The 56,074-nt window shown below is 72.4% G+C and carries 48 protein-coding genes, 3 tRNA genes and 3 pseudogenes (1 of these 54 cut by a window edge); 30 read left to right on the top strand and 24 right to left on the bottom strand.

The annotated features are described in order from the left end of the window. From ACWGDE_RS04510 to ACWGDE_RS04470, 9 genes are all read left to right on the top strand, one after another. Positions 1-2,002: the 3' portion of an ATP-binding protein gene (locus tag ACWGDE_RS04510; RefSeq protein ID WP_453387483.1), read on the top strand. 41 nt of this gene lie to the left of the window's left edge; only the last 2,002 of its 2,043 coding nucleotides appear in the window; its start codon lies beyond the left edge, outside the window; the stop codon is at positions 2,000-2,002. 11 nt (positions 2,003-2,013) lie between these two features. Next, positions 2,014-2,931: a hydroxymethylglutaryl-CoA lyase gene (locus ACWGDE_RS04505; protein ID WP_453387487.1), complete on the top strand. Its 918-nt coding sequence runs from the start codon at positions 2,014-2,016 to the stop codon at positions 2,929-2,931. Between the two features lie 8 nt (positions 2,932-2,939). After that, complete coding sequence (locus ACWGDE_RS04500) at positions 2,940-4,100, top strand: acyl-CoA dehydrogenase family protein (protein WP_453387482.1); 1,161 nt, start codon at positions 2,940-2,942, stop codon at positions 4,098-4,100. A 156-nt stretch (positions 4,101-4,256) separates the two neighbouring features. Continuing rightward, a complete protein-coding gene (locus ACWGDE_RS04495) occupies positions 4,257-5,294 on the top strand; it encodes an ABC transporter substrate-binding protein (RefSeq protein WP_453387481.1) in 1,038 nt (345 codons plus the stop codon). Between the two features lie 91 nt (positions 5,295-5,385). After that, the gene (locus ACWGDE_RS04490) at positions 5,386-6,336 is read left to right on the top strand and encodes a siderophore-interacting protein (RefSeq protein ID WP_453387480.1); all 951 of its coding nucleotides are present in this window, start codon (positions 5,386-5,388) and stop codon (positions 6,334-6,336) included. A 141-nt stretch (positions 6,337-6,477) separates the two neighbouring features. Beyond that, complete coding sequence (locus tag ACWGDE_RS04485) at positions 6,478-7,959, top strand: pyridoxal phosphate-dependent decarboxylase family protein (RefSeq protein ID WP_453387479.1); 1,482 nt, start codon at positions 6,478-6,480, stop codon at positions 7,957-7,959. After that, positions 7,943-9,244, top strand: a complete 1,302-nt coding sequence (locus tag ACWGDE_RS04480; RefSeq protein ID WP_453387478.1) for a lysine N(6)-hydroxylase/L-ornithine N(5)-oxygenase family protein — start codon at positions 7,943-7,945, stop codon at positions 9,242-9,244. The genes ACWGDE_RS04485 and ACWGDE_RS04480 overlap by 17 nt, the downstream gene beginning before the upstream one ends. After that, positions 9,241-9,831 carry a GNAT family N-acetyltransferase gene (locus ACWGDE_RS04475; protein ID WP_453387477.1) on the top strand — a complete coding sequence of 197 codons (591 nt, stop codon included), beginning with the start codon at positions 9,241-9,243 and terminating at the stop codon, positions 9,829-9,831. Before ACWGDE_RS04480 ends, ACWGDE_RS04475 begins: the two co-directional genes overlap by 4 nt. Next, a complete protein-coding gene (locus ACWGDE_RS04470) occupies positions 9,828-11,609 on the top strand; it encodes an IucA/IucC family protein (protein WP_453387476.1) in 1,782 nt (593 codons plus the stop codon). The genes ACWGDE_RS04475 and ACWGDE_RS04470 overlap by 4 nt, the downstream gene beginning before the upstream one ends. A gap of 83 nt (positions 11,610-11,692) precedes the next feature. Here the strand turns inward: ACWGDE_RS04470 and ACWGDE_RS04465 are convergent, their stop codons facing one another. The 4 genes and pseudogenes from ACWGDE_RS04465 to ACWGDE_RS04450 all read right to left on the bottom strand — a co-directional run bounded on the left by ACWGDE_RS04465 (position 11,693) and on the right by ACWGDE_RS04450 (position 15,417). After that, on the bottom strand, positions 11,693-12,685 hold the full coding sequence (locus tag ACWGDE_RS04465) for a hypothetical protein (RefSeq protein WP_453387475.1): 993 nt from the start codon (positions 12,683-12,685) through the stop codon (positions 11,693-11,695). Between the two features lie 87 nt (positions 12,686-12,772). Next, positions 12,773-12,928 (bottom strand): annotated as a pseudogene (locus ACWGDE_RS04460) (hypothetical protein); the annotation flags it as partial. Positions 12,929-13,064: 136 nt separating this feature from the next. After that, positions 13,065-13,490 (bottom strand): annotated as a pseudogene (locus ACWGDE_RS04455) (delta-60 repeat domain-containing protein); the annotation flags it as partial. Positions 13,491-13,824: 334 nt separating this feature from the next. After that, positions 13,825-15,417: a beta-N-acetylhexosaminidase gene (locus ACWGDE_RS04450; protein WP_453387474.1), complete on the bottom strand. Its 1,593-nt coding sequence runs from the start codon at positions 15,415-15,417 to the stop codon at positions 13,825-13,827. A gap of 52 nt (positions 15,418-15,469) precedes the next feature. Between ACWGDE_RS04450 and ACWGDE_RS04445 the strand changes: the two genes are divergently transcribed. The 3 genes from ACWGDE_RS04445 to glmS all read left to right on the top strand — a co-directional run bounded on the left by ACWGDE_RS04445 (position 15,470) and on the right by glmS (position 18,689). After that, positions 15,470-16,411: a DUF4429 domain-containing protein gene (locus ACWGDE_RS04445; protein ID WP_453387473.1), complete on the top strand. Its 942-nt coding sequence runs from the start codon at positions 15,470-15,472 to the stop codon at positions 16,409-16,411. Between the two features lie 107 nt (positions 16,412-16,518). After that, positions 16,519-16,794, top strand: coding sequence for a hypothetical protein (locus tag ACWGDE_RS04440; protein ID WP_214951593.1), 276 nt, complete (start codon positions 16,519-16,521; stop codon positions 16,792-16,794). A 77-nt stretch (positions 16,795-16,871) separates the two neighbouring features. Then, entirely contained in the window at positions 16,872-18,689 is a 1,818-nt protein-coding gene (gene glmS, locus ACWGDE_RS04435; RefSeq protein WP_453387472.1) for a glutamine--fructose-6-phosphate transaminase (isomerizing), read from the top strand. A 101-nt stretch (positions 18,690-18,790) separates the two neighbouring features. On the opposite strand, the gene ACWGDE_RS04430 is transcribed toward glmS, so the two are convergent. Together ACWGDE_RS04430 and ACWGDE_RS04425 are read right to left on the bottom strand one after the other, a co-directional pair. After that, a complete protein-coding gene (locus ACWGDE_RS04430) occupies positions 18,791-19,357 on the bottom strand; it encodes an acetate uptake transporter (RefSeq protein WP_453387471.1) in 567 nt (188 codons plus the stop codon). A gap of 99 nt (positions 19,358-19,456) precedes the next feature. Next, entirely contained in the window at positions 19,457-19,987 is a 531-nt protein-coding gene (locus ACWGDE_RS04425; RefSeq protein WP_214951587.1) for a universal stress protein, read from the bottom strand. A gap of 475 nt (positions 19,988-20,462) precedes the next feature. On the opposite strand from ACWGDE_RS04425, the gene ACWGDE_RS04420 reads away from it, so the two are divergent. From ACWGDE_RS04420 to ACWGDE_RS04405, 4 genes are all read left to right on the top strand, one after another. Further along, the gene (locus ACWGDE_RS04420) at positions 20,463-20,783 is read left to right on the top strand and encodes a hypothetical protein (protein ID WP_453387470.1); all 321 of its coding nucleotides are present in this window, start codon (positions 20,463-20,465) and stop codon (positions 20,781-20,783) included. Positions 20,784-21,159: 376 nt separating this feature from the next. Continuing rightward, a complete protein-coding gene (locus tag ACWGDE_RS04415; protein ID WP_399379618.1) occupies positions 21,160-22,329 on the top strand; it encodes a helix-turn-helix domain-containing protein in 1,170 nt (389 codons plus the stop codon). Between the two features lie 90 nt (positions 22,330-22,419). After that, a complete protein-coding gene (orn, locus tag ACWGDE_RS04410) occupies positions 22,420-23,022 on the top strand; it encodes an oligoribonuclease (RefSeq protein WP_453387469.1) in 603 nt (200 codons plus the stop codon). Between the two features lie 106 nt (positions 23,023-23,128). Then, a tRNA-His gene (locus ACWGDE_RS04405) sits at positions 23,129-23,201 on the top strand. Positions 23,202-23,301: 100 nt separating this feature from the next. Here ACWGDE_RS04405 and ACWGDE_RS04400 read toward each other — a convergent pair. Then, positions 23,302-24,126 (bottom strand): NmrA family NAD(P)-binding protein, encoded by an 825-nt coding sequence (locus ACWGDE_RS04400; RefSeq protein ID WP_453387468.1) that lies wholly within the window; start codon positions 24,124-24,126, stop codon positions 23,302-23,304. A 93-nt stretch (positions 24,127-24,219) separates the two neighbouring features. On the opposite strand from ACWGDE_RS04400, the gene ACWGDE_RS04395 reads away from it, so the two are divergent. Together ACWGDE_RS04395 and ACWGDE_RS04390 are read left to right on the top strand one after the other, a co-directional pair. Next, positions 24,220-24,720: a MarR family winged helix-turn-helix transcriptional regulator gene (locus ACWGDE_RS04395; protein ID WP_453387467.1), complete on the top strand. Its 501-nt coding sequence runs from the start codon at positions 24,220-24,222 to the stop codon at positions 24,718-24,720. Between the two features lie 146 nt (positions 24,721-24,866). Further along, positions 24,867-26,147 carry an MFS transporter gene (locus ACWGDE_RS04390; RefSeq protein ID WP_453387466.1) on the top strand — a complete coding sequence of 427 codons (1,281 nt, stop codon included), beginning with the start codon at positions 24,867-24,869 and terminating at the stop codon, positions 26,145-26,147. Here the strand turns inward: ACWGDE_RS04390 and ACWGDE_RS04385 are convergent. The 6 genes from ACWGDE_RS04385 to ACWGDE_RS04360 form a co-directional block, all read right to left on the bottom strand. Continuing rightward, positions 26,062-26,364, bottom strand: a complete 303-nt coding sequence (locus ACWGDE_RS04385; RefSeq protein ID WP_453387465.1) for a hypothetical protein — start codon at positions 26,362-26,364, stop codon at positions 26,062-26,064. The genes ACWGDE_RS04390 and ACWGDE_RS04385 overlap by 86 nt on opposite strands. A gap of 111 nt (positions 26,365-26,475) precedes the next feature. Continuing rightward, the gene (locus ACWGDE_RS04380) at positions 26,476-27,150 is read right to left on the bottom strand and encodes an NADPH-dependent F420 reductase (RefSeq protein WP_453387464.1); all 675 of its coding nucleotides are present in this window, start codon (positions 27,148-27,150) and stop codon (positions 26,476-26,478) included. A gap of 96 nt (positions 27,151-27,246) precedes the next feature. After that, a complete protein-coding gene (locus ACWGDE_RS04375; RefSeq protein WP_453387463.1) occupies positions 27,247-27,888 on the bottom strand; it encodes a disulfide bond formation protein B in 642 nt (213 codons plus the stop codon). An 11-nt stretch (positions 27,889-27,899) separates the two neighbouring features. Beyond that, positions 27,900-28,064: a DUF5993 family protein gene (locus ACWGDE_RS04370; protein WP_453387462.1), complete on the bottom strand. Its 165-nt coding sequence runs from the start codon at positions 28,062-28,064 to the stop codon at positions 27,900-27,902. A gap of 68 nt (positions 28,065-28,132) precedes the next feature. Then, positions 28,133-29,512: a sensor histidine kinase gene (locus tag ACWGDE_RS04365; RefSeq protein ID WP_453387461.1), complete on the bottom strand. Its 1,380-nt coding sequence runs from the start codon at positions 29,510-29,512 to the stop codon at positions 28,133-28,135. Between the two features lie 85 nt (positions 29,513-29,597). Then, the gene (locus tag ACWGDE_RS04360) at positions 29,598-30,287 is read right to left on the bottom strand and encodes a response regulator transcription factor (RefSeq protein ID WP_453387460.1); all 690 of its coding nucleotides are present in this window, start codon (positions 30,285-30,287) and stop codon (positions 29,598-29,600) included. A 79-nt stretch (positions 30,288-30,366) separates the two neighbouring features. Between ACWGDE_RS04360 and ACWGDE_RS04355 the strand changes: the two genes are divergently transcribed. Next, the gene (locus tag ACWGDE_RS04355; protein WP_453387459.1) at positions 30,367-30,900 is read left to right on the top strand and encodes a hypothetical protein; all 534 of its coding nucleotides are present in this window, start codon (positions 30,367-30,369) and stop codon (positions 30,898-30,900) included. Positions 30,901-30,923: 23 nt separating this feature from the next. Here ACWGDE_RS04355 and ACWGDE_RS04350 read toward each other — a convergent pair whose 3' ends face one another. Both ACWGDE_RS04350 and ACWGDE_RS04345 read right to left on the bottom strand, forming a co-directional pair. Further along, positions 30,924-31,796: a spermidine synthase gene (locus tag ACWGDE_RS04350; protein ID WP_453387458.1), complete on the bottom strand. Its 873-nt coding sequence runs from the start codon at positions 31,794-31,796 to the stop codon at positions 30,924-30,926. A 34-nt stretch (positions 31,797-31,830) separates the two neighbouring features. Next, positions 31,831-32,283 carry a hypothetical protein gene (locus ACWGDE_RS04345; protein WP_453387457.1) on the bottom strand — a complete coding sequence of 151 codons (453 nt, stop codon included), beginning with the start codon at positions 32,281-32,283 and terminating at the stop codon, positions 31,831-31,833. Positions 32,284-32,695: 412 nt separating this feature from the next. Here ACWGDE_RS04345 and ACWGDE_RS04340 point away from each other — a divergent pair, with 412 nt between their 5' ends. Then, on the top strand, positions 32,696-34,036 hold the full coding sequence (locus tag ACWGDE_RS04340) for a tetratricopeptide repeat protein (protein ID WP_453387456.1): 1,341 nt from the start codon (positions 32,696-32,698) through the stop codon (positions 34,034-34,036). Positions 34,037-34,090: 54 nt separating this feature from the next. On the opposite strand, the gene ACWGDE_RS04335 is transcribed toward ACWGDE_RS04340, so the two are convergent. Further along, positions 34,091-34,687, bottom strand: a complete 597-nt coding sequence (locus ACWGDE_RS04335; RefSeq protein ID WP_453387455.1) for a histidine phosphatase family protein — start codon at positions 34,685-34,687, stop codon at positions 34,091-34,093. A gap of 168 nt (positions 34,688-34,855) precedes the next feature. Between ACWGDE_RS04335 and ACWGDE_RS04330 the strand changes: the two genes are divergently transcribed. From ACWGDE_RS04330 to ACWGDE_RS04310, 5 genes are all read left to right on the top strand, one after another. Then, the gene (locus tag ACWGDE_RS04330; protein WP_453387454.1) at positions 34,856-35,755 is read left to right on the top strand and encodes a phosphatase PAP2 family protein; all 900 of its coding nucleotides are present in this window, start codon (positions 34,856-34,858) and stop codon (positions 35,753-35,755) included. Then, a complete protein-coding gene (locus tag ACWGDE_RS04325; RefSeq protein WP_453387453.1) occupies positions 35,667-36,905 on the top strand; it encodes a hypothetical protein in 1,239 nt (412 codons plus the stop codon). Before ACWGDE_RS04330 ends, ACWGDE_RS04325 begins: the two co-directional genes overlap by 89 nt. Beyond that, complete coding sequence (locus ACWGDE_RS04320) at positions 36,893-38,500, top strand: hypothetical protein (RefSeq protein ID WP_453387452.1); 1,608 nt, start codon at positions 36,893-36,895, stop codon at positions 38,498-38,500. Before ACWGDE_RS04325 ends, ACWGDE_RS04320 begins: the two co-directional genes overlap by 13 nt. Then, entirely contained in the window at positions 38,497-39,825 is a 1,329-nt protein-coding gene (locus tag ACWGDE_RS04315) for an AAA domain-containing protein (RefSeq protein WP_453387451.1), read from the top strand. Before ACWGDE_RS04320 ends, ACWGDE_RS04315 begins: the two co-directional genes overlap by 4 nt. A gap of 68 nt (positions 39,826-39,893) precedes the next feature. Further along, complete coding sequence (locus ACWGDE_RS04310) at positions 39,894-41,303, top strand: phage baseplate protein (protein WP_453387450.1); 1,410 nt, start codon at positions 39,894-39,896, stop codon at positions 41,301-41,303. A 40-nt stretch (positions 41,304-41,343) separates the two neighbouring features. Here the strand turns inward: ACWGDE_RS04310 and ACWGDE_RS04305 are convergent, their stop codons facing one another. Then, entirely contained in the window at positions 41,344-42,606 is a 1,263-nt protein-coding gene (locus ACWGDE_RS04305) for an amidohydrolase (protein WP_453387449.1), read from the bottom strand. Between the two features lie 129 nt (positions 42,607-42,735). Here ACWGDE_RS04305 and ACWGDE_RS04300 point away from each other — a divergent pair, with 129 nt between their 5' ends. The 3 genes and pseudogenes from ACWGDE_RS04300 to ACWGDE_RS04290 all read left to right on the top strand — a co-directional run bounded on the left by ACWGDE_RS04300 (position 42,736) and on the right by ACWGDE_RS04290 (position 43,892). Further along, the gene (locus ACWGDE_RS04300) at positions 42,736-43,083 is read left to right on the top strand and encodes a hypothetical protein (protein ID WP_453387448.1); all 348 of its coding nucleotides are present in this window, start codon (positions 42,736-42,738) and stop codon (positions 43,081-43,083) included. Positions 43,084-43,248: 165 nt separating this feature from the next. After that, positions 43,249-43,828: pseudogene (locus ACWGDE_RS04295) on the top strand (bifunctional DNA primase/polymerase). After that, positions 43,819-43,892, top strand: a tRNA-Lys gene (locus ACWGDE_RS04290). The pseudogene ACWGDE_RS04295 and the gene ACWGDE_RS04290 overlap by 10 nt, the downstream one beginning before the upstream one ends. 87 nt (positions 43,893-43,979) lie before the next feature. Here the strand turns inward: ACWGDE_RS04290 and ACWGDE_RS04285 are convergent. Continuing rightward, positions 43,980-45,173 carry a M6 family metalloprotease domain-containing protein gene (locus ACWGDE_RS04285; protein WP_453387447.1) on the bottom strand — a complete coding sequence of 398 codons (1,194 nt, stop codon included), beginning with the start codon at positions 45,171-45,173 and terminating at the stop codon, positions 43,980-43,982. A 441-nt stretch (positions 45,174-45,614) separates the two neighbouring features. Here ACWGDE_RS04285 and ACWGDE_RS04280 point away from each other — a divergent pair, with 441 nt between their 5' ends. After that, positions 45,615-47,417 (top strand): putative bifunctional diguanylate cyclase/phosphodiesterase, encoded by a 1,803-nt coding sequence (locus ACWGDE_RS04280; RefSeq protein WP_453387446.1) that lies wholly within the window; start codon positions 45,615-45,617, stop codon positions 47,415-47,417. Between the two features lie 109 nt (positions 47,418-47,526). Here ACWGDE_RS04280 and ACWGDE_RS04275 read toward each other — a convergent pair whose 3' ends face one another. Together ACWGDE_RS04275 and ACWGDE_RS04270 are read right to left on the bottom strand one after the other, a co-directional pair. Next, positions 47,527-49,233 (bottom strand): glycosyl hydrolase family 18 protein, encoded by a 1,707-nt coding sequence (locus tag ACWGDE_RS04275; protein WP_453387445.1) that lies wholly within the window; start codon positions 49,231-49,233, stop codon positions 47,527-47,529. 254 nt (positions 49,234-49,487) lie between these two features. After that, complete coding sequence (locus ACWGDE_RS04270) at positions 49,488-50,597, bottom strand: LLM class flavin-dependent oxidoreductase (RefSeq protein ID WP_453387444.1); 1,110 nt, start codon at positions 50,595-50,597, stop codon at positions 49,488-49,490. Between the two features lie 229 nt (positions 50,598-50,826). Between ACWGDE_RS04270 and ACWGDE_RS04265 the strand changes: the two genes are divergently transcribed. Further along, complete coding sequence (locus ACWGDE_RS04265) at positions 50,827-51,585, top strand: IclR family transcriptional regulator (protein WP_453387443.1); 759 nt, start codon at positions 50,827-50,829, stop codon at positions 51,583-51,585. Positions 51,586-51,754: 169 nt separating this feature from the next. Here the strand turns inward: ACWGDE_RS04265 and ACWGDE_RS04260 are convergent. From ACWGDE_RS04260 to ACWGDE_RS04245, 4 genes are all read right to left on the bottom strand, one after another. Continuing rightward, a tRNA-Lys gene (locus ACWGDE_RS04260) sits at positions 51,755-51,828 on the bottom strand. Between the two features lie 62 nt (positions 51,829-51,890). Further along, complete coding sequence (locus ACWGDE_RS04255) at positions 51,891-53,564, bottom strand: AMP-binding protein (protein WP_453387442.1); 1,674 nt, start codon at positions 53,562-53,564, stop codon at positions 51,891-51,893. Positions 53,565-53,622: 58 nt separating this feature from the next. Beyond that, a complete protein-coding gene (locus tag ACWGDE_RS04250; RefSeq protein WP_453387441.1) occupies positions 53,623-54,237 on the bottom strand; it encodes a lytic polysaccharide monooxygenase auxiliary activity family 9 protein in 615 nt (204 codons plus the stop codon). 238 nt (positions 54,238-54,475) lie between these two features. Continuing rightward, a complete protein-coding gene (locus tag ACWGDE_RS04245) occupies positions 54,476-56,002 on the bottom strand; it encodes an SPFH domain-containing protein (RefSeq protein WP_453387440.1) in 1,527 nt (508 codons plus the stop codon). Positions 56,003-56,074 lie beyond the last annotated feature (72 nt).

Genomic DNA, 56,074 nt, shown 5'->3' with positions numbered 1-56,074 from the left:
GGTCCGGGTCATCCGCACCCTGCGAGAGCTCGGCATCCGCTCCGTGGCCGTCTTCAGCGACGCCGACGCGGACGCCCGGCACGTACGGGAGGCCGACACGGCCGTCCGGATCGGCCCTGCGGCGGCCGCCGAGAGCTACCTGTCGGTGGAGCGGTTGCTCGACGCGGCGCGCCGCACGGGCGCCGAGGCCGTCCACCCCGGCTACGGCTTCCTCGCGGAGAACGCGGCCTTCGCGGCGGCGTGCGCGGAGGCGGGCCTGGCCTTCATCGGGCCGCCGGCTTCGGCGATCTCCCTGATGGGCGACAAGATCCGGGCCAAGGAGACCGTCAAGGCGGCGGGCGTGCCCGTGGTCCCCGGCTCCTCGGGCAGCGGGCTCTCGGATGCCGAACTGGTCTCCGCCGCCGAGAAGATCGGCATGCCGGTACTGCTCAAGCCCTCGGCGGGCGGCGGCGGCAAGGGCATGCGGCTGGTACGGGACTCCGCCCTGCTGGGCGAGGAGATCGCGGCGGCGCGGCGCGAGGCCCGGTCCTCCTTCGGCGACGACACCCTGCTCGTGGAGCGCTGGGTGGACCGGCCCCGGCACATCGAGATCCAGGTACTGGCGGACGCGCACGGCAACGTGGTGCACCTCGGCGAGCGCGAGTGCTCCCTGCAGCGGCGCCACCAGAAGGTCATCGAGGAGGCCCCGTCGGTCCTGCTGACGCCGGAGCTGCGGGAGTCGATGGGCGCGGCGGCCGTGGAGGCGGCGCGCTCGTGCGGGTACGTCGGCGCGGGGACGGTGGAGTTCATCGTGCCCGGCGGCGACCCCTCCTCCTACTACTTCATGGAGATGAACACCCGTCTCCAGGTCGAGCACCCGGTGACCGAACTCGTCACGGGCCTGGACCTGGTGGAGCAGCAGCTGCGGGTCGCGGCGGGCGCGGAGCTGGGCTTCGCCCAGTCGGACGTGGTCCTGACCGGGCACGCGATCGAGGCGCGGGTCTGCGCGGAGGATCCGGCGCGGGGGTTCCTGCCGTCCGGCGGCACGGTGCTGGCCCTGTCCGAGCCCTCGGGCGGATCCGTCCGTACGGACTCCGGGCTCACGGCGGGCGTGCCGGTGGGTTCCACGTACGACCCGATGCTGTCGAAGGTCATCGCGTACGGGCCCGACCGGGCGGCTGCGCTGCGGGTGCTGCGGGGGGCGCTGGCGGACACCGTGATCCTGGGTGTCCAGACCAACGCGGGTTTCCTGCGGAGGCTGTTGGCGCATCCGGACGTCGTCTCGGGCGACCTGGACACGGGACTGGTCGAGCGCGACCTCCCGTCCCTGCTCCCGGAGGGCGTCCCGGCCGAGGTGTACGCGGCGGCCGCCCTGCTGGCCGCGCCCCCGTCGCCGGCGGGGCTGGAGGGTGCCGCGGCGGCGGGAGGCTGGGTCGACCCGTTCGACGCCGCCACCGGCTGGCGCCTCGGTGGCACGCCCGCCTGGATGGTCCACCACTTCCGCCTCCCGGGCCAGGACCCGGTAGCGATCCGCACCCGTCCTTCCGGCTCCGACACGGAGTTGCTCCTCACGCCCGCACCCGACGGCGGCGCCCCCGGCACCCCGGCCCGGGGCCGGATCGTCGAGCTGACCCGTGACCGCCTCACGGTCGAACTCGACGGGGTCACCCACCGGTTCAGCCACGCCACCTCCCCGGAGGGGACCTGGCTCGGCCGCGACGCGGACAGCTGGCACGTCCAGGACCACGACCCCGTCGCGGCAGCGCTCAGCGGCCGGGGCCACACCGGCGCCGGAACCCTGGCGGCTCCGATGCCCGGCACCGTCACCGTCGTCAAGGTGGCCGTGGGCGACACGGTCGTCGCCGGGCAGAGCCTGCTCGTCGTCGAGGCCATGAAGATGGAGCACGTCATCTCCGCCCCGCACGCCGGCACCGTCACCGAAATCGACGTCACCCCCGGCACCACGGTGGCCATGGACCAGGTACTGGCCGTGGTCACCCCGGACGAGGAGGAGGCCAAGTGAACGGGCTCCCGATGACCCTCCCGGCGCCCGGGCTCCCGGCCCGGGTCCGCATCCACGAGGTCGGCGCGCGCGACGGACTGCAGAACGAGAAGACGGCCGTCCCCACCGCCGTGAAGGCCGAGTTCGTCCACCGGCTGGCCGCCGCCGGGCTCACCACCATCGAGGCCACCAGCTTCGTGCACCCCAAGTGGGTCCCCCAGCTGGCCGACGCCGAGGAGCTGTTCCCGCTCCTGGCGGACGTGGAGGCCGCGCTGCCGGTCCTCGTCCCCAACGAGCGCGGCCTCGACCGCGCGCTCGCGCTCGGTGCCACCCGCATCGCCGTGTTCGGTTCGGCCACCGAGACCTTCGCGTCGCGCAACCTCAACCGCACGGTCGCCGAGTCCCTCGCGATGTTCGAGCCCGTCGTGGCCCGCGCGAAGGAGCAGAAGGCGCACGTGCGCGGCTACCTCTCCATGTGCTTCGGCGACCCCTGGGAGGGGCCGGTCCCGGTCCACCAGGTGGTCGGCGTCGCCAAGGCCCTGCTCGACCTCGGCTGTGACGAGCTGAGCCTCGGCGACACCATCGGCGTCGCCACCCCGGGGCACGTCCAGGCCCTCCTGAGCGAGCTCAACGAGGTGGGCGTGGGCACCGACCGGATCGGTGTGCACTTCCACGACACCTACGGCCAGGCCCTGTCCAACACCCTCGCCGCGCTCCAGCACGGCGTGACCACCGTGGACGCCTCCGCAGGAGGCCTCGGCGGATGCCCGTACGCGAAGAGCGCCACCGGAAACCTCGCCACCGAGGACCTGGTGTGGATGCTCGACGGCCTCGGCATCGAGACCGGGGTCGATCTGGCCGCCCTCACCGCCACGAGCGTGTGGATGGCCGAGCAGTTGGGGCGACCGAGCCCCTCCCGTACCGTCCGCGCCCTCTCCCACAAGGAGTAACGAAGACCATGGCCCTCGACCACCGGCTCACCCCCGAGCACGAGGAACTCCGCCGCACCGTCGAGGCGTTCGCGCACGATGTCGTGGCGCCCAAGATCGGCGATCTGTACGAGCGGCACGAGTTCCCGTACGAGATCGTCGCCGAGATGGGCCGCATGGGCCTGTTCGGCCTGCCCTTCCCCGAGGAGTACGGCGGCATGGGCGGCGACTACCTCGCCCTCGGCATCGCCCTGGAGGAGCTGGCCCGCGTCGACTCCTCGGTCGCCATCACCCTGGAGGCGGGCGTCTCGCTGGGCGCCATGCCGCTCTACCTCTTCGGCACCGAGGAGCAGAAGCGGGAGTGGCTGCCGAGGATGTGCTCCGGCGAGATCCTCGGCGCCTTCGGCCTGACCGAGCCGGGTGCGGGCTCCGACGCCGGGGGCACCCGTACGACCGCCGTCCGCGAGGGCGACGAGTGGGTGATCAACGGCTCGAAGTGCTTCATCACCAACTCCGGTACGGACATCACCGGTCTGGTCACCGTCACGGCCGTGACGGGCCGCAAGGCCGACGGCCGCCCGGAGATCTCCTCGATCATCGTCCCGTCCGGCACCCCCGGCTTCACGGTGGCCGCCCCGTACTCCAAGGTGGGCTGGAACTCCTCGGACACCCGCGAACTGGCCTTCCAGGACGTACGGGTCCCGCTCGCCAACCTGGTCGGCGAGGAGGGCCGCGGTTACGCCCAGTTCCTGCGCATCCTCGACGAGGGCCGCATCGCCATCTCGGCGCTGGCCACCGGGCTCGCGCAGGGCTGCGTGGACGAGTCGGTGAAGTACGCCAAGGAGCGGCACGCCTTCGGCAAGGCGATCGGCGACAACCAGGCCATCCAGTTCAAGCTGGCGGACATGGAGATGCGCGCCCACATGGCCCGCATCGGCTGGCGCGACGCGGCCTCCCGGCTCGTGGCCGGCGAGCCGTTCAAGAAGGAGGCGGCCATCGCGAAGCTGTACTCCTCGACGGTGGCCGTCGACAACGCGCGCGAGGCCACGCAGATCCACGGCGGCTACGGGTTCATGAACGAGTACCCGGTGGCCCGCATGTGGCGCGACTCGAAGATCCTGGAGATCGGCGAGGGCACGAGCGAGGTCCAGCGCATGCTGATCGCCCGCGAGCTGGGCTTCGCCGGCTGATCCACCCCGCTCCGAAGCGGCCCGCGTCCCCACGCGGGCCGCTCCCGCGTTCCCGGTAGAACTTAGGGCCCCCTTACCGCTTTCAGCCAAGGTTAGGCTAACCTTCCTCTCGAACGGCCCGACGGCCGCCCGGCACGCATGAAAGCGGACATCGACATGCCCAAGTCCCGATCCTCCCTCCTCACCCGCCGCGGTCTCATCGCGGCAGGCGGCGCTCTCGGCCTGGTCGCCGCGCTCACCGCCTGCGGCGGCAACGACACCGCGAAGGACGGGGCGGGCAGCAAGGGCTCGGGCGCGGCCTCCGGTCCCTGGACGTTCAAGGACGACCTCGGCAAGGACGTCTCCACCAAGGCGACGCCCAAGAACATCGTCGCCTTCACCGGCACCGCCGCCGCGCTGTACGACTACGGCATCAACGTCAAGGGCGTCTTCGGCCCGACCAGGACCGCCGACGGCAAGGCCGACGTACAGGCCGGCTCGATGGACATCTCCAAGGTCGAGGTCCTCGGCAACGTCTACGACGAGTTCAACGTCGAGAAGTACGCCGCGCTCCAGCCCGACCTGCTGGTCACCAACACCTGGGACGGCACGTACTGGTACGTGCCGGAGGCCTCCAAGGACAAGATCCTCAAGCTCGCCCCGGCCGCCGCGATCGGCGTGGGCGGCGACGTGAGCATGGACAAGGCCCTGGCCCGCACCGCGGAGCTCGCCAAGTCCCTGGGCGCCGACCTGAACTCCAAGAAGGCCGTCGACGGCAAGGCCCGCTTCGAGGCGGCCTCCGCGAAGCTCCGCGAGGCCACCAAGGCCAACCCGGGCATCAAGGTGCTCGTCGGCTCCGGCTCCGCCGACCTGTTCTACGTCTCCACCGCCGGCACCTCCGCCGACCTGAAGTACTTCCAGTCGCTCGGCGTCGAGTTCGTCACCCCGGAGAAGACGCAGGAGGGCGGCTTCTTCGAGAGCCTCAGCTGGGAGAACGCCGGCAAGTACAAGGCCGACGTCGTCCTGCTCGACAACCGCACCGGCACCCTGCAGCCGGCCGAGCTGAAGGCCAAGCCGACCTGGGCCGAGCTGCCCGCCGTCAAGGCCAACCAGGTCACCCCCCGCGTGACCGAGCCGATCTACTCGTACGAGAAGTGCGCGCAGATCCTCGAGGACCTCGCGAAGTCCATCCAGAACGCCAAGAAGGTCAGCTGACCCTCGGCAGACCGGCCCCGGCGCCTCACCCAGGCGCCGGGGCCGCCTGCCGTCGCCCGTCATCGCACCGATCCGCAGGGGGACCCTCCGCATGACCGCCACCGCATCCGACTCCGCCCGGACCACCGAGACCGCAGGGTCCGCCGAGGTCGCCGAAGCCGCCGCGGCCGTGGCCCACTTCACGTTCTTCGAGCTCGAAGTGGTGCGCACCCGGCGCCTGGGCCACTCGTTCCTGCGGGTCACCTTCGGCGGCGAGTCCCTCGTGGACTTCCGCTCCGGCGGCTACGACCAGAGCCTGTCCCTCTTCCTTCCGCCGGCCGGCCGCGAGCACACCGTGCTGCCGTCCACGACCGAGGACACCTGGTTCGGGGACTGGCGCGCGATGGCCGACGAGGACCGCCCGGTGATGCGCTCGTACACGGTCCGCGAGCAGCGGCGGACCCCTGAGGGCGCGAACGAGGTCGACATCGACTTCGTCCTGCACGGGGATTCCTCTCCCGCCTCCTTCTGGGCCGGCCGCGCGGTGTCCGGCCGCCGGATCATGGCGATCGGCCCGGCCGTGGCGGAGAACAAGTCCGTACGTTTCCAGCCGCCGGCCGGCACCGACGCGGTCCTGATGTACGCGGACGAGACCGCCCTGCCCGCCGCCGCCGCGATCCTGGACCGGCTGGCGGACGGCACCCGGGTCAAGGCCTGGTTCGAGGTCCCGCACGAGGAGGACCGGCTGGTCCTGCCGACGCGCGCCGACGCGGACATCACCTGGGTCGTACGGGAGCCCGGCGCCGGCTCCGAGCGCACCGAACGGCTGCTGGAGGTGGTCCGGGCGGCCGAACTGCCGGCCGCCGAAGCCCCGTACGCCTGGATCGCGGGCGAGTCCGCGACGATCCGGGCGGTGCGCAGGCACTTCGTGCAGGAGCGGGGCGTCGACCGGCGCGCGGTGCGCTTCACCGGCTACTGGCGACTCGGTGCGAGCGAGGAGGAGCTGCTCGCGGAGGCGTACGCGGGCCGGGCGCCGAGCGAGGACCCGACGGCGGAGCTCTAGCTCCAACTGCCTCTTGGCTTAAAACACTTGTGATGGGCTCCGGCTTTTGGCCGGGGCCCATCTGCATTTGGCGAGGAAGTAAGGTTAGGCTAACCTAAGCCACGCACCCCAAGCCCTCTCCCCCTGCCCGGAGGAAAGTTGATGCGTCAGCATCTGCTCAACGAGACGACCGCGGACCTCTACCGGCGCTCCGTCACCGAGGGAGTCGCGCGCGTCGCGGCCAAGCTCGCCACGACGGAACGGCCCCACACCGGCATATCCGTCGACGAACTCGCCCCGGTCATCGCCGGCATCGACCTGGACGCCCCGCTGGAAGACGCGGCCGCCGCCCTGGACGAGCTGGAAGAGGTCTACCTCCGCGACGCCGTGTACTTCCACCACCCGCGCTACCTGGGCCACCTCAACTGCCCGGTGGTCATCCCGGCCGTGCTCGGCGAGGCCGTCCTGTCGGCCGTCAACTCCTCCCTCGACACCTGGGACCAGTCGATCGGCGGCACGCTCATCGAGCGCCGCCTCATCGACTGGACCGCCCGGCGCATCGGCCTCGGCCCCGACGCGGACGGCATCTTCACCTCCGGCGGCAGCCAGTCGAACTTCCACGCGCTGCTCCTGGCCCGCGACGAGGCCTGCCGCATCGTCATGAAGAACAGCCCCCGCGAGCTGCCCAAGTCCGAAGTCCTGCCGAAACTGCGCATCTTCACCTCCGAGGCCAGCCACTTCAGCGTGAAGAAGTCGGCCGCCATGCTCGGACTGGGCTACGAGGCGGTCATCGCCGTCCCCGTCGACCGCAACCGCCGGATGGACACCTCGGTCCTCGCCCTGGAACTGGAGAACTGCGCCCGCGAGGGCCTCTTCCCCATGGCCGTCGTCGCCACCGCCGGCACCACCGACTTCGGGTCCATCGACCCGCTCCCCGAGATCGCCCGCCTGGCCGCCGAGCACTCCGCCTGGATGCACGTGGACGCCGCGTACGGCTGCGGACTGCTGGTCTCCCCCACCCGCCGGCACCTCCTCGACGGCATCGAGCACGCCGACTCGGTGACGGTCGACTACCACAAGTCGTTCTTCCAGCCGGTCAGTTCCAGCGCCCTGCTGGTCCGCGACCGCGACACCATGAAGCACGCCACGTACCACGCGGACTACCTCAACCCGCGCCGGATGGCGCAGGAGCGGATTCCCAACCAGGTCGACAAGTCCATCCAGACCACCCGCCGCTTCGACGCGCTCAAGCTCTGGATGACCCTGCGCGTGATGGGCGCCGACGGCGTCGGCTCGCTCTTCGACGAGGTCATCGACCTGGCCGCGGCCGGCTGGGACGCCATCGACGCCGACCCGCGCTACGAAGTCGTCGTCAAGCCGCAGATCTCCACGCTGGTCTTCCGGTTCGTCCCCGGGGGCGACGTACCCGCCGAGCTCGTGGACGAGGCCAACCTGCACGCCCGCAAGGCCCTGTTCGCCTCCGGCGAGGCCGTCGTGGCCGGCACCAAGGTGGACGGCCGGCAGTACCTGAAGTTCACGCTCCTCAACCCGCAGACCACGACGGCCGACATCGCGGCCGTCCTCGACCTCCTCGCCGCACACGCCGAGCAGTTCCTGGGAGAATCCCTTGCCGTCCACCGTTAAGCCCCACGACTTCATCGGAATCGGCCTCGGTCCCTTCAACCTGGGACTCGCCTGCCTGACCGCGCCGATCGACGAGCTCGACGGCCTGTTCATCGAGTCGAAGCCGCACTTCGAGTGGCACGCCGGCATGTTCCTGGACGGCGCGCACCTGCAGACGCCGTTCATGTCCGACCTGGTGACCCTCGCCGACCCGACCTCGCCCTTCTCCTTCCTGAACTACCTGAAGGACAAGGACCGGCTGTACTCGTTCTACATCCGGGAGAACTTCTACCCGCTGCGCGCCGAGTACAACGAGTACTGCCGCTGGGCCGCCGACCGGCTCGACAACGTCCGGTACTCCACCTCGGTCACCGAGGTCACCTACGACGAGCGGGCGGGCCTGTACGAGGTCCACACCGACCGCGGCGAGACCCACCTGGCCCGCCGCCTGGTCCTGGGCACCGGCACGCCGCCCTTCGTCCCGCAGGCCTGCGAGCGGCTCGGCGGGGACTTCACCCACAACTCCGCCTACATGCAGAACAGGGCGGAGCTGCAGAAGAAGAAGTCGATCACCCTGGTCGGCTCGGGCCAGAGCGCGGCCGAGATCTACTACGACCTCCTCTCGGAGATCGACGTACACGGCTACCAGCTCAACTGGGTCACCCGCTCCCCGCGGTTCTTCCCGCTGGAGTACACCAAGCTGACGCTGGAGATGACCTCCCCCGAGTACGTGGACTACTTCCACGCGCTCCCCGAGGACACCCGCTACCGCCTGGAGACCCAGCAGAAGAACCTGTTCAAGGGCATCGACGGCGAGCTCATCAACGCCATCTTCGACATGCTCTACCAGAAGAAGGTCACCTCGCCGGGCCCGGTCCCCACCACCCTGCTGACCAACACCTCCCTGGGCAGCGCCGCGTACGACACCACCACGGGCACCTACACGCTGGGGCTGCGCCAGGAGGAGCAGGAGCGCGACTTCTCCCTCGCCACCGAGGGCCTGGTCCTCGCGACGGGTTACAAGTACACGCTGCCCGAGTTCCTCGCCCCCGTCCGCGACCGCCTGAACTTCGACGGCCACGGCCGCCCCGACGCGGCGCGCAACTACAGCATCGACACCACCGGCCGCGGCGTGTTCCTCCAGAACGGCACGGTCCACAACCACTCGATCACCTCGCCCGACCTGGGCATGGCCGCGTACCGGAACGCCTACATCATCGGAGAGCTCCTCGGCCGCGAGTACTACAAGGTCGAGAAGTCCATCGCGTTCCAGCAGTTCGCAGCCCCGGAAGGCACCCTCGTATGAGCACCACCACCGACCACCGGTTCACCCGCACCGACGCGGCCCTCGGCACCTTCGCCGTGCGCCCGCTGGACCCCTTCGCCGACGCGGAACTGCTCCACGGCTGGGTCACGCACCCCAAGGCCTCGTTCTGGATGATGCAGGAGGCCTCGCTGCCGGACGTCGAGCGCGAGTACATGCGCATCGCCGCCCACGAGCACCACGACGCCTTCATCGGCCTCCACGAGGGCCGCCCCGCCTTCCTGATGGAGAGCTACGACCCGAGCGAGCTGGAACTGGTCGGCCTGTACGAGGCTCGGCCCGGCGACGTCGGCATGCACTTCCTCGTCGCCCCCAGCGACACCCCCGTGCACGGTTTCACCCGCGCGGTCATCACCACCGTCATGGCGGCCCTGTTCGCCGACCCGGCGACGCGCCGCGTCGTGGTGGAGCCCGACGTGCGCAACACGGCCGTGCACGCGCTGAACGAGGCGGTCGGCTTCGTGCCCGACGGCCCGGTCACCAAGCCGGAGAAGGAAGCCCTGCTGAGCTTCTGCACCCGCGAACAGTTCGAAGCCGCCACCGGCCTGACCACGGGAGCGTCGATATGAGCCTCACCGACGCCGTCTCCCACCTCTCCCCCGAGCTGTGGGCCCGCGCCAACCGCGCCCTGGTCCGCAAGGCCCTGGCCGAGTTCTCGCACGAACGCCTGCTGACCCCCGCCCCGCTGGGCGGGAACGCGTACGCGGTCCGCAGCGACGACGGGGAGGTGGAGTACCGCTTCACCGCCGCCCTGCACTCCCTGGACCACTGGGCGGTGGACGAGGCGTCCATCACCCGCCACCGGGGCGGGAGCGAACTGCCGCTGGACGCGATCGACTTCCACATCGAGCTGAAGGACGCGCTCGGCCTGAGCGCCGAGGTCCTGCCGGTCTACCTGGAGGAGATCTCCTCCACCCTGGCGGGCTCGGGCTTCAAGTACACGAAGCCGCAGATCCCCTCGTCGGTGCTGGCGAAGTCCTCCTTCCAGGACATCGAGACCGGCATGACCGAGGGCCACCCCTGCTTCGTCGCCAACAACGGCCGCCTCGGCTTCGGCGTGCACGAGTACCTCTCGTACGCCCCGGAGACGGCGAGCCCCGTCCACCTGGTGTGGGCGGCGGCCCGCAAGGACGTCTCCACCTTCACGGCGGGTGCGGGCCTGGACCACGACTCCTTCATGCGCGCCGAGCTCGGCGAGGCCGCCATCGAGCGGTTCGAGGCCTCCCTGAGGGCCCTGGACCTGGACCCGGCGGACTACCACTACTTCCCGGTGCACCCCTGGCAGTGGTGGAACAAGACCACGGTCACCTTCGCCGCCGAGATCGCCAACCGCCGGCTGGTCCTGCTGGCCGAGGGCGAGGACGCGTACCTGGCGCAGCAGTCGATCCGGACGTTCTTCAACACCAGTGCGCCCGGGAAGCACTACGTCAAGACGGCGATCTCGGTCCTCAACATGGGCTTCATGCGCGGCCTGTCCGCCGCCTACATGGAAGCCACCCCGGCCATCAACGACTGGCTGCACCAGCTGATCCGGTCGGACGAGGTGCTGCGCTCCCTGGACTTCTCGATCATCCGCGAGCGCGCGGCGATCGGCTACCACCACCGCCAGTACGAGCGCGCCACCGACCGGTACTCCCCATACCGCAAGATGCTGGCCGCACTGTGGCGCGAGTCCCCGGTGAACTCCCTGAAGGGCGAGGAACGCCTGGCCACGATGGCCTCGCTCCTGCACGTGGACTCCGAGGGCAACTCCTTCGTCGGCGCCCTCATCGCGGAGTCGGGCCTCACGCCCGCCGAGTGGCTGCGCTCGTACCTGAGGGCCTACCTGGTCCCCCTGCTGCACTGCTTCTACCAGTACGACCTCGCGTACATGCCGCACGGCGAGAACACGATCCTCGTCATCGAGAACGGCGTGGTGAAGCGGGCGATCTTCAAGGACATCGCCGAGGAGATCGTGGTCATGGACCCGGACGCGGTCCTGCCGCCGGCCGTGGAGCGCGTCCGGGCGGACATCCCGGAGGACATGAAGCTGCTGTCGATCTTCACGGACGTCTTCGACTGCTTCTTCCGCTTCCTGGGCTCGATCCTCGTCTCGGAGGGCATCTGCGAGGAGGACACCTTCTGGAAGGCCGTGGCCGACTGCGCCCACGACTACCAGGAGTCGGTCCCCGCCCTGGCGGACCGCTTCGCCCGCTACGACCTCTTCGCGGACGAGTTCCAGCTGTCCTGCCTCAACCGCCTCCAGCTGCGCAACAACAAGCAGATGGTCGACCTCGCCGACCCGGCCGCCGCCCTGCAGCTGATCGGGACCCTCAAGAACCCCGTCGCACCCTTCGCGCGACGGTGAACAAAGGTGCGGCGGAGGGTTCGACACGGTCCCTCGAACCCTCCGCCGCACCCGGCCTCACCTGATCACCAGCCGCCGGCTCCCTACGGGCAGCTCAGGCGGGTGTCGCCCGGGTCGGTCGTGCAGGTGTCGGTGCCCATGCCGCCGTTGGCGGTGTCGTTGGCGGAGACGGAGTCGACCGTGTCGAGGCGGTCGTCGCCGTAGTAGCCGGTCAGGATGTCGTTTCCGGTGCCGCCGTTGAGGGTGTCGTTGCCGAAGCCGCCGTCGATGTTGTCGTTGCCGGGGCCGCCGTGGACGGTGTCGTTGCCGTAGCCCGCCCGGACGGTGTCGTTGCCGCTCAGGGCGCAGATCACGTCGTTGAAGTAGCCGCCGGTCAGGGTGTCCGCGCCGCTCGTGCCGATGATCGTGCAGCCGCGTGCGTTGTTGACCGTGCTGGTCGCCGTCGCGGTGTTGTTGCCGGGCACCGGGTCGGTCTGGGTGGCGGTGGCGGTCGCGCGATCGGTCAGGGTGCCCGTGGCGCGGGGTTCGGCGACGACCGTCACCGTGGCCTGCGCGCCGGGGGCGAGGGTGCCCAGGGCGCAGTTGGCGCCGGTGGCGGTGACGGTGCAGGTGCCCTGGCTGGGCGTGGCGGACAGGACGGTGCCGCCGGCGCCGCTGAGGGTGTCGGACAGGGAGGTCGCCGTGGCGGTCGTGGTGGAGCTGTTGTTGGTCACCCGGACCGTGTAGGTGGCCCGGTCGCCGATGCTGACGGTGGTGGTTCCGGTCTTGGTGACCGACAGGTCGACCCCGGCCGGCGGGGGCGGGGGCTCGCTGCCTCCGCCGCCCAGGTAGCGGGCCACGGCGCGGTCGGCGCTCAGGCTGATGGCCTCGCCGGCGATGCCGGCGGCGAGGATCTTGCCGTCCGTCTGGAGGGCCACGGAGGTGGCCTGGTCCTCGATGCCGCCGAAGTCGGTGGTCAGCCGCCCGTCGCCGCTGAAGTCGGGGTCCGGGCTGCCGCCGGTGTTGTACCGCGCCAGCGCGAAGTCGCTCCCGTAGTAGCCGGCCGCGACGATCCTGCCGTCGGACTGCAGCACCACGTCCGCCGCGCCGCCTGCTTCGGGTCCGAAGGGGACGGTCAGGCGGCCGTCGCCGTCGAAGGTCGGGTCCGGGGCGCCGGCGGCGGTGAAGCGGGCCAGTGCGAACTGGTTGCCGGAGTCGCCCGCGGTGACGATCCTGCCGTCGGGCTGGAGCGCGACGCCCCGGGTGTTTCCGAAGCCGGCGGCGATCCCGTCGCCGTCGAAGGTCGCGTCCAGGCTGCCGTCGGCGTTGTAGCGGGTCAGCCAGCTGCCGCCGGCGCGCGACGATCCTGTTGTCGCTCTGCAGCGCCAGGTCGGTGACGTTCTGGCAGCAGCCGGCCCCGAAGTCGGTCATGACGATGCCGTCGCCGCCGAAGCTCGTGTCCGTGGCGCCGGCGGGGGTGAGGCGTGCCAGCGTCCAGCGACCGAGGCTTCCCCCGCCGAGGACGAGCGCGCCGTTCGGCTGCACCTTGACCGCCAGGGCGGTGTCGATCGAGTCGACGTCGGGGTCCGTGAGCGCCTTGCCGCCGTCACCGAATCCGGTGTCCAGACTGCCGTCGGGGTTGTAGCGGGCCGTCGCCCACGTTCCGGTGCCGGCGATGGAGGTGGAGCCCCCGGTCACGACGATCTTGCCGTCGGGCTGCACGGCCACGGCCCGCGCCTCGTCGTTGTTGATGTCGAAGTCGGTGGTGACGATGCCGTCGCCGCCGAAGGTCGTGTCCAGGCTGCCGTCGGTGTTGTACCGCACCACGACGAAGTCGCCCGAGGTCTCGTCGAAGTAGCCGTCGCCGACCGTGACGATCTTTCCGTCCGACTGCACGGCCATGCCCGAGATGTTCTCGTAGCCGGTCACGTCGGTGACGACCTTGCCGTCGCCGCTGAAGGAGGTGTCCAGGTCACCGGGGGCGGCCGCGGCCGCCGTGGGCAGACTCAGTACGAGCGCCAGTGCCGCGGCGCTCGCCGCAGTGATGCGCCCGGACCGGCGCCGTGGGGGATAGAGGGGCATGGGGCTATCTCTCCGTCCGTGGGTTCCTGCGAGCGCCACCACCCTTCTGGTACGCGGGCCCCGGCCGGAGCGGGCTGCGCCCGCCGGACCCCGAGTTCCACCCCCACGAGTGATGGTTCGATCGCCCACACGGATGCGGCCCGGGGAACGCGCCTCACGGGCTCCAGGGAACGTCCGGCGCCCGGTGATAGTTGATGTCCTGCGCGTCCATGCGCGGCCCCTGCGCGGCCAGCCGCTGCCGGTAGCCCTCCCAGCCGAGCGCACCGGCGGGCGACCAGCCCAGTTCCGCCAGGCTCTGGAGCCGGGGGAAGGCCATGAACTCCCAGTCGGTGCGGGTCGCGATCGTCTCCGTCCACAGCGGGGCCTCCACCCCGAGGACCGCGGACTGCGGGACACCGGCCAGGTACGTCCCCGGGTTCCAGTCGTAGGAGCGGCGCACCGGCACGTACCCGGCCCAGGCCAGCCCCGGCTTCGTCGCCTTGTCGTACTTCATGTCCAGGTACAGCCGGTCCGCCGGGGACAGGATCACCGGGTGGCCCGCCTTCGCGGCCGCGGCCACCGCCGCCTTCTCCGCGGCCGGGGTGCGGTCGTGGCCCCAGTACTGGAGCACCGCTCCCCCGGCCGGACGGGCCGTCGCGAGCTGGTGCCAGGCCACCACCGTCTTGCCGTGCCGGGCCACCACCGCCTGCGCCCGGTCCATGAAGGCCGCGTAGTCCGCGGCGGGCGTGGAGTGCGCCTCGTCGCCGCCGATGTGGAGGTACTTCCCCGGGGTCAGCTCCGCGATCTCCCCGAGCACCTGGTCGATGAACTCGTACGTCCGCTCGTCGCCGACGCACAGCGAGCTGAAGCCGACCTTGATCCCGGTGTAGCGCTCGCGTGCCTTGCCGTCGCAGTTCAGCTCCGCGTAGGCGGCCTGCGCCGCGTTCACGTGCCCCGGCATGTCGATCTCCGGGACCACGTCCACGTACCGCTCGCCCGCGTACGCCACCAGCTCGCGGTACTCGTCCTTCGTCCAGTGGCCGCCGGGCCCGCCGCCGACCTCGCCGGCGCCCCCGTACTCCGCGAGCCTGGGCCAGGAGTCGATCGCGATGCGCCACCCCTGGTCGTCGGTCAGGTGCAGGTGCAGGGTGTTGACCTTGTACTGCGCGAGCTGGTCCACGTACCTCTTGACCTGCTCGACCGTGAAGAAGTGGCGGGCCACGTCGATCATCGCCCCGCGGTACGCGAAGCGCGGCGCGTCGGTGACCGTTCCGCCGGGCACCGTCCCCGGGCCGGACACCGGCAGCAGCTGGCGCAGTGTCTGCCCGGCGTGGAAGAGCCCGGCGGGCGTGCGGGCGGTGAGGGTGACCCCGCCGGGTCCGGACTCCAGCCGGTACCCCTCCTCCCCCGCCCCCCGGGCGTCCTCGTCGATCTCGAGCCGGATTCCGTCGCCCTCGACGCCGTCCACCACGGGCAGCGGGAGCCCGCTGGGCCCGCGCAGCTGCTCGGCGAGGAGTTCGCCGACCCGGCGGACCTCCTCGTCGTCCGTCAGACCGGTACGGATGACCGTGCCCGGCCCGAAGGCGTACCCCGGGCCCCCGGCGTGCGCGGAGGCGGGCGCCGGCAGGAGCCGGTCGAAGGGGGCGAGCGCGGCGGGTGGCTCGTCGCCGGGCCGGGAGTCGTCCCCGCGGGCGGAGCCGCAGGAGACGGCCGCGGGGACGGCGGCGAGGACGAGGAGGACGGCGAGCGCGCGTCGCGGGACTCTCATGCGCCCAGATATAGGCCCACCGGGCCCGGAAGGGCGGTGCGAGAATCCGGGGATGGCGGAAATCATCCAGAAGGACGGCACATGGACGTTCGAAGGGGACTCGGTACGCATCGTGCCGGGCCGCGACAAAGAGGTGGGGCTGCTGCGCCAGACGCTGGGCGAGGTGATCGTGCCGCTGCACGCGCTGGCGGGGATCTCCTACGAACCGGGTCGCAAGGCGGGCCGGCTGCGCCTGCGGCTGCGTGACGGCGCCGACCCGCTGCTCCAGGTGACGGGCGGGCGGCTGCCGGAGGCCTCCGATCCCTACCGGCTGACCGTGAAGCCGGACCGGTCGGGGGTCGCGGAGTACTTCGTGGACGAGGTGCGCAACGCCCTGCTGCTCGACCAGGTGGACCCCGGGCCCGCGGACTCCTACCTCCTGCCCGGCCCCGCCGTCCCGATCACGGTCGGCGCGGGCGACGGGACGGTGGCCTTCGACGGGGACCGGGTGTCCCTGGACTGGAACTGGACGGCGGAGGAGGCCAAGAGTTCGGGCGGCCCGCGGGAGTTCCGGGTCGCGGACGTGCGGTCGGTGGAGTGGAACCCGTCGCGGGGCCTGGACCACGGGTGGCTGCGCTTCGTCCTGGCCGGTGCCACGGCGAGCGCAGCGCCGAAGTACGACCCGCACACCGTGGAGCTCTACGGGTTCAAGAAGGACCCGCTGATGGCGCTGGTCGCGGCCGCCGTGACGGTGCGCATGCCGCACCCGGCGGCGCCCGATCCCGCGCCCGATCCCGCGCCCGTCCCCGCGCCCGTCTCCGCGCCCGTCCTCTCTTCCGGCTTCGCTTCCGACCCCTCTTCCGATCAGGAGAAGCCCGCGCCGGGGTCCGGGGAGGCGGCGGACCACGACGTCCTGCTGCGGCGGCTGCGCGAGCTGGGAGAACTGCACCAGTCGGGGATCCTCACGGCCGAGGAGTTCAGCACGGCGAAAGCGGCGATTTTGGGACGTTTCTGAGCATCGAAGACCGGAATTGACCCATCCGTTGGTCCAGACCAGCACGATCCTGCCCGATTTCGGGCAGGATCTTTGCGTTCTGCCGCTCTTGCCGTCAATATCGACGGATGCCCGACCGCCGCCCGTCGCACGACGACCTCGTCGACCACTTGGTGCGCAGCACCTCGCTCCAGCGGGGCGAAGCCGCCCGAGTGGTGCTCGACGTGCTCGCGTACTTCGACGAGAGCACCGAAGAGTTCGTCCGGCGGCGCCACCGTGAGCTCCAGTCCGGCGGCGCGGTCAACGCGGACATCTTCGAGCGGATCGCGGCCGAACTGCCGCACCGCGCCGTGGCGCCCCCGGAGCTATCGCTCCGGCAGCTGCGCCGCATCGTCTACGGCTGAGCACCGCCCCGGTCAGGGGGCGGGCAGCGGCAACGAGAGCAATCGAACTTCAGAATTTTCAGGAGGGGAAAGACCTTATGTGCGGAATCGTGGGTTACATCGGCAAGCGTGACGTGGCACCGCTGCTGCTGGAGGGCCTGCAGCGACTGGAGTACCGCGGCTACGACTCCGCGGGCATCGTCGTCAACAGCCCGAAGGCCTCGGCCCTGAAGGTCGTCAAGGCCAAGGGCCGCGTACGCGAGCTGGAGTCCCGGGTACCCAAGCGCTTCGCCGGCACCACCGGCATCGCCCACACCCGCTGGGCCACCCACGGCGCCCCGAGCGACATCAACTCCCACCCGCACCTGGACGCCGACAACAAGGTCGCCGTCGTCCACAACGGCATCGTCGACAACGCCTCCGAGCTGCGCGCCAAGCTGGAGGCCGACGGCGTCGTCTTCCTCTCCGAGACCGACACCGAGGTGCTCGTCCACCTCATCGCCCGCGCCCAGGCCGACACCCTGGAGGAGAAGGTCCGCGAGGCGCTGAAGGTCGTCGACGGCACCTACGGCATCGCCGTCATGCACGCCGACTTCCCCGACCGCATCGTCGTCGCCCGCAACGGCTCCCCGGTCGTCCTCGGCATCGGCGAGAAGGAGATGTTCGTCGCCTCGGACATCGCCGCGCTCGTCGCCCACACCCGCCAGATCGTCACCCTCGACGACGGCGAGATGGCCACCCTGAAGGCCGACGACTTCCGGACGTACACCACCTCCGGTACGACGACCACCGCCACGCCCGAGACCGTGGAGTGGGAGGCCGCCTCCTACGACATGGGCGGCCACGACACGTACATGCACAAGGAGATCTCCGAGCAGGCCGACGCGGTCGACCGCGTCCTGCGCGGCCGGATCGACGACCGCTTCAACACCGTCCACCTCGGCGGCCTGAACCTGGACCCGCGCGAGGCGCGCGGCATCCGCCGGGTCAAGATCCTGGGCTGCGGCACCTCGTACCACGCGGGCATGATCGGCGCGGGCCTCATCGAGAGCCTCGCCCGCATCCCCGCCGACGCCGAGCCGGCCTCGGAGTTCCGCTACCGCAACCCGGTCGTGGACCCCGACACCCTCTACATCGCCGTCTCCCAGTCGGGTGAGACGTACGACGTGCTGGCGGCCGTGCAGGAGCTCAAGCGCAAGGGCGCCCGCGTCCTCGGCGTGGTCAACGTGGTCGGCTCCGCGATCGCCCGCGCGGCCGACGGCGGCGTGTACGTGCACGCCGGCCCCGAGGTCTGCGTCGTCTCCACCAAGTGCTTCACCAACACGGTCGTGGCCTTCGCGCTGCTCGCCGTGCACCTGGGCCGCATCCGGGACCTCTCGGTCACCGACGGCAAGCGGATCATCGACGGCCTGCGCAAGCTGCCCGCGCAGATCCAGGAGATCCTCGACGGCGAAGAGGACATCAAGAAGCTGGCGGCCGAGTACGCCGAGGCCAAGTCGATGATGTTCATCGGCCGGGTCCGCGGTTACCCGGTGGCCCTGGAGGCCTCCCTCAAGCTGAAGGAGATCTCCTACATCCACGCCGAGGCCTACCCGGCCTCCGAGCTCAAGCACGGCCCGCTGGCGCTCATCGAGCCCTCGCTGCCGACGGTCGCGATCGTTCCGGACGACGACCTGCTGGAGAAGAACCGCGCGGCGCTGGAGGAGATCAAGGCCCGCAGCGGCCGGATCCTCGCCGTCGCCCACAGCAAGCAGGAGAAGGCCGACCACACGATCCTCGTGCCCAAGAACGAGGACGAGCTGGACCCGATCCTGATGGGCATCCCGCTGCAGCTGCTGGCGTACCACACCGCCCTGGCCCTGGGCCGGGACATCGACAAGCCGCGCAACCTGGCGAAGTCCGTCACCGTCGAGTAGCCGGACCGCGCACCGCGCACGAGGAAGGCCCCCGGGGATCACCCCGGGGGCCTTTCTCGCGTCCGGTCCGCGCGGGACCGGTCCGCCGGTCCGCCGGTCCGTCAGCTCGCGGCGACCGCGCCGCGCGAACCCTTGCCGAGCGCCATCGGCCAGCTCGCCAGCGCTGCCGTGGCCCCGTACCAGGCCAGCAGTCCGGAGAGTGCCGCCACCCAGCCGGCCGCCTTGGCCAGCCCGTCGGTCTCGGCGAAGGTGCCTATCGCCAGGAGCACGAGGGAGAGGGTGAACAGGCCGTACACGCCCTGCCCGAACAGCCCGCCCGAGGAGGCGGCCGTGAGGGTCAGCGCGAGCATGGCGAAGAGGACGAGGAACAGGCCGGCCGCGTGTGCCGAAACCTTTCCGTCCGCGCCGTTGGCCCAGGTGAACCAGAAGGCGCCGAGGCCCGCGAACGCGGTGCCGTTGAAGCCGTTGCCGCCGCGGTATTCGAGGATTCCGAGGACGAACAGGGCGAGTCCGCCAAGGAAGGTCGCGAGCGACACGGAGTTGGCCACGGTCACACCGTCGATGATTCCGGTGTGGCCGATACCGAACGCGAGAAGGGTGAGACCCAGGGCGATGTTCCCGAGGGTCGAAGTCGAGGCCGTGCTTCCCGCAGAGACACCATTGTCCACGGCGGGCTCCCTTCGATCTGCAGTTGTTTGCTGCGTCCCAGCAGCCTTTATCTACCCCTTACAAGGGGGTTCACAACCACACAATCGACATACGGTCGGTTACGGGATGACAACGACGGGTCGCTGCGCGCGCTTCGCCAGCCGGCCCGCCACCGAGCCGAAGATCCGGCCGACGATCCCGTGCGTGGAGCCGACCACGATGGCGTCCGCCGAGTACTCCCGGCCGACCTCCTCCAGCTCGTGGCAGATGTCCCCGCCGCGCTCGACGAGGATCCACGGGACTTCGGAGAGGTAGTCGGCGCAGGCCAGCTCCAGACCCAGCACCTCGGTGCGGTGGTCCGGCACGTCCACGAAGACGGGCGGCTCGCAGCCGGCCCACACGGTGGTGGGCAGCCGGTTGGCCACGTGGACGATGATCAGGCCGGAGCCGGAGCGACGGGCCATCCCGATCGCGTACGCGAGGGCTCGCTCACTGGACGTGGATCCGTCGAAGCCCACCACGACCCCGTGCCGGAAGGCCGGGTCGCAGGGATGACGTGGTTGTTCCACCGCGCGCAGGTCGGCCGATTCGGGGTCGGCGAGGCGTTTGCGCTTGCGGTCCGCGGGTTCGGAGAATTCGTGACCGGCCATGGGTGTCTCGGCGAAGAGGTCCTCGGGGGAAGGGACAAGGCGGCGGGGCGACAGTAGGCGGAAGCGACGGATCTGGCGGTGATGTTTCAAGGAATGGCAACTCAGTGTGACCGAGCTCTGTCCGGGAAGCATCTTCCCAAGCCCATACCCACCAGGGTACGGCGACACTCCTGTGCTGCACAGGGCATGCCGCCCTTGGAGAGCGTCCAAGGGAGCATGCCGCAGCCGTGCCGCCTTGGCAATGGCCGCTGTCCCCTACAGCCAGTGACCAAGAACTCGGCGCGGGGTACGCGCCACCCGTGCGCGCAGTGACCGAGCCGCTCCGCCCGCCGTTGGACACGAGTCCGACCGTCCAGGAAGAGCCCGCAGGGAGCACGCCGTGCCCGGTCATCCGGTTCACCCCGTCCAGCCCGCTCAGTCGCCCGCTCAGCCGACGCAGTCCGTCCACACGCCGCCCTTCCCCCTTCACTCGTCCGTGCACCCCTCGAGACGCCCCCACGACGACCCCGCGGGTGACGTGGTGCGCTGGGCGGCCTTCAGCTGCCTGCTCGTCCCCGTGGTCCTCGTCGTCTACGGGACCTCCTTCGGCGGGGCCGCGGTGGCCACGCTCGGCCTGGCCGCCGTGACGGCCGCCTGCCGGGTGCTGCTGCGGCACTCGGAGAAGGAGGAGCGGAACGCGGCCCGGGTGCTCGTGGAGGACCGTCCGGTGTCCGTCCATCGGGGCCGGCACTCGCGCGCCGGGAGCTCCGCGCACCGGGGATGTCACGGTTCCGGCGGTTTGCCCCCTCACGACTGACCGATTCGCACATCCACACCCGCACGTTTTCAGCCAACTTCCCGGCAGGTCACCCCCCTTGCCGGAATGTCCCCCCAACCCCCTCACCATCAGCGACTACGTCACCACTGGGGGTCCCTGACCCTATGAGTACTGGCCATGGCCGGACAGTGCGCTTCCCACGCGGGTAGCGGAGCGGAACACTTCCTGATCGAATACTTTTCGCCAAGTTGCCAAGTCGACATAGCGCTGCGTGCTGAACTTGTCACGCCGACACCACGGGACGCAGTAGATTCGATCATGTATTTACGGCGGGGGAGCCACGTGCAAGGCCGAGGGGAAACGTGCAGGTGCGACCAGACCAAGGAGTCGCGACACCCAAGGGGGGCTTAGCGCCATGAGCCAGGATTCCACCGCCGTCGTTGTGGACGGCAGGAAGCTCGCGGGGCGTCGCCGCAGGGAGATCGTCGCGGTGCTGCTCTTCAGCGGCGGGCCGATCTTCGAGAGCTCCATTCCACTTTCCGTGTTCGGCATTGACCGGCAGGACGCGGGAGTTCCACGCTACCGACTGCTCGTCTGCGCCGGTGAGGACGGTCCGCTTCGGACCACCGGCGGACTCGAACTGACCGCGCCATACGGGCTGGAGGCGATCGCTCGGGCAGGCACGGTCGTCGTGCCCGCGTGGCGTTCCATCACATCGCCGCCGCCGCCGGAGGCGCTCGACGCACTGCGTCTGGCGCACGAGGAGGGGGCCCGGATCGTCGGTCTGTGCACGGGTGCGTTCGTGCTCGCCGCCGCCGGCCTGCTCGACGGCCGGCCCGCGACGACGCACTGGATGTACGCGCCGACGCTGGCCAAGCGCTACCCGTCCGTCCACGTCGATCCGCGCGAGCTGTTCGTCGACGACGGCGACGTGCTGACGTCCGCGGGCACCGCGGCCGGAATCGACCTGTGCCTGCACATCGTGCGCACGGACCACGGCAGCGAGGCGGCCGGGGCACTGGCCCGCCGGCTCGTCGTCCCGCCGCGCCGCACGGGTGGCCAGGAGCGCTACCTCGACCGGTCGCTGCCGGAGGAGATCGGCGCCGATCCGCTGGCCGAGGTCGTCGCCTGGGCGCTGGAGCACCTCCACGAGCAGTTCGACGTGGAGACCCTCGCCGCCCGCGCCTACATGAGCAGGCGCACCTTCGACCGGCGGTTCCGCTCGCTCACCGGCAGCGCGCCGCTGCAGTGGCTGATCACCCAGCGGGTGCTCCAGGCGCAGCGGCTGCTCGAGACCTCCGACTACTCGGTCGACGAGGTCGCCGGACGCTGCGGGTTCCGCTCGCCGGTCGCGCTGCGCGGGCACTTCCGCCGCCAGCTGGGGTCCTCCCCGGCCGCCTACCGCTCCGCCTACCGGGCCCGTCGCCCGCAGGCGGACGTGGCCCAGGTGGCGCAGCTGTCGGAGTCGCCGGTGCCGCACCAGCGCACTCCGCAGCCGCAGCGGGCCGCGGCGGCACTGGCCGCGGCCGGTCCCACGGTGACGGAGCTCTACGCTCCCGGGCGGGTGCTGCGCGAGCACGCGTAGCCCCGCGAGGGCATCGCTCCGAGGAGGTCCCCCACAACGGTGCACACCGTTGTGGGGGACCTTCCGCGTAATCCGCATAAGGTGGGGCGCATGAACGATCGCATGGTGTGGATCGACTGCGAGATGACCGGGCTCTCGTTGACGGACGACGCACTTATCGAGGTGGCCGCACTGGTCACCGACTCGGAGCTCAACGTGCTCGGCGAAGGCGTGGACATCGTGATCCGCCCGCCGGACGCGGCCCTGGAGACCATGCCCGACGTGGTGCGCGAGATGCACACGGCCTCCGGCCTGCTCGACGAGCTGGCCGGCGGGACCACCCTCGCGGATGCCGAGGCACAGGTCCTGGCCTACGTACGGGAACACGTGAAGGAGCCCCGCAAGGCCCCGCTCTGCGGAAACACGGTCGGTACCGACCGCGGCTTCCTGCTGCGCGACATGGCCGCGCTGGAGGGGTACCTGCACTACCGGATCGTGGACGTGTCCTCGATCAAGGAGCTGGCGCGCCGCTGGTACCCGCGCGCGTACTTCAACAGCCCCCCGAAGAACGGCAACCACCGGGCGCTCGCGGACATCAAGGAGTCCATCGCCGAGCTGCGCTACTACAGGGAGGCCGTCTTCGTGCCTCAGCCCGGACCGGACTCGGACACGGCGCGGGCCATCGCGGCCAAGCACGTCGTTCCCGAGGTGTAGCACCCCGTAGCACCCGACGGAGAGGGGCGCGGGGAAAGGGGGGAGCGAGCACCCTCCCGGACCCTGTACCCTTTTCTTCGGCCGGTCGGTTTTCCGACCGGACATGGTGGGTGTAGCTCAGTTGGTAGAGCACCTGGTTGTGGTCCAGGTGGCCGCGGGTTCAAGTCCCGTCACTCACCCTGCGAGAAGGCCTCGTTCCGCGAAAGCGGAGCGGGGCCTTTCGCATGTCCGGCTTGCGCATGTCCCACTCCCGGATGCGCGGGTCGGCCCCCCGAGGCATCAGGCGCGGAAGGCGTCGGCGTGGTCCTCGGCCCAGGTCCCGAAGGTGCGGGCCGGGTGGCCGGTGAGCCGCTCGACCTCGTCGGTGATCTCGACCGGGAGGCCGTCGGTGGAGGCCCAGAAGTCGAGCAGGGCCTCGGCGTACGGACCCGGTATCCAGCCGTCGACCTCGGACTTCCACTGCTCGGGGGAGACGGACTCGAAGGGTATGGACCGGCCGATGGCGTCGCCGAGTACGGCGATCTGCGCGGCGAACGTCAGCGACTGCGGTCCGGTCAGGTGGTGGGCGCGCCCGCCGAGCGAGGGGTCGGTGAGGACCGCGAAGGCGGCCTCGGCGATATCGCTCTCGTGGACCGGGTCGCAGTACGAGCCCGGGTACGGCAGGTGGACCGGGCGGCCGGACTTCAGCGACCAGGCCCAGCCGAGGGCATTGCTCGCGAAGGATCCGGGGCGCAGCAGGGTCGAGCGCAGCGGGGAGGCCAGGAGCGCCTCCTCGACCGCGAGGTGGGAGGCGGCGAGCGGGCTGTCGGCGGCGTTCGGGGCGAGCACCGAGGAGGAGGACAGGAGCACGACGTGCTCGACTCCGGCGGTGACGGCCTCCTTCACGAAGGTGTCGACGGCGGCGGCCTCGGCGTAGAGGAAGACGGAGCCCACACCGGCGAGGGCGTCGGCGAAGGTGGCGGGATCGGTGAGGTCGCAGTGGACGGTGCCGGGTTTGTCCGGCTCGCGGGATGCGAGGCGGTGCGGGACACCGGCGGTGGCGAGGAGGGAGGAGAGGCCGCGGGCGACGGCGCCGCGGCCGCCGGTGACGAGGATCTTCGACATGGCGTGTTCCTGTTCTAGACTGAGTACGTGACGCAGATTCTGTGCGACGCATTCTCTGCGTCACACAGACAAATTTGGACCACGGAGAAGCCGATGTCAACCGATAACGCTCGTTCGAGTGATGAGTGGACCCGCGCCGAGCTGCTCGCGCGCATCGTCACCGAGAGCCAGCGGCACTACGCCGACTACTCGCTCTTCAACCAGGCCATGGCCGACCACGTCGGCCTGCACCCCACCGACATGCAGTGCGTCGCCCTCCTCGACATGGAGCCCGGCCCGGTCAGTACCGGTGACATCGCCCGCCTCACCGGCCTGACCTCGGGCTCCGCGACGCGGCTGGTCGACCGCATGGTCAAGGCCGGCATCGTCGAGCGCCACGCCGACCCGAACGACCGCCGCCGCTCCCTCGTGGCCCTCGCGCCCGCCGCCCGCGACCGCATCGGCGCCGCCTGGGAGACGCCCGGCCGTGCCTTCGGCGCCGTACTGCAGAGCTACTCCGACACCGAGCTCGCCGTCATCGCGGACTACCTCCACCGCGCCGCCGAGGTCGGCCGTGCCCAGGCCAAGCGCCTGACCTCGGGCGACACCGACTGACCCGGCCGACCCGACCGACCCGACCGGCACCATCCGGAGCCCGGCAGGGTCTGTCGAAGCGGCCGTTCAGCCGCTAGCGTCCCGGTCAACGGGCAACGGCGCGCGCCGGAGAAACGGGAGGGTCGGCGTGCGGCTGGAGGTTGTCCGTGTCCGAATCCTCATCCGCCGGCTTCCGCGGGGTCTTCGCCCTCGGCGGCCGCGCCCTGCCCCTCTACGGGTTCCTCGCCCGGCTCCCCGCCGCGCTGTGCCCCATCGGGACCCTGATGCTCGTCAACGAACGCGACGGCATCGGCGAGGCCGGCACCGTCGCCGCCGCCCTCTGGCTGGGCCAGGCCCTCGGCGGCCCGGTCATCGGCCGGCTCGCCGACCGGCACGGCCACCGCCCCGTCCTGCTGGTCGCCTGCGCGGCGAACGCCGTCGTGCTCCTCGCCCTCGTCGCGGCCGTCCTCGGCGGGCTGCCCCTGGCCTCACGGACGGCGCTCGCCGTCGCCGCCGGCCTCACGGTGCCGCAGATCGGGCCGCTGGCCCGGGCCCGGTGGGCGCGGCTGGCCGGAGGGGACAAGGCCCTGGTCGGGGCCGCGCTCTCCTTCGACACCACGCTCGACGAGGTCGGCTTCATGGTGGGGCCCGCGCTGGCCGGCATCCTCGCCGTGACCGTCCACCCCGCGTCCGCCCTGCTCCTCGCGGCCGTCCTGATCGTGGTCTTCGGGGCGCTCTTCGCCCTGCACCGCACGGCGCCCGGGCCGGCGGGGAACGCCTCCGCCGCGCGGGGCGACGTACGACTGTGGTCGCCGGGGCTGGCCCTGCTGTTCGCCATGGCCGTCCTGCAGGGCGCGGCCTGGAGTTCGGCCAACACCGGGATCAACGCGCTCGCCGAGTCGGCCGGCTCCCCCGGGGCCGCCGGGCTGGTGTGGGCCGCCATGGCCGTGACCAGCTCGATCGCGGGCTTCGTGACGGTGGCCCGGCCCGGTTCGGCGGACCTGACCCTCCGGCTGCGCCGCACCATCACCGCCCAGGCGCTGCTGACGCTCCCGCTGCTCGCCGCATCGGGCCTGTGGGGCGCGGCCTTCGCCGTCGCCGGTACCGGGCTGGCCGTCGCCCCGCACCTGATCGCGCTGTTCGGCCTGGTGGAACGGACCGGCCCGGCGCAGCGGATGGCCGAGGCCATGACCCTGATCGGCAGCGGTCTGATCATCGGCCAGGCGCTGGCCGCGGCGCTCGCCGGGCCGCTGGCCGAGGCGTACGGGTACCGGGCGGCCTTCGCGCTGTCCTGCGGCGCGGCGGCCGCCTCCGCGGTGGTGGCGTGGGCGGCCGTCGGACGGGTGGTGCGGGGGCCGGCGCTCAGCCCGGCGAGGCCTTCATCGCCGCCAGCCCCTTCGCCAGGTCCTCGGCGTTCATCACCGGAGCGACCTCCAGCTCCGCGTTGAACTGGAGGAACAGGTCCTCGAACAGGGGCGGCAGCTGCGAGCTGTCCTGGAGGTCGAAGACGATCCAGCAGGACCGTACGCCCTCGTCGAGGCCGAAATAGGCCGCCTCCGGCTTGACGGCCGCCATGAGGTTCTTGATGGCCTCGGGGAGGGCGCCGCTCTTGATGCCCTGGTTCGTCGCGGGCGTGTCCAAATGGGCCCTGAGCATGACTCTCATGCGTGGCTCCTTTCGTCACGGCCACCCTGGGCGGAGGCGGAGCGCCCGGCAACATCTCCGCCTCCGTCCGGGCGCGCGGCTGCTCCGCCCGTGCCGGGCCCGCCCGTGCGGCTACTGCCTCCGCTCCGCGCCCTGGATGTGGAAGTTGAAGTCCGTGTGCCCGAGGGCCCCCATCAGCCGGAGCCAGATGGGCAGCAGCATCTCCGTGCCGCGCGCCGTCTCGATGCCGCCCAGGTCGATGACGGCGTGCTCGCGCCAGCCGAAGGAGTACAGGAGCTCCCGTACGGCCTTCTTGGCCTCGGCGTCCTCACCCGAGAGGAAGACGGTGTGGTCGCCGGGGACCCTGGCCGGATCGACCATGACCTGGCAGTTCATCGTGTTGAGCGTCTTGACCACGCGCAGCCCCGGGAAGGTCCGCTGGATCAGCTCGCCCAGGCTGTCGTCGTCCACCGGGTCGAGCCCCGGCGGGAACCCGTGCGAGAAGTCCAGCGGGTTCGCGACGTCGATCAGGACCTTGCCCTCCAGGTGGGCGGCGTCCGCCTCGGTCAGGGCGGCCACGCTGACCCGCCCGCCGGTGGCGTTGATCAGCGTCTCGCCGCCGCGCGCCGCGTCCGCGAAGGCGGCGAGGCCCGCCGCCGGGTGGGCCCCCTGCCACTCGGCGTACTCGGTGCGGGTGAGGGTGGCCTCCGGGTCCCGGGTGCCGATGACGACCTCGTGGTCCAGGGAGAGCAGCTTGGCGGCCACCGTACGGCCGACGATGCCGGTGCCGAGAACTGCGTAGCGCATGGCGGTTTCCAATCCGGTACGGGTTGCGGGCGCGAGCACTCAAGCAGGTCCGGGGAGGTTCGCGCGCGCCGGGCGTCGACTCCGCGCCGACTTCGGCTAGTCGAGGATCCCCACGTCGTAGAAGAACTGGTAGCGCGAGGGGTCGTCCGGCAGGAACCAGTGGAAGCCCTCCTCCAGGAAGACCGCCACGATGTTCACGGCGATCACCAGCCCCAGGAACCACAGCGCGAGCAGCCCCACCGTGCGGTACGGGCCCGGGCCTTCGGCCGGAATCGCCCGGTCGGCCGTGGAGTGGGCGAGGGACAGGACGATCCCGACCGCGACGACCGAGGCCTGGAAGAGGATCCACGCCCAGACGTACAGGTGCAGGCCGAACACCTCGCTCCCGTACCCCTTGTCGCCCGGCAGGATGTGCAGCATCGTCTGCCGCCACGACGCGAACGAGCCCGCGATCACCGCGACGAGCGTCAGGCCCCAGCCCATCATGTAGTCCCGGCCGGTGACCGCCCCGCGCGTCAGCGCCGTGCGGATGATGTGCGCCGCGCCGATCGCCGCCAGCAGCATGAACATCCGCTGCACGATGCAGAGCGGGCACGGGTACTCCCACAGCCCGAACTGGTAGAAGAGCCCTCCGCAGACCACGCCCGTCCAGCCGATGGCGAAGACGCACGCGAACCAGTACTGGACCCGCCCCAGCAGGCCGCCCTCCAGCGGCGCCTCCGGAAGGAGGCTGGACATCGCGGCCACGGTCAGTAGCTCAAGGTGAGGGCGAGGCTGCTGGTGATGTGGTGCGCCAGCAGCAGGATGACGGCGAGCAGCATGAGCCACCAGGCGCCGAGCACGACCGTCCTCGACGAGTCCCGGTACATCGCGATCAGCGTGGCGAGTAGGCCGCCGAAGATGAGGGTGTCCATGGCGCGGACCGTATCGACATGGGGACATACCGGACGTGCGGCGCGCCCCCGCCGTCCCCAGGGTTACGTCAGTTGCCCCGCCGCTTGCGCCGGCCGCGGCCCACGCGGCCGGACTCCCCCCGCGAGCGCCCGTCCAGCGCGATCCACACCCGCACCTCGGTGCCGCCGAGCACCGAGCGCCCGAGCCGCACGTCGCCGCCCGTCGATTCCGCCACGCGCCGCACGATGTCCAGGCCGAGGCCCGTCGAGCCGTCCCGGCCGCCGTCGTTGCCGCGCCGCAGGGCCGCGTCCGGATCGGCGATGCCGCCGCCCGCGTCCGAGACGAGCACGATGACCGCGTCCCCGGCGTCGTGGACGTCCACCGCGAAGGGAGTGCCCTCCGGGGTGTGCCGGAAGACGTTGCCGAGCATGGCGTCCAGCGCGGCCGCGAGCTCGGGCCGGGCCACGGGGATGCGTACCGTACGGTCGACCCCCGCGAGCCGCACCTCGCGGCCCTCGTCCTCGGCCAGCGCCGACCAGAACGCCATCCGGTCGCGGATCACCTCGGAGGCGTCGCAGCCGGCACCGGCGCCGCCCGCGGCGGAGGCGGGCGCGCGCTGCTCGCGGGCCGTACGGATGATCGTGTCGACCTCGCGCTCCAGCTGCTCCACGGCCGCGCGGGTCTGCTCCGCCGCCGGGCCGTCGCCCAGTGAGGCCGTGTTGAGCCGCAGCACCGTCAGCGGCGTCCGCAGCCGGTGCGAGAGGTCGGCGGCCAGCTCCCGCTCGTTGGCGAGGAGTTCCACCACCTGGTCCGCCATCGAGTTGAACGCGACGGCCGCCGAGCGGAGTTCCTTCGGCCCCTCCTCCGGGACCCGCGCCCCGAGCCGCCCCTCCCCCAGCTGGTGCGCGGCGTCCGCGAGCCGCTCGGCCGGCCGCACGAGCCGGGCGCCCAGCCGGTCCGCGACCGCCACCGAGCCCACGATCAGGGCGAGGCCGACGCCCGCGAGGACCACCCAGGCGGTGGCGACGCCGTTGCTGACCTCGCTCTCCGGGACGAGGATCTCCACCACCGCGATGTCCCCGGAGCCGAGCGCGATGGGCTGGAGCAGCGCCGAGCCGCCGCCCGCGACCGGGGCCGTGGCCGCCCGCCCGATCCGCCGGGTCTCGGCGACGGCGTGCTCGCCGGCCCAGCCGTCGCCGATGTCCACGTGCGCGCTGTCGCCGATGGCCGGCACGTGCACGGCCATCCGCCGGGCGGCGCCCATCTGCGTGGACTCCACGGCCCTGCGCAGCTGCACCGGGTCGGTGGTGATGGACAGCGTCGGCCCGATGGTGGCGGCCTGCCGCTCGGCGTTGGAGAACGCCCGGTCGCTGGCCATCTCCTGGACGACCAGCCCGAGCGGTACGGCGAACGCCACGACCACCATGACGGTGACCGCGAGGCACACCTTGACCAGGGCCCACCTCATCTCCGTCGGCTCGCTTCTCCGCCCGCGCGGCGCACCACTGCGGCCATCGTGGTCGTCTGCGGCCCGTCGGCCGCGCGTGCGCCGCTCACTGCGGCGGCTCCAGCTTGACCCCGACCCCCCGCAGCGTGTGCAGGTAGCGCGGATTGGCGGCCGTCTCACCGAGCTTGCGGCGCAGCCACGACAGGTGGACGTCGATGGTCTGGTCGTCGCCGTACGACTGCTGCCAGACCTCGGCGAGCAGCTCCCGGCGGGCCACCACCACGCCCGGCCGCCCGGCGAGGAAGGTCAGCAGGTCGAACTCCCGGCGCGTGAGGTCCAGTACCGCCCCGTCCAGCTCGGCCTGGCGCCGCAGCGGGTCGATGGCGAGGCCGCCGACGCGCAGCACGCGGGAGGGCGGTTCGGCACCCGCCGAGGAGCGGGCACGGCGCAGCACGGCGGCCATCCGGGCGGAGAGGTGCTCCACGGAGAAAGGTTTGGTCAGGTAGTCGTCGGCGCCGTCGTTGAGCAGCCGGACGATCTCCGCCTCGTCGTCCCGGGCGGTCGCGATGATCACGGGCACGTCGGTGATGCCGCGCAGCATCTTCAGCGCCTCGGCCCCGTCCAGGTCGGGCAGTCCGAGGTCGAGGATGACCACGTCGAAGCGGTTGTGCGCGACCTCGCGCAGTGCCTCGAGGGCCGTACCGACGCTGCGCACGGTGTGCGAGGCCTCGGTCAGGTGCCGGATGAGGGCGGAACGTACGAACTGGTCGTCCTCGACCACGAGCACACTAGCCATGGCCCGCACCGTAGCCCATTCGGGGGATGCCCGAGGGTGCCGGGCCAGGTCTGGGACGGGTGGGGCAGTATGTCCACCGATGCGACGAGGACTAGTACATGCCGGGGCGTGGACGCTGGCCACCGGGGCGGCGGTGACGCTGTCGTGGTGGGGCGTGCACACGGTCATGTCCGGCACCGCCTACGATCCCCCGCTCGCGGTGCCGCTGGCCACGCGGCCGCTCTCCTCCTCCACCCACCAGGCCCTGCCGCCGGACGCGTCGCCGGACCCTTCCGCCTCGGCCTCCGCCTCGGATTCGGCCTCCCCCTCCGCGTCCGCCCCCGCCAAGCCGTCGGCCCAGCCCTCGCGGCCGGCGTCCGCCGCGCCTTCGAAGGGGCAGGGCGGCGCGAGCGGGAACGTGAAGGCGTACAGCGTCTCCGGCGGGCGGGTCGTCTTCGACCTCGGCGCTTCCTCGGGCGAGCTGGTCTCGGCGACCCCGGCGGCCGGCTGGCGGATGCAGGTGTGGAAGCAGGAGTCGTGGATCCGCGTCACCTTCACCCGCGACGGCCGGGAGGTGTCGGTGTTCTGCACCTGGCACGACCACCCGCCGCTGGTGGAGATCGTCGATCCCTGACGCGCGGGCCCGAAAGAGACGGCCTAGCGGAAGACGGACTGCGGGGGCTCGGGCGAGGCCACCGCCGAGGCGTCCGAGACGGGGGCGGCGCCGCCCGCGAAATCGGTGAGGGCCCGGCCGTGTTCGACCCGGCCGGGGTGCGGGTCGCTCGCGACGCGGCGGGTGAACTCGGCGAGCGGGAGCTCGCGGTCGGCGGCCACCAGGACGGCGTTGCCGAATCGTTTGCCCCGCCACACCACCGGATCGGCGGCCACCGCGAGCTCCGCGAACCGGGACGCGGCGGTCGAGATCTGGCTCCGCAGATGGGTGAGGGGCGGGCCGTCCGCGAGGTTCGCCACGTACCAGCCGCCCGGCGCCAGGGCCCGGCGTACGTCGTCCAGGAACTCGGTGCTCGTCAGGTGCGCGGGGGTGCGGGCGCCGCTGAACACGTCGGCGATCACCAGATCGGCCCAGCCGTCGGGGATCTTGGCGAGCCCGGCCCGGGCGTCGACCGCCCGGACCCGGATCCGCGCCTGCGGGTCCAGCGGCAGGTGTTCCCGTACGAAGGCCACGAGCCCGGCGTCGATCTCCACGATCTGCTGCGTCGAGCGGGGGCGGGCGGCGGCCGTGTAGCGGGCGAGGGTGAAGGCGCCGCCGCCGAGGTGGAGCACGTTCAGGGGCTGGCGGGCGGGGGCCACGAGGTCGATCAGGTGGCCGATCCGGCGCTGGTAGGAGAAGTCCAGGTGGCCGGGGTCGTCCAGGTCCACGTGCGACTGCGGGGCGCCGTCGATCAGCAGGGTCCACGCGCGCGGCCGCTCCCGGTCGGGCTCCAGCGCGGCCCGGCCGCCGTCCACCTGCCCGACGACCGCCTCGGAGGTGTCGCGCCCGCGCCGCTTGTCCTTGCCCTTGCCTGCCACGTCCTCATTATGGCTGGTCAGAGGCCGGCGAGGGTCAGCGGCAGTTGTCCGCGGCCTCGATCAGCCGGGCCGCCTCGCCGAGGGCCGCGCGCAGCACCTCCGGATCGGTGACCGGCCCGACGGCCTCGGGCGGCAGCAGCCAGCCCGTGCCTCCCGCGGTGGGCGAGGTGTCACCGAAGCGCATGCCGCGCCCGTTGGTCTGGGTGCAGGCGCTGCCGGGGAGGTCCCAGGCGTCGGCGGTGCCGGGCGGGACGAGGAAGCCGAGGGTGCTGCCGGAGCCGTCGTGCAGGACCGGGCCGACGCCGCCCGCCTGGCTGGCCTGGCCGGCGGCCCGGCGGATGATGTCGACGGCCTCGAGCCCCTGCCGGGTGGGCACGGTGACCAGGTCCGGGGCGCCGGCGGCCGGGGGCGCGCCGATCAGCAGGTGTGTTCCGGTGATCAGGGGCGCGCCGGGCTCGGGCGCGGTGTTCGTTCCAGTGCTCTCCATGCCGCCCTCCACCAAGGGAACCCCTCCTCGATCCGCGTACGAGCCTCGCGGGAGTGGACACGGGAAGCCAGGAAGCTTCCTCCCACTCCGCATGGGTTCAACGCACGGGGACGTCAACAGGTGCGGCGGCAAGACGCTGCAAAGGATGGCAGTTCATGGCGGATCGCGGGTGAGATATCCGTTTTGTAGCCAAACACCGCGTCAACCCTGCACCGCTGGCGGTACGTTCATGCCCGCCGGACACCCCGTCGCACCCCCACCACACCGCTCCACGGCCCCACCGCTCCACCGCGACCCAGCTCCACCGCGGCACAGTTCCACCGCTCCACCGCGACACCGCTCCACGGCCACCCGGCCACGCGGGCACCACAGTCACCGGCAGCGCGTCCCTTGCCCCAGAGAGGCCACGTCCATGGCGGCGTCCCCCCACTCACCCAACACCCCCTTCCGGCGGCTGCGCGGTCAGCATTCCCCGGCCGAGTTCGCCGCGATGGTGCGCAGGGCGGCGAAGGAAATCGGAGAAACGGTTTCCTGCGACGCCCGTTACATCGGCCGGGTCGAGTCCGGCGAGATCCGCTGCCCCAACTACGCCTACGAGCGGGTCTTCCTCCACATGTTCCCCGGCCGCACTCTGGCCGACCTCGGGTTCTCCCCGCGCGAGAGCGTCCGCGGCCGGCTGGCGCAGCGGGAACAGCCCTCGCCCTTCTCCCCCTTCACCAGGCGCCCCTCCCCCGGTTCGCCTCCGCGCTTCAAGGAGAGCGACGTGCTGCGTCGCGCGTTCATGGCGGGCGGCTCCGCGACCGTGGCGGCCGCGACCCTCAGCCTCGCCCTGCTCGGCGACACCCGCCGGCTGCCCTCCCGCGCCGGCGAGTCCGAGGCGGCCGCGGTCGAGGACGCCGTACGCCAGATCCGACTGCTGGACGACCGGCACGGGGCGGACGCCCTGTACCGGCGGGCCGCGGAACCCCTGCGCACCGCCTACGCGTTGCTCGACGCGGGAGCCACCCGGCAGTCCACCGAGGACCGGCTGCACGCGGGCGCCGGCGAGCTGGCCATCTCGGTGGGCTGGCTCGCGCACGACTCGGGGCGCTTCGACGACGCCCGCTCGCACTACGCGGAGGCGCTGGCCACGGCCCGGGTCTCGGGGGATTCCGCACTGGAGGCGCACGCCTTCAGCAACATGGCGTTCCTCGCCCGGGACTGCGGTCGCCCCCGCGAGTCGGTACGGGCGGCCCAGGCGGGCCGCCGCGCCGCCCGCTCCCTGGGTTCCCCGCGGCTCCTGTCCCTGCTCGCCCTGCGGGAGGCCGGCGGCTGGGCCGGGCTCGCGGACCGCAAGGCCTGCGAGGAGGCGCTGACCCGGGCGCACACGGAGTTCTCGCGCGGCCCGTCGGGAGCCGACCCCGAGTGGATGTCCTTCTTCGGCGAGGCCGAGCTGGAGTCCCTGGAGTCCCGCTGCTGGGCGGCGCTCGGCGAGCACGCCCGCGCGGCCCGGCACGCCCGCCGGGCGGCGGACCTCCAGGATCCGCACTTCGCCCGCAACGTCGCCCTGTACACGGCCGAGCTGGCCGACGACCTGGCCCACGCGGGCGCCCCCGACGAGGCGGCCTTCGCCGGTGGCCGGGTGCTGGACCTGCTGGCCGAGGTCCAGTCCACCAGGATCCGGTCGATGCTGGCGGAGACGGCCCGCGTCCTGATCCCGCACCAGCGTTCCCCGCGCGTGGGGGCGTTCCTCGCGCGGCACGCGTCGGTGTGACCTTCTGGGGGGCCGGGCGGTCGGCGGGGCTGCGCCCCGGGCACCTGGCCTCCGCTACGCGTCCAGGTGGCCCGTGTCGTTCCAGCGTTCCAGCGCGGGGGCCCCGTACGCCCAGCCCAGGACCGACAGGGAGGTCGGGTCGAGCCGGATGCGGGCCCCGAAGGAGGCTTCGAAGCCGAGCCAGCGGGCGGCCAGGGTGCGCAGGATGTGGCCGTGGGCGAAGACGAGGACGTCGCGCTCGGCCGAACGGGCCCAGGTGACGACCTCGTCCGCGCGGGCCGAGACGTCCGCGACGGACTCGCCGCCCGGGACCCCGTCGCGCCAGATCAGCCAGCCCGGCCGGATCGCCTGGATCTCGGCCGGGGTCATGCCCTCGTAGTCGCCGTAGTCCCACTCCATCAGCGTGTCCCACGGCTCCGCCTGGATGCCGAAGCCGGCCAGGTCGCAGCTCTCGCTCGCGCGCACCAGCGGGCTGGTGCGCACCTCCAGGCCGCGCAGGCTCGCCCACGGGTCCCGGGCGAGGCGCTCGCCGAGGAGTTTCGCGCCGCGCCTGCCCTCCTCCAGCAGGGGCACGTCCGTGCGGCCTGTGTGCTTGCCGAGCTGGGACCACGCCGTCTGGCCGTGGCGGGCCAGGAGGATGCGGGGGGCCATATGAGTTCTCCCGGTCGGGGGGCGGAACAGCGGAACGGTGTCAAGGTGGAGCGGGGCACGGCAGCGGCGGAACCTTTCGCACGGCTTTGCGGGGATTCCGTCGTCCGACCATCATCCATCACATGAACGGCGCGCAACCTACCTCCGTTCACACACGTCTAACGCCGTATGACTAATCGGCGGCAGCCCCCTCGGTGGTGGGCAGAACTGCTGCTCCTGGGACTCGTCTACGGGGCGTACTCGGGCGGCAGACTCCTCGCTCGGGGCGACGTGCGGCTCGCCGTCGACCACGGGCTCGCGATCCTGCGGCTGGAGGAGGTGCTGCGCATCGACTTCGAGCGTCCGCTCAACGGGATCTTCACCGATCACGCGGTGCTCGGCATACCCGCCGACTTCGTCTACGCCTCCCTGCACTACCTCGTCACCCCGGCCGTGCTGGTCTGGCTCTACCGGCGGCGCCCCCAGCAGTATCGATTCGCCCGGACCTGGCTGATGATCTCCACACTCCTCGGGCTCGTCGGCTTCGCCCTGGTCCCCACCTGCCCGCCCCGGCTGCTCGACTCCTCGTACGGGTTCGTCGACACGATGGCCCGCTACAGCGAATACGGCTGGTGGGGCGCCGAGGCCAGCGCCCCGCGCGGACTGGGCTCCTTCACCAACCAGTTCGCCGCCATGCCCAGTCTGCACGTGGGCTGGGCCCTGTGGTGCGGCATCCTCCTGTGGCACTTCGGGCGCCGGCCGCTGGTGCGGGCGCTCGGCGCCGCGTACCCGGTCGTCACCACCCTCGTGGTCATGGGCACGGCCAACCACTACTTCCTCGACGCCGTCGCCGGGGCCGCCGTCATGGGCATCGGCTTCCTCGCGGCCCGGGCCCTGGCCGGCCGGTACCCGGCCGCACGGTCCGGCCCGCGCACCGCCCGGGGCTCCGGTTTCCGCCGTAAGTCCACGATTGTCAGTGGCGGATGGGACACTTCCGCGGGTGAGCTCCTACCCGTCCAGCGGCCTGCCGCCGCAGACCTCGCAGCCGGCGACCCGGCCTCCGAGGACACTGCGGCAGCGGCTCGCTGACCTGCGCGGCCCCGCCGTCCCGCCCCGCCCGCTCGACGCCCGCGCGCTGGCCGCGCTCGCCGCCAACCCGGGCTGCGGCAGACGCGCCCTGCTGGACGGCGCCGGAGTGGACAAGACCGTCCTCGCGGCGGCCCTCGGCTCGCCCGCCGCCTTCGGGCAGTCGCAGTTCGCCATCGTCCGCGGGAACTCCTTCGAGGCCAAGGTCAAGGGCGACGGCGGGTCCGAGCTCCTGCGCCTGGTGTACGAGCACATCGGCGCGGGGCCGGGCACCCCGGCCGAGCCGCCCGGGCCGGACGCCCTCCTGCCCGACCTCACCGCCGCCGGGCCCGAGGGCCGCGCCGCCCGCACCGCGCTCGCGCTGCGCGACGCGACCGCCGCCGGGGCCTGGACCCTGCTCGACCACCCCATGCTCGCCCTGGAGGTGGCCGGCTCCCCCGCCTACCTGGAGCCGGACGCCGTCGTCGTGCACCCCGACGGCCGCTGGACCGTCGTGGAGATCAAGTCCTTCCCGATGATCGACGGGGCCGCCGACGCCGCCAAGGTGGGCGCCGCCGCCCGCCAGGCCGCCGTCTACGTACTGGCCCTGGAGACGACCGCCGCGAAGCTGACCGGCGCGGAGGTCGGGCACACCGTGCTCCTCGTCTGCCCCAAGGACTTCTCCAACCTGCCCACCGCCGCCGCGGTCGACGTCCGCCGCGAGCGCTCCGTCACCCGGCGCCAGCTCGAACGCCTCACCCGGGTCGAGGAGCTGGCCGGCGCCCTGCCCGAGGGGCTCAGCTTCGACCCGGCGCGCTCCGCCGAGGAGCTGACCGAGGCCGTCTCGGCCGTGTCCGCCGCCTACGCCCCCGAGTGCCTGGCCGCCTGCGAGCTGGCCTTCCACTGCCGGGACCGGGCGCGCGGGGCCGGCGAGGTGACCGCCCTGGGCCGTTCGGTACGGGGCGAGCTGGGCGGGCTGACCACGATCGAAGCGGCCCTCGCGGCCGCCGCCGGGTGCGGTGTTCCCGGTGCCACCGCCCCCGGCGGGCCCGCCGCTGCCGCCTCGGATGATCCGACCGCCGCAGCGCTCCAGTACGCCGCCCGGCTGCGCGCCGAGGCGCTGGAGCAGGCGCCCGCCCGTATTCACCCAGAGGTCGTCGAATGTCCCTGCTGAACACCCTGGCCCGGCTGGAGGCCGTCCGCGCCGGCCGGGCCCAGCCGCTGGCGACCGTACGGCACCGGTATCTGAGCGAGCGCCCGCTGGTCTTCGTACCGCTGACGACCGCCGGTGAGGCCGGGGCGCCGCTCGGCGCGATGTTCGGCACCGACCCGGACGCGCCGCACGTCCTGGTCATACCGCAGCCGCGCGACCGCGACCTGCGGTGGGAGTTCCTCGCGGAGCTCGCCGGGCACGTCGTCCCGTACCTCGACTCGTACGCGGACGACGTCGAGCCGGCCGAGCACACCGAGACCGATCCCGAGACGGGCAAGCGGGTCAAGGTCGAGGCCGAGCTCTGCGTGGACGCGCCGCAGCTGATCGTGCCGAGCCGCGCGGGCGTGGAGTACGTACGGCTGCTGGGGCGCTCCATGCGGTTCCGGCGGACGGCCGAGGAGGACCCCGAGAACCCCTACCCCGCGCCCGCGCAAGTACCGCTGCTGGGGCGCTGGTTCACGCACCTCGCCGAACGCTCGCGGGTGCCGGGCTCCTCGATGCTGCTGTCGGCCACGGACCTGCTGTCCCGGCACTGGGCGAGCGGCCAGAGCAACCTGGAGGACCAGCACCTGCAGGCCCTGCTGGCCTGGATCGGTCCCGCGGAGGGCGGCTCGGGCGCCGAGCGCGCGCTGCGCGCGGAGCTCGACCGGTCCGCGGACGGCCAGTTGCTGGTCCCGCCGGCCGGTCCGGCCACCGACCCGGCGTTCGACAACAAGCTGCTGGCGCCGGCGATCGCGAGGTTCGACGCGGCGCGGGCGGCCGCGGCCGCCGACCCCGGCGCCGGCACGACCGAGGGGCTGCGGTCCGCCGAGTCCGCGGTCCGGCGGCTGGTCGAGACGCAGATGGAGAGCACCTGGCACGCCGTGTGGCAGGCCATCGGCCTGCTGCGCGAACTGCCCGCCGGGGAACGGACCGAGGACCGGTGGACCGGCGACCGCTGGTCGTACACCGGACACCGTGACCGGGTGCGCGCCGGCGAGGCTCCGCAGCCGCGCCGCGACGACGCGGTGACGGCCGCGCGCAAGCTCGCGAAGCGGGAGACCGAGCAGGTCCGCCTCGACGCCCAGGAGGCCCTGGACGACCCGCTGGTGATGGCGGGCCGGCGGCTCGCGGGCGAGGCGTTCGCCGGCGAGGTCACCGAAGTGGTCATGGAGTGGACGGACTCGAAGCGGCCCAGCCCTCGCCCGCTGGTGACGGTGGCCACGGAGGACCGGCCGCAGCTCGCCGAAGGCGCCGAGGGCGGCGGCGCGAAGGTGTACCGCTCGCTGGACGGGCGCCCGCAGAGCGCCCGGTTCGTGCGCTGGGAGGAGGACGGCCGGCTCGTGCTGCGCCTCCTCGACAAGATGGGCCGCGGCAAGGACCCGGAGGCGGGCTCGGTGCCCGAGAAGGGCGACCGGGTGTGCTGGACGCTGTTCGAGCACGACTCGCGCGGCGGCCCGAAGCTGCCGGACCCCGAGCAGACCCCGTGGACCCACGGCGGTCCGCCCGCGCACCTGACCGGCTCGGCGCCCACCCTGCCGCTGCCCGACCCCGTGACCGACGAGGACCTTCTGTGAGTTTCGATCCGGGCACCGCGGCCGACCGGGCCACCGCGGCGATCCTCCACGACACCCTGCACGGCAAGGCGCGGGGCGTCGTCGTCGACTCCCCGCCGGGGGCCGGCAAGTCCACGCTGGTGGTGCGCGCCGCGCGGGAACTGGCTGCGGCCGGGCGCCGGCTGATGGTGGTCGCGCAGACCAACGCGCAGGTCGACGACCTGGTGCTGCGGCTGAACGCGAAGGATCCGGAGCTGAAGGTGGGCCGGCTGCACAGCAGCGACGCCGACGCCTACGATCCGGCCCTGCGCGAGCTGGATTCGGTGGTGCTCTCGGCGAAGCCCGCGGACCTCGCCGGGCTGCCGGTGACCATCTCCACGGCGGCCAAGTGGGCGTGGGTCAAGGACGTGGAGCCCTGGGAGCACGCCATCGTGGACGAGGCGTACCAGATGCGCTCGGACGCGCTGCTGGCCGTGGCCGGGCTGTTCGACCGGGCCCTGTTCGTGGGCGACCCGGGCCAGTTGGACCCCTTCAGCGTGGTCGGCGCCGAGCAGTGGGCGGGGTTGTCCTACGATCCGTCCGCCTCGGCGGTCAGCACCCTGCTCGCGCACAACCCGACCCTGCCGCAGCACCGGCTGCCGGTGTCGTGGCGGCTGCCGGCCTCGGCCGCGCCGCTGGTCTCCCGCGCCTTCTACCCGTACACGCCGTTCCGCAGCGGTACGGGCCACGGCGAGCGGCGGCTGTCGTACGGGGTCGCGGGCGACGGCTCGGGCCCGGACCGGGTGCTGGACGAGGCCGCGGAGTCGGGTTGGGGGCTGCTGGAGCTCCCGGCCCGGCACACGCCCCGGACCGACCCGGAAGCGGTGCGGGCGGTGGCGACGGTGGTCCGCCGGGCGCTGGACCGGGGCGCGGTGACGGTGGACGAGCAGCCCGGCGGCCCGTCCCCGCTGACGGCGGACCGGATCGCGGTGGGCACCGCCCACCGCGACCAGGCCTCCGCGGTCCGCGCGGCGCTGGCCGCCCTCGGGGTCACCGGGGTCACCGTGGACACCGCGAACCGGCTCCAGGGCCGCGAGTACGACCTCACCGTGGTCCTGCACCCGCTGTCGGGCCGCCCGGACGCGACCGCCTTCCACCTGGAGACGGGCCGGCTGTGCGTACTGGCCTCGCGCCACCGGCACGCCTGCGTGGTGGTGGCCCGGGCGGGGATAGCGGAGCTGCTGGACGACCACCCGTCCACGGAGCCGGTGCAGTTGGGCGTGACGGTGAAGTTCCCGGACGGCTGGGAGGCCAACCACTCGGTCCTCGCGCACCTGTCGGAACACCGGGTCTCCTGGCGCCCCTAAGGGGGGTCCGCGATGCGTGTGACAAGGTCATCCGACCGCACAAGTGGTGTTCCGAGAAAGGAGCTTGTGTGTCGCTGACCCGCCGCACCGTTCTGACCACCGTGACCACCGTGGCCGCCGCGGCCGCCCTCCCGGTCATCGCCCCCGCCACAGCCGCACGAGCGGCCGGCCGTCAGGCCGCCCTCTCGGCGAGCCCCGCCGCCGCGCAGCAGCCCGGGTCGGTGCTGCACGCGCGGCACCGGTTCGACCTGCGGGCCGAGCCCGTCGATCTGTTCGGCCGGGAGATCCGGCTCACCCAGGGCAGGGTGCACCAGCAGGTCGCCTTCGATCCGGTGACCGGCCTGGCCTATGCGACACAGCTCATCAGCGACGGCCGCCAGCTGGCCGACGAGCCCGCCCCGGTACCGGGCGTCGAGCGCGATCGCCGGGGCGACCTGTGCGTCAACGAGCTCGCTCCCGACGGCACCGTCCGCGCCGCCATGTACGTGAGGGGCTTCGGCCACGGCGGCGCACTGGGCGTGGAGAACGTCGACGGCCGTCCCTGGCTCTGGCTGGAGACCGACGCCGACCCCGTCGCCACCGGCTTCGCCTACGGCAAGCGCATCGGCCGTCTGGCGTTCACTCCCGGAGCCGTCGTCGACGCGGGAAGCGGTCTCATCGAGGTGTTCGACCCCGTCCCGGGGTCCTCCGGCGTCACCCCTTCCCTTGATGTCGCACACGGCCGCATCGGGGTGCGCCACGGGGCGCACGGCGCCGAGGAGTACCGCGTCTACGAGCTCGAGGCCTTCAAGCGCCGCGTCTTCACGCCGCTGTACGGCTTCCCGGCCTGCTACCGCACCCAAGCCTGGTGCCTGGCCGGGGACCTCGTCTATCAGAACGAGGGCAACGCCTACGGGACCACCAACCCGGCGCCCGGCAATTCCTGGTGGAACGTCTACGACATCACCACCGGGAAGATGATCGAGCGCCGGTTCAACGCCACCGCTCTCGGCCTGTCCCACCGCGAGACCGAATCCATCACCGTCCGCTCGACGCCCGACGGGCCCCAGCTCGTCTTCGGCTTCGCCACCCAAGAACCAGGACCGCGTCGCATGGCCCTCTACGGCATCACCAGCACCACCGACGGCACGGGCGACCACGTCCCGTGGACCAACCTGGACTACGACACCGCCGTCTACACCCCCAACTCCGCCAACTACGTTCCCCAGTACCGCCAGCTGGGCAATCGCATAGACCTCCACCTCCGGCTGTCCCGCATCGACGGCGCCCCGTGGACCAACGGCGAGAAGATCCTCACCCTCCCGCCGCACATCCGCCCCAACCGCACCCAGGGCATGGTCGGCGTCACCACCGGCGCCGGGGTCTCCGACTCCCTCACCGTCCGCTGGGAGATCCTGACCGACGGATCGCTGTGCCTCTACGACCAGCGCCAGTTCACCGGCTGGATCGGGCTCGACGCCGGCTACTTCACCAGCTGAGCGTTCCGCCCGGCCGGTGCGGCCCCGGCGGAGGTGCCGGTCAGCGTGCGACGAGCGCCCCCGTCACGTGGTCGTACGCGGCGTGCGCGTGCAGGCGTACGCCCGTGGCCAGGGTGGCGTCGTCGGCGTAGAAGGCGGGGTGGTGGTTGCCCACCAGGCCCCGCCCGCCGGGGACGGCTACGGGGTCGCCGCTCGCCGGGTCCAGGGCGGTGTCCTGGACGCCGAGCATCACGTACAGCCCGCCGAAGCGGGTGATGAGCTCGGAGACGTCGTCGTAGCCGAGGGTGCCGCCGACCTCCACCACCCGGTCCGCGCCCGCGACCCGGCGCAGGGTGGGCAGCGCGGCCTCGACCCAGGCCGGTTCGTTGCGTACGGCGGGCACGTCCTGGAGCAGTTCGACGGTCGCCTCCGCCCCGTAGGCCCGCGCGGTGTGCTCGGCGAGGGCCGTCAGCCGGCGCTTGACCTCGGGCATGTCCCGCTCCTCGGCGCACCGGATCGTGCCCCACAGGGTGACCGTTTCGCCGATGACGTTGTACCGGCCGACGTCCTCGATGTGACCGATGGACACGGTGACCGGCGAGAACGCCGAGACCTGCCGGTAGAGCTGGCCGATGCCGGTCAGCAGCGCCCCGGCGGCCGGCATCGGGTCGACGCCCTGCCAGGGGGACGAGGCGTGCGACTGCCGGCCGGTGACGGTGACGCGGACCAGGCAGGAGGCCCCGTACATCGGTCCGGAGCGGTAGCCCACCCAGCCCTTGGGGTGCGGGGTGACGTGCATCCCGAAGGCCATGGTGGGGACCGGGTCGGCGAAGGCCCCCTCGGCCACCATCAGCCGCGCCCCGCCCTCCTCGCCGACCGGCGGGCCCTCCTCGGCGGGCTGGAACACGAACAGCACGGTCCCGGGCAGCAGTTCCCGCACCCGTACGTCGGCCAGTGCGCGCGCCGCTCCGAGGAGCATCGCGGTGTGGCAGTCGTGGCCGCAGGCGTGCGAGGCCTGCCCGGCGGCCGCGAACTCCGCACCGCAGCGGTCGGGGACGGGCAGCGCGTCCATGTCGGCCCGCAGCGCCGCCACCCGGTCGCCGGGGCGGCCGCCGCGCAGCACCCCGACCACGCCGTGCCCGGCGATGCCCGTCCGCACCTCGTCCAGTCCGAACGCGGTGAGCTCGCGCGCCACGAGCCGCGCGGTGGCGGCCTCGCGGTTCGGCAGCTCCGGATTGCGGTGCAGGTGCCGGCGCCAGCCGATCACCTGCTCGATGCCCTCGTCGCAGACCCGGTCCAGTTCCCCGTGCACACCATCGGCCATACGGATGTTCTAGCCGCATTCGCCCGCGCGCGGGCGCTCTTCTGGCCATCTTGCGCGACGTTGGACAATGGACGGTGGCCCGGAAGCTTTTCGGCCCACCACTTTCCCACGTGCAGCAGGAGGACACGCATGGCAGAGCCCGAGCGGACGCAGCGCAGGCTGCGGCCCGCGCAGCTGCTCTTCGAGCCGCCGGAGACCGTCACGGACCCGGAGCACTTCTTCGACCTCGAATCGATCGACGACCCCCGGGAACTGCTGACCCGGGCGACGGAGCTGACGCTGGCCTTCCGGGCGGCGCAGGAGCGTGCCGTGGAGTTCCAGGCGGTGGCGGCGGCCCAGCTGGCGGATCCGCGGCGGTTCGACCGGCTGTCCGCGGGTGCCATCGCCGAGCAGGCGGAGTGGACCGAGGACTACGCCCGCAAGATGATCGAGTTCGGCGAGTCCCTGCTCCGGGGCACCGCACCCGACGGCCCCTGAGCCGGCGGGGCGGGTCCGGCCGCCGGCACGGCGGATCCGGTCGGCGGGCGCTCCGGGTCCGACCACTGGCATATGCGGGGCGCAACATACCCCAGCAACACCCGGCCTGTCCCGGTTTCCCGTAACTCCCGGGGACCGGTCCGCTACAGCCGGTAGACCTTGAGCATGACGACCCTGACCGGCTGTCCCGCCCTCGACGTGCGGACGACCACCTCCGCGACCCATGTCACACCGGCCGGTGCCGCCTGGCTCTCCTCGGCGTCCGCGCACCCCGAGGGCACGCTGGCCGCCTGGCAGGCCCGGCCCACCGCGCCCGCCGTGCTGCCCTGCGGCACCGCCTTCGACGTGGTCAACGTCCCGGTCGTCCTCGGGCGCCGGATGCTCGACCTGCTCTGGGCCGAGGGCCCCGGCTCCGGCCCGGCCGCCGTGCACCGCGGCCGGATGCTGCTCTTCGCCGCCCCCGGGACCGCCCACCGGCTCCCGGCCCTCCTCGCCTGGGAGGAGTGGAGCACCCCCGCGCCCGCCCCGCTCTGCCACGGCCCCGGGGACGCGGTCACCGTGCCCCCGCTGGCCGCCGCTCCCGGGCCGTCCCGGTGGCTCGTGGCGCCCGACACCAGGCTGCCCTGGCTGCCCGGACCCGAGGCCCTGCTGTGGGCGCTCGTCCGTGCCACCCGAGCTGCGGATATCGATTTTTCCGATCGGCGGTCGGGGTGCTAATGTCTTCCTCGTCACCAAGCGCCGCTAGCTCAGTTGGTTAGAGCAGCTGACTCTTAATCAGCGGGTCCGGGGTTCGAGTCCCTGGCGGCGCACAGACGGAGAAAGACCCCCACGCAAGTGGGGGTCTTTTTCGTGTGCCCGCGCACGGCCGGATCTCGCGGCCGCACCCCGCGCCCGGACTACCTGGTGATCTTCACCGTGTAGGCGCCCGACTGCGTGCGGTCCGCCACCTCGATCGTGATCCGCTCCCCCGGCACCGTGAACGTCTCCCCCACCTCCAGGGGCGCGTCCGCCAGCGGCGGGTACACCGACCGGTCCCAGCAGGCCTCGGTGCCCGGATGCGCGTCCACCACCTCGATCGGCCCGCCGCCCGACGCCGCCTCGTTGCGGACCCGGTAGACGAGCACGCCCTCGGTGCACGTGTCCCCGTCGTTGCCGGCGGAGCCCCGCGCCTCGACCGCGATCGCGCTGCCGGTGCCCGTACGGACCACCGCGAGCCGGGTGCCGCCCGTGCCGCCCCGGGGCGGGGCCTGGGACAGCGGCTGGAGGGTGTGCAGGGAGGAACCGGACGGCACGCAGTCCACCTGGGAGGCGTCCAGCCAGCCCAGCTTCCACTTCTGCCAGGCGAAGAGGTCCGGGGCCATCCCGAACTGGCTGCCCATGACGTCCCAGTCGCCCACGTACGTGTCCCAGTCCCCCTTGCCGTCGGTCGGCCGGTGGTAGAGGTCGGGCAGGTCGAAGACGTGCCCGGTCTCGTGGGCCAGTACGTTGCGGTCCGGCGGATGCTTCTCGAAGACCGTCACGATGCGGCGCAGCTCCGTACCGTCCGCGGTGATCGGGCGGTCGAAGTTGACGACCTTGGTGGCGTCGGAGTCGACCCCGGGGGCCTCCGGGTCGGCGACGAAGTACACGACGTCGTACCGGGAGAAGTCCACCTCCGGGTCGGCGGCGGCGACGGCGTCGCGCAGGTAGGAGGCCCGGTCCGCCGGGGCCCAGTCGCGCTGTATCCCGTAGGCGGTGGACGGCTTGGGCATCTTGATCCACCGCTTCTGCGGGTGGGGCACCAGCCGGAACCGGCCGTAGGAGGCCTGCTCGAAGAAGTCGCTGGTCGCGGGGAAGTAGTCGCCCGTGAGCTGCTCGGTGGTGAGGGTGGTGCGGTGGTCGGGGAAGGAGAGGAAGACCATGACCGCGTTCAGGGTGCGCTCGGGCTTGGGGTAGGCGCCGTTCCAGCTGTCCAGGCCCAGGGAGTGGTGGGCCGCGGTGCGGGTCAGCGCGCAGGGTCCGGCTCCGGGCGAGGCGACCGCGGGGCCCGCGACGAGCGACATGGCGGCGAGCGCCGTCAGGGAAGTGAGCGCCGCCGCCGTGGGTCGCATGCGGGAGCGGTCCACTCCCCCGGGTGTCTGCTGTCGCGGCACATCGACCTCCGGTGGTGGATTGATCCCTCTTCATCCACCTTGGGGCGATTGTCTTATTAATGCCCTGTTCCGCTGCCCCACACGAGTGAGCACTAGGGCAAGCCGGTGACGCGGGGGTTCACGCACCCGCCTACGGAACGTCACGACCGATCAGGTCGGATCAGCGTCGGGCGCAGCATGCTCAGAGCCGTGCGGAAACGATCACGCGGTTCGGTGCCGACGATCCGTCATCACACCGAACTCCCGCGTCCCACACGGCGACGCCGCTGGATAGGGCCGTCCGGCAGCCTCTATGATCGGCACACTTTCCTGCACGGACACTCACACGCACTGCGGGAGCCAACGGTGAGCGGAACCTCAGAAGGAACCGGTTCGGCGGCCGACAGCATCCGATCGGCCATGACGCAGCGTCACTCAGGAGTGGTGGAGCACCGGCCCGACAACCGCGCCGAGAACCGGACCGACAACCAGGTCGACTACCGGGCCGACTACCGGGCCGCCTTCGACGCGGCCCACCTCGCCATGGCCGTCATCGACCGCACCGGCCACGTCGTCTCGGCCAACAGGGCCCTCGCCGGCCTGCTCGGCGCCGAGCCGCTGGACCTCGCCGGACGGTCCGCCGCCGACCTGGTGGACCTGGCCTCCGAAGCCCGCACCTGGCAGGCCTACCAGGAGGTGCTGCGCGGACGGCAGGCCCGGCTGCGCTGCACCCGCCGGCTCAAGCACCCCGACGGGCACTCGCTGTGGACCGAGGTCACCCTGGGGCCCGTCCCCGGGACCGGCCGCGGCGATGTACTGCTGTCCGTGGCCGACATCAGCGACCGGCGCGACCTCCAGGCCCGGCTGCGCCACCTCCAGATGCACGACCCGGTGACCCGGCTGCCCAACCGGGCACTGTTCTTCGAGCGGCTCTCCGCCGCCCTGGAGGCCTCCTCGTACGAGCAGGGCGGCACCGGCCGGATCGGGCTCTGCTACCTGGACCTCGACGGGTTCAAGGCGGTCAACGACACCCTCGGCCACCGGGTCGGCGACCGGCTGCTGACCGCCGTCGCCGCCCGGCTGACCCGGTGCGCCGACCAGTCCGGCTACGGGCGCGCCGGCGGGCACCTCGTGGCCCGGCTCGGCGGGGACGAGTTCGCCCTGCTCGTCGAGGACTCCACCGGCACCGAGCAGCTCGCGGACCTGGCGCGCAGCGTCCTGGCCGCCGTACAGGAGCCGTTCGACCTGGCCGGGCAGCGGCTGTCGGTCTCCGCGTCGATCGGGGTGGTGGAGCGGGCCTCCGACGGGACCTCCGCGACCGGGCTGATGCAGGCGGCGGACACCACGCTGTACTGGGCCAAGGCGGACGGCAAGGCCCGCTGGACGCTCTTCGACCCGGAGCGCAACGCCCACCGCATGACCCGCCAGGCCCTGTCCTCGACCCTGCGACCGGCCGTGGAGCGGGGCGAGTTCACGCTGGAGTACCAGCCGCTGGTGGATCTGGAGAGCGGGGTGGTGCGCGGGGTGGAGGCCCTGGTGCGCTGGAACCACCCGCAGTTCGGCACTCTGACGCCGAATCGGTTCATCGGGATCGCCGAAGAGGACGGCTCCATCGTCCAGTTGGGGCGGTGGGTGCTGCGCACGGCCTGCCGGCAGGCGCGGCGCTGGCAGATCGAGCAGCCCAGCGACTCCCCCGTCTTCGTGTCCGTCAACGTCGCGGTGCGCCAGGTGTGGGACTCCGACCTGGTGGGCGACGTGGCCGAGATCCTCTCGGAGACCGGGCTGGCCCCGCAGCTGCTCCAGCTGGAGCTGACGGAGTCGGCGGTGATGGGCTCGGCCGGACGGCCGCTGCAGGCCCTGCAGGCGCTGAGCGACATGGGGGTGCGGATCGCGATCGACGACTTCGGCACCGGCTACTCCAACCTCGCCTACCTCAGCCGGCTGCCGGTCTCGGTGCTGAAGCTGGACGGCTCCTTCGTCCGGGGCTTCCGCTACGAGGAGGGCTCCCACCCGAACCCGGCCGACGAGACCATCGTCGAGGCCCTGGTGCAGCTCGCGCACCGGCTGGGCCTGACGGTGACGGCGGAATGCGTGGAGACGGCCGGCCAGGCGGCCCGGCTGCGCCGCGTCGGCTGCGACACCGGCCAGGGCTGGCTGTACTCGCGCGCGGTGGCCCCGGAACTGATCGCCGAGATGATCGCGGCCCGGCCGAGCGGGCTCTGAGAGCCGCCGGGCCGGGCCCCGACCCGCCGGCCCCCCGCCGGAACACGGCCGCCCCCGCCCCTGGTGAGGGGGCGGGGGCGGTCGGCGCTCGGCGCGGGGTGGGGGGAGATCAGCAGGCGCCGAGGTCCTTCCAGACACCCCATTCACCGGTGGTGCCGGGCACCTCGTTCTGCGTCCACCACTGGGCCTTGTACTTGCGCCCGTTGTACGAGACCTCGTTGCCGCCCGTGTAGACGGTGCCGTGGACGTAGGCCGGAGCGGGGCAGCCCGAGGTGGGCGGCGTCGTCGGAGGCGTGGTCGGCGGCGTGGTCGGGGGCGTCGTGGGCGGGGTGGTGGGAGGCGTGGTCGGCGGGGTGGTCGGCGGCTGGGTGGTGCCGCCGAGGGAGTCCGAGATCTGGTTCAGCAGCGTGGCGTTGGCGTCCAGTCCGAGCAGGGAGTACATCATCGCGCCGGCCAGGCCGCGCTGCTTGCCGTAGTCGACCCGGGCCTGGATGGACTTCTGGTTGAGGCCGGTGAAGAACTCGCCGTCCTTGAAGAAGTACGAGGCCTTGGCCTGGTCGTCCCAGAAGGTGGTCGCCGGGTTGTCGACGATGCCGCCGAGCTCCTTGTAGAGCGCGATGCCGGCCTGCTGGCTGGTCGGGCGGGCGCCGGAGGCCTGGGTGGCGGGCTGGGCGAGGCCGTTGGTGGTGCCGGGCTGCACGCCCTTCCAGCCGCGGTAGTAGAACTCGTAGCCCAGGGTCAGCTTGTTGGCGGGGAAGCCGCCCGCGATGCCGTAGGCCGCGTTGCCGTCGATCCAGGAGTCGATGGCGTTCTTGATGCTGTACTTCTCGGTGCCCGGGGCGATCGCGTCGGTCGGGTCGGCCGCCGAGTTCAGCAGCGGGGACTGGTGGTACGTCGGCCCGTCGCCGTCCCAGGCGCCGTGCATGTCGTACGTCATGATGTTCGCGTAGTCGAGGTACGCGCCGATCTTGTCCGTCTCGATGTACTTGATCTTGTCCTGGCCGGCCGGGAGGGCCGAGGTCAGCAGGTACTTCTTGCCGCCGTTGGCCGCGCCGTACGCGTCGAGCTGGGTGCGGAACTCCTTCAGCAGGAGCGTGAAGTTCTGCTTGTCCTCGGCGGCGTAGTGGTTGCCGAGGTGGCCGCCGGACGAGCCCGGGTACTCCCAGTCGATGTCGATGCCGTCGAAGATGCCGGCCGCGCTGCCCACGCCGCCGTAGCCGCCCTCGACCGGCAGATTGCCCTTGATGTACTGGTCGATGCAGGAGGAGACGAGCTTCTTGCGGGAAGCGTCGGTCTTGGCCGCGTCGCTGAAGTACTTCGAGTAGCTCCAGCCGCCGATCGAGATGTTGATCTTCAGGTTCGGGTACTTGGCCTTGAGCTGCTTGAACTGGTTGAAGACGCCGACGATGGGCTGGTCCCACTTGTCGGCGACACCACTGACGCTGTCGGCAGCACTGAAGGACTTCTGGTAATCGGCGTACGAGTCGCCCGCACCGTCACCGGCGTTGGGGTTGTTGTCGTCGCCCGCCGCCTTGTTCGCCTCGAAACAGGTGAGGTCGGTGGGGTGGATGTTGCCGAACGAGTAGTTGATGACGTCCAGCTTGCTCGCTATGCCGCGGGTGTCGAGGTGCTTGGGATAGAAGGCGTTCCCGTACACGCTCCACTGGTCGTAGTAAGCGATCTTGACGTTGCCGGCACCGGCGGTGGTCGAGGATTCGGCCGCCGAGGCGGTGCCGAGCCCCGCGAAGGTGGCCAGCGCTCCGGCTGCAAGCGCGGCCGTGGCGGCGGCCGCGATGAGGGGTTTACGGATGTGCATGAACTGCCTCCGGGGGGTGGGAGGGGGAAGCAACAACATCAGGTGGGAGAAGTGATAGCGATCACTCCAGGTCCGCGTCAATGGTTTGGACCAAAGAAGGACTAGACCACTCCCGGGACAATTGCCCTAGTCAGAGGCGTGGGCCCCAACCAAAAACTGCCCGCCACCCCAGGTGACGAGCAGTTTTCGAGTGCCTCCGGCCATCCCCGTGCAAGGTTTCGGCAACAAACCAGCCAAACCCCGTTCGCCTGCGATCAGAGTCGTTCGGGGTCCTCCCCGGGCATCCCGTACGCATCTGCGACGAGCCCGTACGAGCGCAACCGCGCCTCCCCGCCATGGGCGTTGGCGGTCAGCATCAGCTCGTCGGCGCCGGTGAGCTTCGCCAGCTCGTCGAGGCCGGCGCGGACCTCGTCCGGGGTCCCGTGGACCACGCTCGAGAGCCGGTCATCCACGAACTCCCGCTCCAGCGGCGTGTACGGGTACGCCGCCGCCTCCTCGGGCGTCGGGACCAGCCCGGGCCGCCCGCTGCGCAGCCGCAGCATCGACAGCGCGCCCGTCATGACCTGCGCGCGGGCCTCGCCCTCGGTGTCGGCGGCGAGGGCCGCCACCCCGATGAGGGCGTACGGGGCGTCCAGGACGGCCGAGGGCCGGAACGACTGCCGGTAGAGGTCGAGGGCGGGCAGCGTCCCGGCCGGGGAGAAGTGGTGCGCGTAGGCGAAGGGCAGGCCGAGCCCGCCGGCCAGCCGGGCGCTGAAGCCCGAGGAGCCCAGCAGCCACACCGGCGGCCGCCCGGCGGGGCCCTGCACGGGTCCCGGCACGGCGTGCACGCGGGCGTACGGGTGCCCGTCGGGGAAATCGTCGTCCAGGAAGCGGATCAGCTCCGCGAGCTGCCGGGGGAACTCGTCCACGGCCTCGTCGCGGCGCCCGGGCCCGCGCAGCGCGGCGGCCGTGTGCCCGTCGGTGCCCGGCGCGCGGCCGAGTCCGAGGTCGACGCGGCCCGGGGCGAAGGCCTCCAGGGTGCCGAACTGCTCCGCGATCGCGAGCGGGGCGTGGTTGGGCAGCATGACCCCGCCCGAGCCGAGCCGGATGCGGGAGGTGTGGGCGGCGAGGTGGGCCAGGATCACGGCCGGGGAGGAGCTGGCGACGCCGGGCATGGAGTGGTGTTCGGCGACCCAGTGGCGGTGGTAGCCGCGGGCCTCTGCGAGCCGGGCGATCTCCACGCTGGTGCGCAGGGAGGCGTGGGCGGTGCTGCCGACGCCGACGGTGACGAGGTCGAGCACCGAGAGCGGGACCGGGGCCCGGCCGCGGGCGGTGCCGTGGATCGCATCACCCTCCTGTCGATTCACGTCTCCGCTGTCACTCATCGTCGCTCCCGCTCCGCTCGACCGTGCGTACGAAGAACTCGAACCGCGGGCGCGGGCCGGGCATTCCCGGCGCAGTCGGACACCGCGCGTGACCTTGGCATATGCCAGAGGAGTAGATCCAGGCAGGGCGATGTGATTGAGCCACCAATCTCATCAACAGGCGCTCCACGTGGGCCTCTTGATGGCTATCGTGTGAGAGCAAGCGGTAACAACCTGCTAGGGGGAAACCGTGGCGCTGAAGCCCGAGCCGACCGCGCCGTTCCACTCGGTGCAGTACGCCCTGCGCGTACTCGAAACGGTCGCCCGCCATACCGGCGGCGTGACCGATGTACAGATCGCGCGTGAGACCGGCCTGCCCGCGGTCCATCTCGCTCCCATGCTCCTCATGCTGCGCCGCGAAGGGTACGTGCTGCAGGTGTCCGACGGCGCCTACGCCATTGGGGACTCGCTCGTCCTCCTCGGCTCCGGCGTGGACCGCCAGCAGGCCCTGCAGGACAAGCTCCAGGACACCCTGGACCGGCTGCGGGACTCGGTGGGAGCGGCGGTCTACATCAGCCGGTACGTGGACGGCGAAGTGCGCATCACGCAGTTCGCGGACAGCCCGCGCACGCCCAAGGTGCACGAGTGGGTCGACTTCCGCTCCGCGGCGCACGCCAGCGCGGTCGGCAAGTGCCTGCTGACCCAGCTGGACCAGAACGGGCGGCGCGACCACCTGTCCCGCCACAAGATCGCCCGGCTGACGTCGAAGACGATCGTGAACGAGCGGATCCTGTTCTCGAAGCTGGACAGCCAGCCGGCCACGGTTCCCGTGCTCGATCTCCAGGAGTACGCGGTGGGCACGGTCTGCGCGGCCGTCCCGATCACCGCCGGAGCCTCGGTGGGCTGCCTGGCCCTGTCGCTGCCCGTCGAACACGCCCACCGGCTCCGGGCCGCGGCCGACGCCCTGAACCGGAAGGCCGCGCCGCTGCTGCTGTCGCTCACCCTCTGAGCGGCGGACGGCGGGGCGGTCAGGCGGCGGGTCCTGCCGGGCAGGGCCCGGCAGGATCGATCCGGCAGGCCCTGTCCCCCGAGGCCCGATCCGGCTTCGATCGCCCCCGACCGGCCCGGAAAACACTTCGGGCGGTTCCCGGTGAACCGGAAACCGCCCGAAGGACAGGTGCGCCGCCAGGGACTCGAACCCCGGACCCGCTGATTAAGAGTCAGCTGCTCTAACCAACTGAGCTAGCGGCGCCTGCTGACAGAGAAAATACTACCTGCTCGTTCGGGGTGCTCAAAACCAATGGGTCCGGCGGCTCAGCGGCCCAGCAGTTCGGCCCGCCCCTGGGCCTCGTAGGAGGCCAGGAGGGCCGCCCGGTCGGCGGGGCCCAGCGGCCGGTAGCCGGACTCGCCCGGCGGGCGCCACCAGACCGGGTCCGGGGTGTCGAAGCCCTCCCGCCGCAGGGAGCTCCGCTGGACCTTGTTCGTCGCCGTGGTCGGCATGGCGTCGACGATCCGCACGTAGCGCGGGGCCATTTTCGTGCCGAGGTCCGGCTGGACGGCGAGGAAGGCCTCGAAGCCCTCCGGGGAGAAGACCGCCCCCGCGCGCAGGGCCACGGCCGCCATGACCTGGTCGCCCGCCACCTCGTCCGGTACCGCGTACACGGCGACGGCGGCCGCCCGTGCCCAGCGGGCCAGGATGTTCTCGATCACCGCGGCCGCCAGGTTCTCGCTGTCGACGCGCAGGCGGTCGTCCGTGCGTCCCGCGAAGTACAGGAAGCCGTCCGCGTCGCGGAAGAAGAGGTCGCCGGTCCAGTACCAGCCGTCGCGGGTGCGGGCCGCCTCCGCGTCGGGGTTGCGCCAGTACCCCTCGAAGAGGCTGCGGCCCTTGTTGACCAGCTCGCCGATGGCCTCGGCGCCGTTGAGGAGCCGGCCCTGCGCGTCGAGGAGGGCCGGCGGGCACTCCCGGCCCGTCTCCGGGTCGATGACGGCCAGGTCGTCGCCCGCGCCGGCGCGGCCCAGGGCGCCCGGCGGGGTGTCCGGGGTCCGCTGGACGGAGGCGCCGCCCTCGGTGGCCCCGTACCCCTCGACGAGCCGGACCCCGAAGCGTTCGGCGAAGCGCGCCGCGTCGACCGCGCCGGCCTCGGTACCGAACCCGAGGCGCAGGGTGTGCGTGCGGTCGTCGGGGCGGGGCGGGGTGGCGAGGAGGTACTGGACGGCCCGGCCGACGTAGGTGAAGTACGTCGCCTCGTAGGCCCGTACGTCGTCCAGGAACGCGGAGGCGGAGAAGCGGCGGCGCAGCGCCACAGCGGCCCCGCCGGCGAGGGCGGGCAGCCAGTCGGCGATGACGGCGTTGCCGTGGAAGAGGGGCATGCAGATGTAGTGGACGTCGTCCGGGGTGACCGAAAAGTGCCGTGCGAGCGAGGCCCCTGCGCCGGCGACGCGCCCCTGGGTGCAGATGGCGGCCTTCGGGGCGCCGGTGGACCCGGAGGTGAAGTAGAGGAGCAGCCGGGACGCCGGGCCGGGCCCCGCGCCGAGGACCGCCTCGCCGGGCTTCGCGCCGGCGTAGGGGGCGAGCAGGGCCTCGTACTCCTCCGTGTCCGTGACGAGGAGCCGTACGCCGGGCAGGTCCAGGCCGCGGAGCAGCGGCAGGTGCGCGCGCTCGGTGACCAGGATCCGGCAGTCGGTGTGCAGGATGTCGCGGGCCAGCTCGGGGCCGCGCCGGGTGGGGTTGATCCCGGCGACGGCGGCCCCGGCGAGGGCCGCCGCGCCGAGCCAGAACGGGAACTCGGGGGTGTTGTCGAGCAGCACCCCGATGTGCGGCTCGGCCCCCGGCGGCAGCAGGTCGACGAGGAGCGCGGCGCGCGTCGCGGCCTCCCGGGCGGTCCGGTGGTGGCTGAGGACGCCTTCGGCGTGCTTCAGGCCGGGCCGGTGGTCGCCCCATTGGCGCGCGATGAGCTCCGCGACGGTTTCGGGTGTCGTCGTCCGCATGCCGCCGGAGAATAGCTGACGTTCAGTCAGAAATGAACGCCGCGAGGAGTTCCGGCGGTCAGAACTGGACGTCGGAGCAGGAGTAGAAGGCGTTCACGGTGTCGTTGATCGTCCAGACGGCGAGGATCAGGTGCCGGCCGGTCTTGCCGCTCGGCATGGTGCCCTGGTGGACGGTGGTCATGGCCGGGCGGGCGCCGTTGTAGGCGACCGTGAGGAAGGGCTGCGGGTCGAGGTCGGCCCGGGTCAGGGGCTTGTTCGGGTTCCAGCCGTTCTTGGTGACGTAGTACCGGAAGTCGGTCGTCGAGTGGTTCGCGGTGAACTGCCAGCGGAAGGAGTAGCTCTGCCCGCTGGTCACCGGAGTGGCGGGCCAGGCGCCGCCGCGCGGGTCGTCGAGCTGGGCGAACTCCGTGTGGTTGGCCGAACATATGCGGCCGTCGGCGGGGCCGGCCGCCGGGAAGCCCTTGGGGCCCTCGACGCTCTGGGGCTCCCACTGGATGGGGCCGCAGTCGGAGACGGTCTTGTTGGCGCAGAGCTTCTGGCGGCTGATGGGGGTGTCGGTGTAGCCGTGGCTGCTCGCGGTGGGGGCCGTGACGAGCGCGAGGGCGGCGACGACTCCGAGGCCGACGGCGGTGGCGGCGGCCTGCCGGGTTCTGGGTATGCGGAAGGAACGCATGATGCTCCTTGAACGTGGGGGGATGTTCGGCGAGAGCGTGCGCACGCGTGGGGATGGGCCGTGCCGGCACTTTCGCCGGCGCGGCCCGTTCGCGAAACTCTTCAGGTCTAGACCAAGTCCCACAGTATTGACGGGAGTTGGCCATGTCCAGACCAAGGGAAGAACGGGTGGTCCGGTCCAACCGGATCCACCCGCTCTTCGAGCACTGCTGTGGCCGGCGTCGCCGGCGGGACCGGTGCTACTCCGAGCGGCCCGTGTAGAAGGCGACGGTCAGGTCCTTCACCAGAGCCTTGCGCTCGTAGTCGTCGAGCTCGACGATCCCGCGCGAGGTGAGGCGGTGGACGGTGTCGTCGACCGCGTCGACCACCGAGGTCAGGACGGTGTCCCGGTGCTTGGCGTCGATCGCCGCGACCCGGCGGCGGCGCATGGCGTCCGCGACCTCGGGGGCGTACTCGATCCGCGTCGGCTGCGCCGAGAACACCTCCACCCCGACGGCCTCGGTCTCGGCCGCCAGCATCCGGGTCAGCGCGTCGCCGACGGCCTCGGCGTCGCGCAGGGTCGGGGCGTCCTCGTGGAAGGCGTCGGCGGGGAGCTGCGACAGGACGCGGGCCATGGCGGATTCGACCTGCTCGGCGAGGTAGTCGACGTGGTCGGCGACGGCCAGGGTCGCGCGGGCGGTGTCCTTGACCTGCCAGACGACCTGGACGACGACCTGCAGCGCGAGGCCGCCGGAGTCCACGGCGGGCATCGGCTCGCTGCGCCAGTGCCGCAGCCGGACGTCGACCCGGCGGCGCAGGAGCAGGGGGCTGATCCAGGTCAGGCCGGAGCGGCGGACGGTGCCGCGGTAGCGGCCGAAGAGGGTGAGCACCCAGGCGTGCCCGGCGCGGCCCCGGCCCAGCCCGCCGAGGGCGAGCAGGGCGACGACGCCGAGGAAGGCGAGCGGGGGCCAGAACCGGGCCTGCAGACCGCGGTACGGGCGGGGCTCGGCGCCGAACGCCACGGCGAGGGCGTCGGGGACGGCCCCGGCCCGCCAGAGCACGACCGCGCAGCCGGCGAGCGCGATCCCGCCGACGGCCACCCCGATCCAGCCGGGCAGCACCGGGCCGCGGTGCTCGCGCAGCCGGTCGTCGCCGCGGGGCACGCGGCGGCCGGGGGCGGAGCCCGTGCGGGCCGGAGCCTCGGCCTGCGCTCGCGACGGGCGCGGCTGGGGCTGCGGCTCCTGGGGCTGGGCCTCTTGGGGCTGGGCCTCCTGGGGCTGGGCCTCTTGGGGCTGGGCCGCGCCCCGGAACGGCAGGTGCACGGGCACCTCGGTCACCGCGACCCCGCGCACGGCCCCGACCCGGGGCAGGTCCTGAGTGTCGTCCTCCTCCATCCGCGCCACGGCCCGCGCGACGACCTCGACGACCCCGTCACCGAGGCCGGGGCCAGGCACGGACCGGGCGGGTTCCGGGGCGTCATCGCCGTCGCGCTCGCCGTCGGCGGAGCCGCCGTCCGGCCCGGGGGCGGCGGCAGCGTCCGCGCTCCCGGCGGGGCCGGGCACGGACCGGGACGATTCCCGGGGGCCGTCGGCGAAGCCGTCGTCCGGCTGGCCGTACGGGCCGGGGGCCGCGTCCATGCCGTCCACGTTCCCGGCGGGGCCGGGCACGGACCAGGAGAGGTCCCGGGCATCGGCACCGTCCCCGGCTCCGGGTTCGCCCTGCGGCCGGGTGGCGGCGTCCGGCGACGCCCCGGGGGCGGCCCGGCCCGGCGCCGGCCGGCCCGCCAACGGCGCACCCCCCAAGGCCGCCCCGGCCGCGGGAACGCCCGGGGCCCGCGGGCGACGGGGCCGCGGGGGAGC

It is taken from the genome of Streptomyces sp. NPDC054956 (assembly GCF_053609185.1).
This window is presented reverse-complemented; position numbering and strand designations above follow the sequence as displayed.

Coding starts and splice junctions, on each gene's coding strand:
- ACWGDE_RS04505 (WP_453387487.1), top strand. CDS start 2,014: ATGACCCTCCCGGCGCCCGGGCTCCCGGCCCGGGTCCGCATCCACGAG.
- ACWGDE_RS04500 (WP_453387482.1), top strand. CDS start 2,940: ATGGCCCTCGACCACCGGCTCACCCCCGAGCACGAGGAACTCCGCCGC.
- ACWGDE_RS04495 (WP_453387481.1), top strand. CDS start 4,257: ATGCCCAAGTCCCGATCCTCCCTCCTCACCCGCCGCGGTCTCATCGCG.
- ACWGDE_RS04490 (WP_453387480.1), top strand. CDS start 5,386: ATGACCGCCACCGCATCCGACTCCGCCCGGACCACCGAGACCGCAGGG.
- ACWGDE_RS04485 (WP_453387479.1), top strand. CDS start 6,478: ATGCGTCAGCATCTGCTCAACGAGACGACCGCGGACCTCTACCGGCGC.
- ACWGDE_RS04475 (WP_453387477.1), top strand. CDS start 9,241: ATGAGCACCACCACCGACCACCGGTTCACCCGCACCGACGCGGCCCTC.
- ACWGDE_RS04470 (WP_453387476.1), top strand. CDS start 9,828: ATGAGCCTCACCGACGCCGTCTCCCACCTCTCCCCCGAGCTGTGGGCC.
- ACWGDE_RS04450 (WP_453387474.1), bottom strand. CDS start 15,417: ATGAGAGTCCCGCGACGCGCGCTCGCCGTCCTCCTCGTCCTCGCCGCC.
- ACWGDE_RS04445 (WP_453387473.1), top strand. CDS start 15,470: ATGGCGGAAATCATCCAGAAGGACGGCACATGGACGTTCGAAGGGGAC.
- ACWGDE_RS04440 (WP_214951593.1), top strand. CDS start 16,519: ATGCCCGACCGCCGCCCGTCGCACGACGACCTCGTCGACCACTTGGTG.
- glmS (WP_453387472.1), top strand. CDS start 16,872: ATGTGCGGAATCGTGGGTTACATCGGCAAGCGTGACGTGGCACCGCTG.
- ACWGDE_RS04425 (WP_214951587.1), bottom strand. CDS start 19,987: ATGGCCGGTCACGAATTCTCCGAACCCGCGGACCGCAAGCGCAAACGC.
- ACWGDE_RS04415 (WP_399379618.1), top strand. CDS start 21,160: ATGAGCCAGGATTCCACCGCCGTCGTTGTGGACGGCAGGAAGCTCGCG.
- orn (WP_453387469.1), top strand. CDS start 22,420: ATGAACGATCGCATGGTGTGGATCGACTGCGAGATGACCGGGCTCTCG.
- ACWGDE_RS04400 (WP_453387468.1), bottom strand. CDS start 24,126: ATGTCGAAGATCCTCGTCACCGGCGGCCGCGGCGCCGTCGCCCGCGGC.
- ACWGDE_RS04395 (WP_453387467.1), top strand. CDS start 24,220: ATGTCAACCGATAACGCTCGTTCGAGTGATGAGTGGACCCGCGCCGAG.
- ACWGDE_RS04385 (WP_453387465.1), bottom strand. CDS start 26,364: ATGAGAGTCATGCTCAGGGCCCATTTGGACACGCCCGCGACGAACCAG.
- ACWGDE_RS04380 (WP_453387464.1), bottom strand. CDS start 27,150: ATGCGCTACGCAGTTCTCGGCACCGGCATCGTCGGCCGTACGGTGGCC.
- ACWGDE_RS04375 (WP_453387463.1), bottom strand. CDS start 27,888: ATGTCCAGCCTCCTTCCGGAGGCGCCGCTGGAGGGCGGCCTGCTGGGG.
- ACWGDE_RS04370 (WP_453387462.1), bottom strand. CDS start 28,064: ATGGACACCCTCATCTTCGGCGGCCTACTCGCCACGCTGATCGCGATG.
- ACWGDE_RS04365 (WP_453387461.1), bottom strand. CDS start 29,512: ATGAGGTGGGCCCTGGTCAAGGTGTGCCTCGCGGTCACCGTCATGGTG.
- ACWGDE_RS04360 (WP_453387460.1), bottom strand. CDS start 30,287: ATGGCTAGTGTGCTCGTGGTCGAGGACGACCAGTTCGTACGTTCCGCC.
- ACWGDE_RS04355 (WP_453387459.1), top strand. CDS start 30,367: ATGCGACGAGGACTAGTACATGCCGGGGCGTGGACGCTGGCCACCGGG.
- ACWGDE_RS04345 (WP_453387457.1), bottom strand. CDS start 32,283: ATGGAGAGCACTGGAACGAACACCGCGCCCGAGCCCGGCGCGCCCCTG.
- ACWGDE_RS04340 (WP_453387456.1), top strand. CDS start 32,696: ATGGCGGCGTCCCCCCACTCACCCAACACCCCCTTCCGGCGGCTGCGC.
- ACWGDE_RS04335 (WP_453387455.1), bottom strand. CDS start 34,687: ATGGCCCCCCGCATCCTCCTGGCCCGCCACGGCCAGACGGCGTGGTCC.
- ACWGDE_RS04330 (WP_453387454.1), top strand. CDS start 34,856: ATGACTAATCGGCGGCAGCCCCCTCGGTGGTGGGCAGAACTGCTGCTC.
- ACWGDE_RS04320 (WP_453387452.1), top strand. CDS start 36,893: ATGTCCCTGCTGAACACCCTGGCCCGGCTGGAGGCCGTCCGCGCCGGC.
- ACWGDE_RS04305 (WP_453387449.1), bottom strand. CDS start 42,606: ATGGCCGATGGTGTGCACGGGGAACTGGACCGGGTCTGCGACGAGGGC.
- ACWGDE_RS04300 (WP_453387448.1), top strand. CDS start 42,736: ATGGCAGAGCCCGAGCGGACGCAGCGCAGGCTGCGGCCCGCGCAGCTG.
- ACWGDE_RS04285 (WP_453387447.1), bottom strand. CDS start 45,173: ATGCGACCCACGGCGGCGGCGCTCACTTCCCTGACGGCGCTCGCCGCC.
- ACWGDE_RS04280 (WP_453387446.1), top strand. CDS start 45,615: ATGACGCAGCGTCACTCAGGAGTGGTGGAGCACCGGCCCGACAACCGC.
- ACWGDE_RS04275 (WP_453387445.1), bottom strand. CDS start 49,233: ATGCACATCCGTAAACCCCTCATCGCGGCCGCCGCCACGGCCGCGCTT.
- ACWGDE_RS04270 (WP_453387444.1), bottom strand. CDS start 50,597: ATGAGTGACAGCGGAGACGTGAATCGACAGGAGGGTGATGCGATCCAC.
- ACWGDE_RS04255 (WP_453387442.1), bottom strand. CDS start 53,564: ATGCGGACGACGACACCCGAAACCGTCGCGGAGCTCATCGCGCGCCAA.
- ACWGDE_RS04250 (WP_453387441.1), bottom strand. CDS start 54,237: ATGCGTTCCTTCCGCATACCCAGAACCCGGCAGGCCGCCGCCACCGCC.